This window comes from Agrobacterium sp. CG160-95, from assembly GCF_053521725.1.
In genome coordinates, this window is sequence record NZ_JBNWDU010000007.1 from 111,262 (window position 1) to 168,932 (window position 57,671).

General features: G+C 57.4%; 46 protein-coding genes and 2 pseudogenes. 32 read left to right on the forward strand and 16 right to left on the reverse strand.

The annotated features are described in order from the left end of the window. Nucleotides 1-219 precede the first annotated feature (219 nt). The 9 genes from ACQZ63_RS22000 to ACQZ63_RS22040 all read left to right on the forward strand — a co-directional run bounded on the left by ACQZ63_RS22000 (nucleotide 220) and on the right by ACQZ63_RS22040 (nucleotide 11,272). Nucleotides 220-2,637, forward strand: a complete 2,418-nt coding sequence (locus tag ACQZ63_RS22000) for a TonB-dependent siderophore receptor (protein ID WP_173998743.1) — start codon at nucleotides 220-222, stop codon at nucleotides 2,635-2,637. Then, complete coding sequence (locus ACQZ63_RS22005) at nucleotides 2,591-3,655, forward strand: iron-siderophore ABC transporter substrate-binding protein (RefSeq protein ID WP_173998741.1); 1,065 nt, start codon at nucleotides 2,591-2,593, stop codon at nucleotides 3,653-3,655. The genes ACQZ63_RS22000 and ACQZ63_RS22005 overlap by 47 nt, the downstream gene beginning before the upstream one ends. A 149-nt stretch (nucleotides 3,656-3,804) precedes the next feature. Further along, nucleotides 3,805-4,350: a siderophore-interacting protein gene (locus tag ACQZ63_RS22010; RefSeq protein WP_158006604.1), complete on the forward strand. Its 546-nt coding sequence runs from the start codon at nucleotides 3,805-3,807 to the stop codon at nucleotides 4,348-4,350. 35 nt (nucleotides 4,351-4,385) lie between these two features. After that, the gene (locus tag ACQZ63_RS22015; RefSeq protein WP_236776519.1) at nucleotides 4,386-5,390 is read left to right on the forward strand and encodes a FecCD family ABC transporter permease; all 1,005 of its coding nucleotides are present in this window, start codon (nucleotides 4,386-4,388) and stop codon (nucleotides 5,388-5,390) included. Then, complete coding sequence (locus ACQZ63_RS22020) at nucleotides 5,387-6,448, forward strand: FecCD family ABC transporter permease (protein ID WP_173998737.1); 1,062 nt, start codon at nucleotides 5,387-5,389, stop codon at nucleotides 6,446-6,448. The genes ACQZ63_RS22015 and ACQZ63_RS22020 overlap by 4 nt, the downstream gene beginning before the upstream one ends. Further along, on the forward strand, nucleotides 6,445-7,329 hold the full coding sequence (locus ACQZ63_RS22025; RefSeq protein WP_173998734.1) for an ABC transporter ATP-binding protein: 885 nt from the start codon (nucleotides 6,445-6,447) through the stop codon (nucleotides 7,327-7,329). The genes ACQZ63_RS22020 and ACQZ63_RS22025 overlap by 4 nt, the downstream gene beginning before the upstream one ends. Nucleotides 7,330-8,024: 695 nt before the next feature. Beyond that, a complete protein-coding gene (locus ACQZ63_RS22030; RefSeq protein ID WP_019565757.1) occupies nucleotides 8,025-8,573 on the forward strand; it encodes a TRAP transporter small permease subunit in 549 nt (182 codons plus the stop codon). Nucleotides 8,574-8,590: 17 nt separating this feature from the next. Then, nucleotides 8,591-10,096: a TRAP transporter large permease gene (locus tag ACQZ63_RS22035; RefSeq protein ID WP_173998732.1), complete on the forward strand. Its 1,506-nt coding sequence runs from the start codon at nucleotides 8,591-8,593 to the stop codon at nucleotides 10,094-10,096. Nucleotides 10,097-10,159: 63 nt separating this feature from the next. Further along, on the forward strand, nucleotides 10,160-11,272 hold the full coding sequence (locus tag ACQZ63_RS22040; protein WP_076844324.1) for a TRAP transporter substrate-binding protein: 1,113 nt from the start codon (nucleotides 10,160-10,162) through the stop codon (nucleotides 11,270-11,272). Nucleotides 11,273-11,335: 63 nt separating this feature from the next. Here the strand turns inward: ACQZ63_RS22040 and mctR are convergent, their stop codons facing one another. The 3 genes from mctR to nhaA all read right to left on the reverse strand — a co-directional run bounded on the left by mctR (nucleotide 11,336) and on the right by nhaA (nucleotide 15,294). Beyond that, nucleotides 11,336-11,968: a two-component system response regulator MctR gene (mctR, locus tag ACQZ63_RS22045; protein ID WP_076844322.1), complete on the reverse strand. Its 633-nt coding sequence runs from the start codon at nucleotides 11,966-11,968 to the stop codon at nucleotides 11,336-11,338. Next, nucleotides 11,965-13,362, reverse strand: coding sequence for a two-component system sensor histidine kinase MctS (gene mctS, locus ACQZ63_RS22050; RefSeq protein ID WP_173998730.1), 1,398 nt, complete (start codon nucleotides 13,360-13,362; stop codon nucleotides 11,965-11,967). Before mctS ends, mctR begins: the two co-directional genes overlap by 4 nt. 714 nt (nucleotides 13,363-14,076) lie before the next feature. Beyond that, entirely contained in the window at nucleotides 14,077-15,294 is a 1,218-nt protein-coding gene (gene nhaA, locus ACQZ63_RS22055; RefSeq protein ID WP_173998728.1) for a Na+/H+ antiporter NhaA, read from the reverse strand. Nucleotides 15,295-15,906: 612 nt separating this feature from the next. Here nhaA and ACQZ63_RS22060 point away from each other — a divergent pair. Continuing rightward, nucleotides 15,907-16,114: pseudogene (locus ACQZ63_RS22060) on the forward strand (IS110 family transposase); the annotation flags it as partial. Between the two features lie 516 nt (nucleotides 16,115-16,630). On the opposite strand, the gene ACQZ63_RS22065 reads toward ACQZ63_RS22060, so the two are convergent. The 3 genes from ACQZ63_RS22065 to ACQZ63_RS22075 are packed head-to-tail and all read right to left on the reverse strand — an operon-like array spanning nucleotide 16,631 to nucleotide 19,704. Then, nucleotides 16,631-17,296 (reverse strand): GNAT family N-acetyltransferase, encoded by a 666-nt coding sequence (locus tag ACQZ63_RS22065; RefSeq protein WP_236772292.1) that lies wholly within the window; start codon nucleotides 17,294-17,296, stop codon nucleotides 16,631-16,633. Further along, nucleotides 17,262-18,422 (reverse strand): Gfo/Idh/MocA family protein, encoded by a 1,161-nt coding sequence (locus ACQZ63_RS22070; protein WP_173998727.1) that lies wholly within the window; start codon nucleotides 18,420-18,422, stop codon nucleotides 17,262-17,264. Before ACQZ63_RS22070 ends, ACQZ63_RS22065 begins: the two co-directional genes overlap by 35 nt. Before the next feature lie 31 nt (nucleotides 18,423-18,453). Continuing rightward, nucleotides 18,454-19,704, reverse strand: coding sequence for an ROK family protein (locus ACQZ63_RS22075; RefSeq protein ID WP_173995359.1), 1,251 nt, complete (start codon nucleotides 19,702-19,704; stop codon nucleotides 18,454-18,456). Between the two features lie 212 nt (nucleotides 19,705-19,916). On the opposite strand from ACQZ63_RS22075, the gene ACQZ63_RS22080 reads away from it, so the two are divergent. The 4 genes from ACQZ63_RS22080 to ACQZ63_RS22095 are packed head-to-tail and all read left to right on the forward strand — an operon-like array spanning nucleotide 19,917 to nucleotide 24,747. Further along, the gene (locus ACQZ63_RS22080) at nucleotides 19,917-20,876 is read left to right on the forward strand and encodes an extracellular solute-binding protein (protein WP_065662744.1); all 960 of its coding nucleotides are present in this window, start codon (nucleotides 19,917-19,919) and stop codon (nucleotides 20,874-20,876) included. Continuing rightward, entirely contained in the window at nucleotides 20,873-22,879 is a 2,007-nt protein-coding gene (locus ACQZ63_RS22085; protein WP_173998725.1) for an ABC transporter permease, read from the forward strand. The genes ACQZ63_RS22080 and ACQZ63_RS22085 overlap by 4 nt, the downstream gene beginning before the upstream one ends. After that, nucleotides 22,872-23,933, forward strand: a complete 1,062-nt coding sequence (locus ACQZ63_RS22090) for an ATP-binding cassette domain-containing protein (RefSeq protein WP_173998723.1) — start codon at nucleotides 22,872-22,874, stop codon at nucleotides 23,931-23,933. Before ACQZ63_RS22085 ends, ACQZ63_RS22090 begins: the two co-directional genes overlap by 8 nt. 1 nt (nucleotide 23,934) lies before the next feature. After that, a complete protein-coding gene (locus ACQZ63_RS22095) occupies nucleotides 23,935-24,747 on the forward strand; it encodes an inositol monophosphatase family protein (RefSeq protein WP_173998721.1) in 813 nt (270 codons plus the stop codon). A gap of 259 nt (nucleotides 24,748-25,006) precedes the next feature. Here ACQZ63_RS22095 and ACQZ63_RS22100 read toward each other — a convergent pair whose 3' ends face one another. Beyond that, nucleotides 25,007-26,911 (reverse strand): AI-2E family transporter, encoded by a 1,905-nt coding sequence (locus ACQZ63_RS22100; protein ID WP_173998757.1) that lies wholly within the window; start codon nucleotides 26,909-26,911, stop codon nucleotides 25,007-25,009. Nucleotides 26,912-27,346: 435 nt separating this feature from the next. On the opposite strand from ACQZ63_RS22100, the gene ACQZ63_RS22105 reads away from it, so the two are divergent. Then, nucleotides 27,347-27,766, forward strand: a complete 420-nt coding sequence (locus tag ACQZ63_RS22105) for a DUF4112 domain-containing protein (RefSeq protein WP_076844305.1) — start codon at nucleotides 27,347-27,349, stop codon at nucleotides 27,764-27,766. Nucleotides 27,767-27,950: 184 nt separating this feature from the next. Here the strand turns inward: ACQZ63_RS22105 and ACQZ63_RS22110 are convergent. The 3 genes and pseudogenes from ACQZ63_RS22110 to ACQZ63_RS22120 form a co-directional block, all read right to left on the reverse strand. Next, nucleotides 27,951-28,093, reverse strand: a pseudogene (locus ACQZ63_RS22110) (IS630 family transposase); the annotation flags it as partial. A 193-nt stretch (nucleotides 28,094-28,286) separates the two neighbouring features. Continuing rightward, nucleotides 28,287-28,913: a GDSL-type esterase/lipase family protein gene (locus ACQZ63_RS22115; RefSeq protein ID WP_173998719.1), complete on the reverse strand. Its 627-nt coding sequence runs from the start codon at nucleotides 28,911-28,913 to the stop codon at nucleotides 28,287-28,289. Nucleotides 28,914-28,979: 66 nt separating this feature from the next. Beyond that, complete coding sequence (locus ACQZ63_RS22120) at nucleotides 28,980-29,891, reverse strand: 2-dehydro-3-deoxygalactonokinase (RefSeq protein ID WP_173998716.1); 912 nt, start codon at nucleotides 29,889-29,891, stop codon at nucleotides 28,980-28,982. A 115-nt stretch (nucleotides 29,892-30,006) separates the two neighbouring features. On the opposite strand from ACQZ63_RS22120, the gene ACQZ63_RS22125 reads away from it, so the two are divergent. The 9 genes from ACQZ63_RS22125 (at nucleotide 30,007) to ACQZ63_RS22165 (ending at nucleotide 39,718) form a co-directional block, all read left to right on the forward strand. Then, nucleotides 30,007-30,915, forward strand: coding sequence for a dihydrodipicolinate synthase family protein (locus ACQZ63_RS22125; protein WP_173998714.1), 909 nt, complete (start codon nucleotides 30,007-30,009; stop codon nucleotides 30,913-30,915). Then, nucleotides 30,912-32,078, forward strand: a complete 1,167-nt coding sequence (locus tag ACQZ63_RS22130) for a mandelate racemase/muconate lactonizing enzyme family protein (protein ID WP_173998712.1) — start codon at nucleotides 30,912-30,914, stop codon at nucleotides 32,076-32,078. Before ACQZ63_RS22125 ends, ACQZ63_RS22130 begins: the two co-directional genes overlap by 4 nt. Before the next feature lie 24 nt (nucleotides 32,079-32,102). Continuing rightward, a complete protein-coding gene (locus ACQZ63_RS22135; protein WP_076844299.1) occupies nucleotides 32,103-33,374 on the forward strand; it encodes an ABC transporter substrate-binding protein in 1,272 nt (423 codons plus the stop codon). Nucleotides 33,375-33,441: 67 nt separating this feature from the next. Continuing rightward, nucleotides 33,442-34,368 carry a carbohydrate ABC transporter permease gene (locus ACQZ63_RS22140; protein ID WP_013637453.1) on the forward strand — a complete coding sequence of 309 codons (927 nt, stop codon included), beginning with the start codon at nucleotides 33,442-33,444 and terminating at the stop codon, nucleotides 34,366-34,368. 10 nt (nucleotides 34,369-34,378) lie between these two features. Beyond that, nucleotides 34,379-35,209 (forward strand): carbohydrate ABC transporter permease, encoded by an 831-nt coding sequence (locus ACQZ63_RS22145; RefSeq protein WP_003492168.1) that lies wholly within the window; start codon nucleotides 34,379-34,381, stop codon nucleotides 35,207-35,209. Between the two features lie 2 nt (nucleotides 35,210-35,211). Further along, a complete protein-coding gene (locus ACQZ63_RS22150; RefSeq protein ID WP_173998710.1) occupies nucleotides 35,212-36,294 on the forward strand; it encodes an ABC transporter ATP-binding protein in 1,083 nt (360 codons plus the stop codon). Next, nucleotides 36,291-37,274, forward strand: a complete 984-nt coding sequence (locus tag ACQZ63_RS22155) for an NAD-dependent epimerase/dehydratase family protein (protein WP_173998708.1) — start codon at nucleotides 36,291-36,293, stop codon at nucleotides 37,272-37,274. Before ACQZ63_RS22150 ends, ACQZ63_RS22155 begins: the two co-directional genes overlap by 4 nt. After that, nucleotides 37,271-38,953 carry an SMP-30/gluconolactonase/LRE family protein gene (locus tag ACQZ63_RS22160; protein ID WP_173998706.1) on the forward strand — a complete coding sequence of 561 codons (1,683 nt, stop codon included), beginning with the start codon at nucleotides 37,271-37,273 and terminating at the stop codon, nucleotides 38,951-38,953. Before ACQZ63_RS22155 ends, ACQZ63_RS22160 begins: the two co-directional genes overlap by 4 nt. A gap of 3 nt (nucleotides 38,954-38,956) precedes the next feature. Then, complete coding sequence (locus ACQZ63_RS22165; protein ID WP_173998704.1) at nucleotides 38,957-39,718, forward strand: SDR family NAD(P)-dependent oxidoreductase; 762 nt, start codon at nucleotides 38,957-38,959, stop codon at nucleotides 39,716-39,718. Between the two features lie 456 nt (nucleotides 39,719-40,174). Here the strand turns inward: ACQZ63_RS22165 and ACQZ63_RS22170 are convergent, their stop codons facing one another. After that, nucleotides 40,175-40,981 (reverse strand): AraC family transcriptional regulator, encoded by an 807-nt coding sequence (locus ACQZ63_RS22170; RefSeq protein WP_173998702.1) that lies wholly within the window; start codon nucleotides 40,979-40,981, stop codon nucleotides 40,175-40,177. 71 nt (nucleotides 40,982-41,052) lie between these two features. Here ACQZ63_RS22170 and ACQZ63_RS22175 point away from each other — a divergent pair, with 71 nt between their 5' ends. Continuing rightward, on the forward strand, nucleotides 41,053-41,424 hold the full coding sequence (locus ACQZ63_RS22175) for a hypothetical protein (protein ID WP_113292200.1): 372 nt from the start codon (nucleotides 41,053-41,055) through the stop codon (nucleotides 41,422-41,424). Nucleotides 41,425-41,766: 342 nt separating this feature from the next. Here ACQZ63_RS22175 and ACQZ63_RS22180 read toward each other — a convergent pair whose 3' ends face one another. Next, on the reverse strand, nucleotides 41,767-42,696 hold the full coding sequence (locus tag ACQZ63_RS22180; RefSeq protein WP_060643013.1) for a LysR family transcriptional regulator: 930 nt from the start codon (nucleotides 42,694-42,696) through the stop codon (nucleotides 41,767-41,769). A 117-nt stretch (nucleotides 42,697-42,813) separates the two neighbouring features. Here ACQZ63_RS22180 and ACQZ63_RS22185 point away from each other — a divergent pair, with 117 nt between their 5' ends. Then, nucleotides 42,814-43,680, forward strand: a complete 867-nt coding sequence (locus ACQZ63_RS22185) for an aldo/keto reductase family oxidoreductase (protein WP_113292202.1) — start codon at nucleotides 42,814-42,816, stop codon at nucleotides 43,678-43,680. 116 nt (nucleotides 43,681-43,796) lie between these two features. Here ACQZ63_RS22185 and ACQZ63_RS22190 read toward each other — a convergent pair whose 3' ends face one another. Further along, the gene (locus ACQZ63_RS22190) at nucleotides 43,797-44,699 is read right to left on the reverse strand and encodes a LysR family transcriptional regulator (RefSeq protein ID WP_173998700.1); all 903 of its coding nucleotides are present in this window, start codon (nucleotides 44,697-44,699) and stop codon (nucleotides 43,797-43,799) included. A 91-nt stretch (nucleotides 44,700-44,790) separates the two neighbouring features. Here ACQZ63_RS22190 and ACQZ63_RS22195 point away from each other — a divergent pair, with 91 nt between their 5' ends. Then, a complete protein-coding gene (locus tag ACQZ63_RS22195; RefSeq protein WP_173998698.1) occupies nucleotides 44,791-45,807 on the forward strand; it encodes an NADP-dependent oxidoreductase in 1,017 nt (338 codons plus the stop codon). 395 nt (nucleotides 45,808-46,202) lie between these two features. On the opposite strand, the gene ACQZ63_RS22200 is transcribed toward ACQZ63_RS22195, so the two are convergent. Then, nucleotides 46,203-47,216: a LacI family DNA-binding transcriptional regulator gene (locus tag ACQZ63_RS22200; protein ID WP_173998696.1), complete on the reverse strand. Its 1,014-nt coding sequence runs from the start codon at nucleotides 47,214-47,216 to the stop codon at nucleotides 46,203-46,205. 133 nt (nucleotides 47,217-47,349) lie between these two features. Here ACQZ63_RS22200 and ACQZ63_RS22205 point away from each other — a divergent pair, with 133 nt between their 5' ends. The 3 genes from ACQZ63_RS22205 to ACQZ63_RS22215 all read left to right on the forward strand — a co-directional run bounded on the left by ACQZ63_RS22205 (nucleotide 47,350) and on the right by ACQZ63_RS22215 (nucleotide 50,499). Beyond that, a complete protein-coding gene (locus ACQZ63_RS22205) occupies nucleotides 47,350-48,273 on the forward strand; it encodes a sugar phosphate isomerase/epimerase family protein (RefSeq protein WP_111802769.1) in 924 nt (307 codons plus the stop codon). Nucleotides 48,274-48,293: 20 nt separating this feature from the next. After that, complete coding sequence (locus ACQZ63_RS22210) at nucleotides 48,294-49,466, forward strand: Gfo/Idh/MocA family protein (RefSeq protein WP_065687609.1); 1,173 nt, start codon at nucleotides 48,294-48,296, stop codon at nucleotides 49,464-49,466. Nucleotides 49,467-49,599: 133 nt separating this feature from the next. Next, nucleotides 49,600-50,499, forward strand: coding sequence for a sugar phosphate isomerase/epimerase family protein (locus ACQZ63_RS22215; protein ID WP_097170238.1), 900 nt, complete (start codon nucleotides 49,600-49,602; stop codon nucleotides 50,497-50,499). Between the two features lie 283 nt (nucleotides 50,500-50,782). Here ACQZ63_RS22215 and ACQZ63_RS22220 read toward each other — a convergent pair whose 3' ends face one another. Continuing rightward, nucleotides 50,783-51,013 (reverse strand): BrnA antitoxin family protein, encoded by a 231-nt coding sequence (locus tag ACQZ63_RS22220; RefSeq protein WP_112402705.1) that lies wholly within the window; start codon nucleotides 51,011-51,013, stop codon nucleotides 50,783-50,785. A gap of 295 nt (nucleotides 51,014-51,308) precedes the next feature. Beyond that, nucleotides 51,309-53,066, reverse strand: coding sequence for a gamma-glutamyltransferase (gene ggt, locus ACQZ63_RS22225; RefSeq protein WP_173998694.1), 1,758 nt, complete (start codon nucleotides 53,064-53,066; stop codon nucleotides 51,309-51,311). Nucleotides 53,067-54,082: 1,016 nt separating this feature from the next. On the opposite strand from ggt, the gene ACQZ63_RS22230 reads away from it, so the two are divergent. Both ACQZ63_RS22230 and ACQZ63_RS22235 read left to right on the forward strand, forming a co-directional pair. Beyond that, complete coding sequence (locus ACQZ63_RS22230) at nucleotides 54,083-55,537, forward strand: HlyD family secretion protein (protein WP_173998692.1); 1,455 nt, start codon at nucleotides 54,083-54,085, stop codon at nucleotides 55,535-55,537. 138 nt (nucleotides 55,538-55,675) lie between these two features. Further along, nucleotides 55,676-57,643 carry a glycosyltransferase family 2 protein gene (locus ACQZ63_RS22235; protein ID WP_173998690.1) on the forward strand — a complete coding sequence of 656 codons (1,968 nt, stop codon included), beginning with the start codon at nucleotides 55,676-55,678 and terminating at the stop codon, nucleotides 57,641-57,643. The last annotated feature ends 28 nt before the right edge of the window (nucleotides 57,644-57,671 follow it).

Genomic DNA, 57,671 nt, shown 5'->3' on the forward strand with positions numbered 1-57,671 from the left:
GCGGGCTGAGTTTTCCTCCCATTTCGACCCTTTATCAAAACTTGACGATTATTTTCCACTTTGGGGGTGAGGTGGTGTACCTCGAAATCCGTCTTTGCATCGGACGGGTGCGTTTGCACTCGTGAAATACGCAAGGACAGGAGTTTGACAGGGGCTATGGTGAAGCAGTTTGGGGACAGGTCATCCGGCAAGGCAAACAGACGGATCGGCGGGTTGGGTTTGGCACTTCTGGCGTCAACGGTGATTTCCTTGATGGATGTTACCATTGTTCGGCCCGCAGCGGCGCAGCAGGCATCCGCCACTATCAGTTATTCCGTCCCGTCAGGCGCGCTCGGAACCGCGATTTCCCGCTTCGGTGACCGCTCCAACCTTCAGGTTCTTTATCCGGCCAGCCTGGTGCGCGGCAAAACATCGCCCGGTGTCTCGGGAAGTCTCAGCCGGGATGAGGCACTCGGCAGGCTTCTCGCAGGCACGGGACTGTCCTACCGCTTCACCGCCGCCAATACCGTAACCATAGTCAGTCCCTCAGCGATGTCGAACGCTGGCGCCGCGGTGGATGACTCGACAGTGCTCGAAACCATTACGGTTCAAAGTCACGGTGCGACCACAGAGGGAGCTGGCTCTTACACGGCTGCAAACGCCACAATCGGCAAGGGCGAGCAGGAAATACGCCGTATCCCCCAAGCCGTTTCAGTGGTCACACGTAAGCAGATGGACGATCGGAATGTTGCGACGATCGATGATGCGCTCGAAGAGGCCCCGGGCATTTCGCTCTACGACAGCCCGATGGGGTCGAGATATGTCTATTCACGTGGTTCGGTCGTTGACACGATGCAATATGATGGCGTTGCCCGCAGCACCTATTACGCGCAGGCGAACAGTTTCAGCGAAGACATGGCAGCGTTCGATCGCGTTGAGGTTTTGCGTGGCGCAGCCGGTTTGCTCCAAGGCGTCGGATATCCCGGTGCGACGGTCAACATGGTCAGGAAACGGCCGCTCGACAAGCGCCAGCTTTCGGTCTCCCAGGATATCGGTTCGTTCCAGAACTATCGAACCGAAGTCGATGCGACCGGTCCCCTAAATGAGCCAGGATCATTGCGGGGTCGCATTGTAGGTTCATTCAATGACCGCGACTACTTCACCGATACCGCGAAAAGCCGTAACGTTTTTCTTTACGGGATCCTTGAGGCCGACATAACAGATAATACGACCGTGGCGTTCGGAGGCAGCTACAAACACCGGACGTCGACCCCCTGCTTCACGGGACTGCCGCACTATAGTGATGGGTCCGATCTTGGACTTTCTCGCGATACCTGCCTTGGCCAGAGCTGGAACTACTGGGACACCGATCAGGTATCGCTGTTCGCGGACGTCACCCATGACATCAATGAGAACTGGAAGTGGAAGACCTCCGTCGATTACTGGCGCGAGCAGCATGACGTGAAATACGAGTACTCCGTTGGCGCCATCAACCCGACAACCCTTGCCGGCTCTTCTATGATGGGTAGCCTTTTTGACATGGAAACATCGAACGTGGCTTTCGACAGCTATCTCGATGGAAAACTGGATCTGTTCGGCCGTACCCACGACGTCATTCTGGGGGGCAGCATCAACAGACTGGTTAGCGATAACGAATTCGCCGTCGCACGACTGGGAATTGCCCAGAACGTCTTTGATCCCATTTCTATTCCCGAAGTTGATGACAACTTCATCATCGCCAATCGCATTAATGGCGGCAACACACGAAACACGATCGAGCAGCAGGCACTCTACGGCATGACCCGGCTGAGCCTGACGGATCCGCTGGCCGTTATTCTGGGCGGCCGCGTGAGCTGGTACAAACACCGGTCGGTTAGTCACGAGCCCGGTGTCCCGTCTTCTTCCTATCAGGAGAAAGGTGTTTTCACCCCTTATGCAGGCATTGTCTACGATCTCGACAACAACTGGTCGGTATATGCGAGCTACACGGATATTTTCCAGCCGCAGACGAACGTCGATGCTTCGGGACAGACGCTCGACCCAATCCTTGGCAACAATTACGAAATCGGGATCAAGGGGAATGTGCTTGACGGGCGGGCGAACACGTCGGTTTCGCTTTTCCGCAGTACGACAAAGAACCGTGCCGTTTTCGATGATGACAATTATCCATGTGCTTCTTCCCCAACCGGCGAATGCTCCATTGCGGGAGGAAAAGTCCGAAGCGAAGGTGTTGAGCTCGAATTAAGCGGGGAGTTGTTCTCCAACTTGCAGGTGGCCGCATCCTACACCTACACACACAAGACGCTCATCGCGGGTGAAGAAGACTACGCTTTCAACAGGACAATTACGCCTGACCATCTGATCAAGATCTGGGGTGACTACAGTTTTACGGAACAGTTAGAAGGTTTGACAGTCGGAGCCGGTGTCCGCTTCCAGTCGGAGACAAGCCGAACAGTTGGAACTACCAGGGTTACCCAGGAACCCTTTGCCGTTCTTGGTGCCCGGGTCGGCTACAAGTTCAACGAAAACGTCCAGGCGGCTCTGAGCGTCGATAACCTCTTCGACACGCGGTACTATCAGACGGTGGGAGCCCCGGGTTGGGGTAGCATGTATGGCGATCCCCGGACTATCACGCTCAGCCTTAAAGCAACGTTCTGAGGTCCTGATCGTGAAAGAAAAGAAGGACGCCGTGCTTGAGCGGCGGAATTTCCTTATGGCGGCTCTGGGAGCGACCGTTTCGTTCGGATGGTCTGCTTCGGCTACGTCGTTCGACAGGCATTTTCCTGTATCCGTTTCGCATGCATTTGGGACAACCATCATCCCCGAACCGCCTAGGCGCATTGTCACATTGGGTTGGGGCGGCGAAGATGCCTTGCTGGCTCTCGGCGTCACGCCGATTGCAATGCCCAGCTACGGCCAGTTTCCAAATGGCGTCCTGCCGTGGGTCGCAAATAAAATCGGTGATGCCAAGCCTACGCTTCTGAACCAGGGCCTGATCGACTACGAGGCACTCGCCCTGCTCAAGCCCGACCTCATTCTGGCAATTCGGACGAACATCAATGCCCAGGCCTGGCACCGCCTACAGCAAATTGCTCCAACGGTCGCCTATCGATCCGGCCCCTTGCAGGCGGACTGGAAGGAAATCACGGAACTGGCAGGCGCCGCAATTGGGCTCTCCGGACAAGCAAGCGACCTGATTTCAGCGACCAAAGTCCAACTTCGGGACCTTGCCAAGGCTAATCCGCATATCCGCGGCAGGACGTTCGTCTTTGGCAACTACTTCCCGGCGAGCAACGCCATCGACGTCTACCTCCCGCCCGACGGGCGGGTCGCATCACTATTGGAACTCGGCTTACGGATTGCGCCGAGTGTCTTGTCTTTCGCGTCTTCGACAAGACGGAAGATCGGCGCCAGCATCAGTCTGGAGTTGCTGGATACCATAGAGACAGATCTCTTGATCTTATGGTTCCCGCCAGGCGCGCGGCTGGAACTGGAGGGGAATTCGCTGTTCAAGCGGTTCTCTCCGGTCGTGAATGGTGGATATGTCCCGCTCGACGATCCACTGGCGGTGTGGGTCGCCTGCAATCCAAGTGTTCTGTCCATACCCTATGGATTTCCGAAGTTCGCAAGTCGTCTCGAGGGCACTTCAAAACACAGCGTGGGGATAGACCGTTGAGTACAGCGTCAATGCGGGCGACTGTTTTGTCGCGAGTGTGCCTTACCCCGTCAATGGTGCGTATAGTGCTTGGTGGAGAGGATCTAGCGCATTTTTGCAGCACAGATGCACCCGACGAATTTATCTGGTTGTCATTCACAAAGCCGGACATGACGACTGCGGGTCGTTATTTCACCGTACGGCGATGGGACATGGACAATCGCTGCCTCACGGTCGATTTTGTCAAGCATGACGTCGGTATCGCCACTGAATGGGCTCAACGGGCCTGTGTTGGCGATGCAATAGAAATCTACCTGCCTCGTTCGCGCTTTGATCCGCCTTGTCAAGGTGCAATTCTCCTAATCGGTGACTACACTGCCCTGCCGGCGATAAGTCGGATCGTGGAAGAGTTGCCACACGATCGCACTGTTATTGCGCATGTCGAAATTCCCACCGTTGAGGACCGCGTCGAACTTCCGGCTGGGGGAAATGTCGCGGTTTTCTGGCATGAATCATTCGGCAAAACCCGCAATGCAACCGAGCTTGTCGACATCGCCCGAACGGCGACCTTTCCAGAGAATACTGGCTACGTGTGGATCGCAGGCGAAGCGAAAGCAGTTGCGGAATGCCGTCGACATTTTCGCGATATATGTGGCATCGACAAGTCCCGGATTACGGCGGTTGGTTATTGGGTACAAGGGCAGTCACGCGCATGAGTACCGTTGTCCCTACCCATCAAGAAAAATGCGGCTTGGCCGGGATTATGCCACGGCTGTTCGGTCTGGTGGTCGGTCTTGTCCTTTTGGGTGCCATGACGCTGATCAGCCTTTCGATCGGAGCACGGCCAATCGCCATTTTGACGGTTTTGGAAGCTCTGTTCACCTATGACACCAACCTTGCGGAGCACATCATAGTGCATGATTACCGCCTTCCGAGAACCTTGCTTGGTCTGCTTTGCGGTGCGGCTTTTGGTGTATCTGGTGCACTGATCCAGGCGGCAACGCGCAACCCTCTGGCTGACCCGGGTTTACTGGGCGTCAATGCCGGTACCGCCTTCTTCGTGACACTCGCGGTCGGTATGCTCGGCCTCTATTCCATAGACTCCTATCTCTGGTTTGCATTTCTGGGGGCTATCACGGTCACGCTCGCGGTTTATGCGCTTGGCGCGGTCGGCTCGGATGGCGCGACGCCGGTAAGAATGGTTCTTGCCGGCGTCGCACTGTCGGCCGTTCTCGGCGGTATCGGTTCCGCTATCACACTGCTCGATCCGCAAGCCTTCGATTCCATGCGTTTCTGGTCGATAGGCTCGATTGCGGGAAGGGATATGGAAATTGTCACGACAGTTGCCCCGTTTATCGGCGCTGGGCTTTTGATTGCATTGACTGCCGCCCGGCCACTGAACGCCGTGGCGCTCGGCGACGATCTGGCGCGTTCGCTCGGCGCCAATATTCTTAGTGCCAGGACAATGACGGTTATCGCCGTGACGCTGCTTGCCGGTGCGGGCACGGCTGCTTGTGGTCCTGTCGGTTTCGTCGGTCTGATGGTGCCGCATGTGGTGCGCTGGTTTACCGGCCCAGACCAGCGCTGGATCATTCCTACGACGATGATCTACGCACCGCCGCTCCTGCTGGCTGCAGACGTTGCAGGGCGTTTGATCCTTTATCCGGGAGAACTCGAGGCTGGCATCGTTACCGCCTTCATCGGTGCTCCGGTACTGATCCTGCTTGTACGCAGAAAGAAGGCGAGCGGGTTATGACGCTTCACTCTTCTTCGCAGATCGATTTTGGCCGCACCTTGGTCGCGGTTCGGCTGCTCTCGGGCCGATTGTCGTTCCTCATTCATGCCCGTGCACTAATTGTAGCCACGCTGCTGCTAACGCTGGCGGCCTTTATCGCAGTGGCATCGCTTCTGGTCGGTAAATATCCCGTCACCTTGTCTGAAGTGCTTGGTGCGCTCGCGGGCCAGGGCGACGACATGGTGCGGATAATCGTGGTGGAATGGCGTCTGCCCCGTGTGGCGCTCGCTTTCTTGCTAGGGGGAGCTCTGGGAATGAGCGGCGCGATCTTCCAGAGCCTCACTTGCAATCCCCTCGGCTCGCCCGACATCATCGGCTTCTCCGCCGGCTCCTATACAGGTGCACTGGTCGTCATCCTTCTTCTTTCCGGCGGCTACTACGAGACGGCGGCCGGTGCGCTGATCGGCGGCATTGTCACCGCCACGGCCGTCTACATTCTCTCGTGGTTGCGCTGTGGGCAGGGCTTCCGGCTGATCATTGTCGGTATCGGCGTGGCGGCCATGCTCGGTTCCTTCAATACATGGATGATTCGCCAAGCCGAGCTTCAGGTGGCGATGAGCGCCGCCATATGGGGAGCGGGTTCGCTCAACGGTCTCGGCCTCGAACAGCTTCTGCCGGTCGTCGTCGTGCTGTGCATCGTGGTGCCAATGACACTCTTCCTTTTCCGGCCGATGCGTCAGCTCGAGATGGGTGACGATGCGGCGAGAGCATCCGGCGTCAATGTAAACAGGACGCGGCTTTTACTGACGGTGCTCGGGGTGGCGCTGACGGCAATCGTCACGGCCGCATCCGGTCCGATCGCCTTCATTGCGCTTGCAGCACCACAGATCGCGCGGCGTCTGACGCGCTCCGCCGGTGTCGCACTAATCCCGTCCGCATTGACGGGCGGGCTTTTGCTGCTGGCCGCCGACTTCGCAGCACAGCACGCTTTCGGCGTCCAGCTTCCTGTCGGTGTGATGACGGTGAGCGTCGGCGGCCTTTACTTTGTCTGGCTTCTCATTCGCGAGGGCCGCAAATGACCTCTACCAACATCCATACCACTTCTGACAGACTGCGTGCCGACGCTGTCACGCTTCGCTATGACGAGCGAACGATTTCGCGGAATCTGTCGGTTGCCATTCCCGATGGCTCCCTCACCGTCATCGTCGGGCCGAACGCGTGCGGTAAGTCCACGCTGCTCAGGGCATTGTCACGGCTGCTCGCGCCTTCTGTCGGTCAGATCATTCTCGATGGACGAAGCATCACTGATCTCGCCGTCAAGGAAGTGGCTCGCTGTCTCGGCCTCTTGCCGCAATCGTCTGTTACGCCGGGAGGCATCACCGTCGCCGATCTTGTGGCGCGCGGCCGCTACCCGCACCAGTCATTCTTCCGGCAATGGTCGAAGGCCGACGAGGAAGCCGTCGTCAAGGCGATGGAAGCAACTCGCGTCACGGACCTGTCGGATCGTCTGGTGGATGAGCTTTCCGGCGGCCAGCGCCAGCGCATCTGGGTTGCCATGCTGCTGGCGCAGGAAACACCGATCCTGCTTTTAGACGAACCGACCACCTTCCTCGATATCGCCCACCAGATCGAATTGCTCGACCTGCTGGCCGATCTCAACCGACACGGTCGCACCGTCGTCGCCGTGCTGCACGATCTCAACCATGCCTGCCGATATGCCTCGCACCTGATCGCCATGAAGGACGGCGCTATCGTAGCCGAAGGAAAGCCGTCCGCCATCGTCACCGAGAAACTCGTGGAAGACGTCTTCGGCCTGCCGGCCGTCATCATTTCCGATCCGGTGTCCGGAACGCCGCTGATCGTTCCGAAAGCTCGGCAGAGGCTCGATACGGCGAAAACCGCACAGGTCGCGCCTGCCGACATATCTGTTGGCGCAGGGAAGGAGTTACCTCGTGACTGACTTGCTGAAGCGTCTCAAGCTTTTACTCGCAGCTGAACTTTCTTCGTTGCATTCATGCGATCCAGTTTCATTGGAAACACCTTAATTCTGTGTCCACGAAACCGGCAGCAGGCCAATCTATGTAAGCTTGAGATTGGGTTCAGACGCATTTAAGAATACAGCGCCTCAGAACGTCTGGACGGACCTTTTTGCCGAAAACATGCAGGAAGGTGATACTCTCAAGGCCTGCGCTAGAGTTCGAGCCGCCTCGGGTATGCCATCGACGCCCTCTTGTTGAGGCACAAAGTTATCTTGGATTTGGCATTTGGAAATCCGGCCCCGACGTACTTCTTACACAGGTCACTGATCCCGGGCCAGTCGTTCATCAACAGAGTCATCGCCAAGTGGCCTAAAATTGCCCGGTGCGGGGACCCAATCAAGTGACATCGCAGATTCCACTCGACATGGCTGAAGGTGAAGATTCCCCAGCAGGGCTGCCTCGAGTGCAATTAAAGCTACAGGCGTGGACACGGTGTTTCTTCACGGAATGCCACTGTATTTTTGCTCTGTTTGAACCTGCATACCCAGTTCTCGGTATGCCTGAAGCAGTTAACAGACGACAGCCCTTGAGCGAGAAGCCGCCATTGATATCTTGCCCGAACGATAGCGGCAGCATGTGTATTGAGGAGTACGCGGCCGCGTCCGGGGAGGATATCATGAAACTTCTACTGGCCGTTTCGCGCGCCATTGATGCTGCCAATTCAGCAATTGGCAAAGCAATTTCCTGGCTGCTTCTAGCGGCTATTTTCATTAGCGCCATCAACGCGATCATGCGCAAGGCGTTTTCTATGAGCTCAAACGCCTGGCTTGAATCACAGTGGTATTTGTTCTCTGCAGTGTTCCTCATTGCTGCCGCCTACACGCTTCTTAACAACGAGCATGTGAAGGTTGACCTAGTCTACGGAAATCTTCCGCGCAAAGGGCAACTGTGGGTCGACATTCTCGGGACGATCTTCTTCCTCCTGCCTTTCTGCCTCATCACGGTCTACCTCTCCTGGCCGGTCTTCCTGCAGAAGTTCGCCTCCGGTGAAGTATCAAATAATACGGGCGGCCTAATCCAATGGCCGGTCTGGGCACTGATACCGATCGGCTTCAGCCTGCTCTCCTTGCAGGGAGTGTCAGAACTCATCAAGCGCGTCGCTATCCTGCGCGGCGATATTCCTGATCCGGTTGCAGCGGCGGACGCCGAAGCGGCAATGCTCTGATCGAAGGAAAAATAACAATGGCATTCCTTGCGGAAAATCTCGCCCCGATCATGTTCGCGGCGCTCATCATCGTGCTCCTGCTGGGTTATCCGGTGGCCTTTGCTCTGGCTTTTGTCGGCTTTTTCTTCGGTTTCATCGGCATCGAACTCGGCCTGCTACCGGCAACCCTGTTTCAGGCCATTCCCGATCGCATATTCGGTCAGATGTCCAACGAGACGTTGCTCGCCATCCCCTTCTTCACTTTCATGGGCCTGATCCTTGAAAAGAGCGGCATGGCGGAAGACCTTTTGGATACGATCGGCCAGCTGTTTGGACCAGTACGTGGCGGCATTGCCTTCGCGGTGATTTTCGTTGGCGCTATTCTGGCGGCCACCACCGGCGTTGTCGCCGCCTCGGTCATTTCGATGGGCCTCATCTCTCTTCCGATCATGTTGCGTTACGGTTACGACCGTAAAATCGCCGCCGGCACAATCGCAGCTTCCGGCACGCTGGCGCAGATCATACCGCCAAGCCTCGTCTTGATTGTGCTGGCGGACCAGCTCGGTCGCTCGGTAGGGGACATGTACAAAGGCGCCCTCGTTCCGGGTCTCTTGCTCGTTGGTGCCTACACGCTCTACATCATCGTGACCTCGATCATCAGTCCGGCAAAAGTGCCTGCACTGCCTTTGGAGGCACGGACCCTGCGGGGCAGCAAATTGCTTTTGAAGGTGATCACCTCGCTGGTGCCGCCGCTCGTCCTGATATTCCTCGTGCTTGGTACGATCTTCCTCGGCATCGCCACGCCCACGGAAGGTGGCGCCATGGGAGCGGTTGGCGCACTCGCCCTTGCGCTCGCCAATCGCAAGCTCAATTTGGGCCTCATTCAGCAGTCGCTATACGCGACGGCAAAACTGTCGTCCTTCGTCCTGCTCATCTTGCTCGGCGCGCGCGTCTTCTCCCTGACTTTCTATGGCGTGAACGGCCATGTCTGGGTCGAGCATCTAATGACTTCGGTTCCGGGCGGCGAGATCGGATTTCTGATCGTCGCAAATCTGCTGGTTTTCTTTTTGGCCTTCTTTCTTGATTATTTCGAGCTGGCCTTCATTATCATCCCGCTTCTGGCTCCGGTCGCGGATGCGCTTGGCATAGATCTGATCTGGTTCGGCGTCATGCTGGCGGTCAATATGCAGACCTCTTTCATGCATCCGCCCTTCGGTTTTTCGCTGTTCTTTTTGCGGTCCGTCGCGCCGACAAGGGCCTACAAGGATCGCATCACCGGGCAGACGATCCAGCCAATCACATCGAGCCAGATCTATCTCGGCGCCATTCCCTATCTTTTCATCCAGCTCGCCATGGTCATCATCATCATCGCGTTCCCCGGCATCGTGATGCACTACAAGTCGGGCGCCAAGGTGGCCGATCCTTCTGCCGTTCATATCAACGTACCCATGCCCGGCGCGGGAACGGACGCCGATCCTTTCGCCAACCCGTTCCTCGCGCCCGGCAACACGGCGCCGAGCTTCGGCAAGCCAAGCACACCGTGACGATTGACCGGGCAGGCAAGCGCCCGAGCACGCCACCCGTATTCAACAGGAGGAGGTAAAACTATGAGGGATAATCCAGGCCGCAGACAATTCTTGTCGGGCGGTGTGCTTGCGGGAGCGGCTGCGGCTGCTTCGACGCTTGCAACACCGGCAATAGCCCAATCGTCACCGACCGTTCGCTGGCGTTTGACGTCAGGTTTTCCGAACAATCTCGACACAATTTACGGCGGTGCCGTTGTCATGGCGAATGCCTTGAGGGCCATGACGAGTGGCAAGTTCGACATCCAGGTCTTTCAGGCCGGAGAGATTGTTCCCGGCGCACAGGCCATCGATGCCGTAAAGGCCAACACGGTGGAAATTTCCCATACCTGCGGATATTATTTCACAGGCAAGGATCCGACATTCGCCATCGGCTCGACCATCCCCTTCGGCCTGAATGCCCGTCAGCAGAACGCATGGCTTTACCATGGCGGCGGCAACGAGGCCTATAATGAATTTCTGTCCGACTACGGCGTCATCGGAATTCCTGGTGGTGCGACGGGCGCCCAGATGGGGGGCTGGTATCGCAAGGAGATAAAAAGCATTGAGGATATCAAGGGCCTCAAGATGCGAATTGCCGGGGTCGCCGGGCAGGTGCTTGCGAGGCTTGGCGCCGTTCCACAGCAGCTTCCGGGCGGCGACATTTATCCAGCACTGGAACGTGGTACCATCGATGCTGCGGAGTGGGTCGGCCCTTATGACGACGAAAAGCTCGGTTTCTACCAGATCGCGCCCTATTATTATTATCCAGCGTTCTGGGAGGGTGGTCTGACGATTCACTTCTTCGTCAACAAGGATCAATATGCGGCCCTGCCTGACGAATACAAGGCAGCGCTTGACACCGCCTGCAAGGCGGCCAACATCAACATGCAGGCTCTCTACGACGTCAAGAACAAGGATGCGATCCGCTCGCTCGTTTCAAAGGGCACGCAGCTTCGCCCGTTACCCCGGGACGTGCTCGACGCCGCCTATAAGGCAACCTTCGAACTCTATGACGAGTATACGCAGAAACATCCCGCATGGGCCAAAATATATCCCGGCTGGAAGAAATTCCGCGACGAGAGCTATGAATGGTTCCGCGTCGCCGAATATACCTATGACAGCTATGGCTATGCGATGCAGACTGCCGGCAAATAAGCTGGCATAATTGATGTCGAGGCCCCCGGGTGACAACATTCGCGGGGCCTCGATCCCATCGCGCTATTCCTTGATGAGCCCGTGGTCTATCGCATAGCGAATAAGACCGGCGGTCGTCGCAATATCCAGTTTCCGCTTGATGTTCTTGCGATGGGTTTCCATCGTGCTCTCGGCGATATCCAGCGCCACAGCGGCGTCGCGGTTGCTTTTTCCCCTTGCAATCAGTAGCAGAACGTCCTGCTCGCGGGTGGTGAGTTCCTTCAACCTGCCAGTGGCGCTCTCCATCAGCACGTCCCGGACTCCTGACGAGAAATAGGTGCCACCCGCCGCAACGGTGCCGATAGCTACCACTATTTCCTCGGTAGCCACATCTTTCAGGATATAGCCGGCGGCACCATACATCACCGAGGTCGAAATATATTCCCGGCTATCATGCATCGACAGCATCAGCACCCGCGCTGAAAGCTGTTTTTCCTTGAACAGTTCGAGCGCATCGATGCCATTGATCTGGGGCATGTTGATGTCCATCAGCACCACATGGGGTTGCGTGGCCACAGCCGCGTCAATACCCGCCACGGCAGACACTGCGGTTCCAACGACAGTGATGTGCTCGTACGTTTCGAGCACCGCCTTCAACCCGTCGAGGATGAGAGGATGGTTGTCGACAAGAAGAACCCGGATAGGGTGAACGTTCATTCCGCAGCCTCCTGCACACGGTGGCCGGGGTCCTTCATAGCCGTCATGGGCAGGACCGCTCGCAGAACCGTTCCCTTGGCAGAGCTTTCCACATCAAGCCTGCCCCCGAAATGGGTCATGCGTTCCTGCATGTTTCGCAAGCCAAGCCCCTTGTCGGTCGCCATTTCGCTCTCTTCGCGGGTGGCCGGAAATCCGCGGCCATTGTCGCTGACGATCATCTGCACGCGTTCATCCCGGCTGGAGAACCTGATGGTGACCCGCGTCGCATTCGAATGACGCTCAATATTGGTCAGCGCCTCCTGCGCGACACGATAAAGGGCGACACGGGCTTCCGGAACTAGCATGTGCTTGAAGGCCACCGATTCCAGCGTTGCCGCGATACCGGTGCGTTCGGAAAAGCTTGAAATCAGTGCTTCTAAAGCCGCGGTCAATCCCAGGTCATCGAGAACACGTGGGCGCAGGTCGTGTGAAATACGACGGACCTCCTTGATCGCCTCGGTCAGTGCGGCGGCCCCTTTGCCGATAGCCTCTACAGCACCGACATTGTCCGGCGTCACCTTGCGCCGTGCAAGATCGATTGCGAAACGCACACCGACAAGATTTTGAGAGATGCCGTCATGCAATTCCCGGGCAATGCGCAGGCGCTCCTCCTCCTGTGTATCAATCACTCGCTGCATCAATTCCTTGAGCCGACCATCCGCCATCCTCTGCTGGCGCAGATTGAGCAGCATGCAGGTGGCAAACACCAACAGCACGGCAGGAACTGCAAACAGCGCAACGATCAGAAAATTCCAGGTGATGGAATGGCGCAATTCTTCCTTGGCCGCCGCGGTCGCTGCAAAAACGTCATCCAGATAAACTCCTGTCCCGATCATCCAGCGCCACTTGTCGAGACCGGCCGCAAAGGACAGCTTGTCGGCCGTTTTCCGGGTCGACGGTTTCTCCCACTTGTACTGAACAAGCCCCCCGCCTTCTTTTGCCTTAAGGATCAGGTCGTAGATGACCCGATTGCCATCAGGATCATAAAGATCCAGCCAATTATTACCCGGACGGAAATTTTGCCGCGGATGAACGACGTTCAACCCGTCATAATCATAGACGAAAAAATAGCCGTCCGTGCCGTAGTCAAGGTCCATCAGAATGCGCTTGACCTCTTCCTTTGCTGCGTCGTCACCAGGCCCGGCCTTGTCATAAACGGAGCGGATAGCAGATAGGGCAAGATTGGTGAGGTTGAGGAGTTCCGCCTCCTTAGCAGCAAGCATGTTTCGTTCAAACGCGTCGATACTCGTGCGCGCCAGCGTCATTGACTGCCATGTTATGAGTGCCGTGATGATGATGATCGCAAGCACTAGAGGCCCTATGGCCAGCGCAAGGATCTGGTTTCTGAGTCTCATGCGGCCCTCCGACACATTCGCTCTGACGCACCATCACCTAACAATAGTTCGCGCGGCAAGTCGAGCATGTCGGAGGTGATTGCAGGGATAGAGCATAGCACTGGGCACGTGAAGGACGTCAGCCTATTGTCAACTCTGATGTAAGGTCACAATCATCGAAATGAGCCGATATATTGACCTATCAGATATTTCAGGTGGTTCCGGGTCAACCGGCCACCGCCTGTGGCAGCTTTCGAGATGGCGTCACCGCCGCTGCGTGAAGGCAACAGGTTGCTCGAGATCTGCCTGCCAAACGGCCGGCAGCGACGATCTTGGCCGCGCTTGATCGGACTGTCCTTGCCCGACTGTTGCCGGTCCTGGACGCGTCATGATCGCCTTTCCGGGCGCGTGCCGCGACTGAATTTTTTCATTGTATTCGTGGGCTCCAACTCCGTTAGAAACACCTTAATTCCAGTGTCCACGAAACAGGCAGCACGCCAGACAAGCACTTGCGCCGTTGCGACCAAATAAAGCTTGTTGAGCCTGCTCGGACCTTATCGCTAATTCAGCCTGCAAAAATCGGCATTGTCCGGCGCCTCCTGCAAGCCTTTGCAGGAGGTACGCTTCAGTTTGCCGTAAGCAGTTGAGGCGCGAAATTCGATCTCGGCGCTCAATGCCGGCTTGACCCTTTTCGGGTCAGAGGCCCGAGACGCAGGTAATATTTCCGTTAAGCCGTCACTTGATTGTCTCGCAACTCAGCTGGTTTTCAGCCGGTTGACGCCTGCTCGATAGAGTGAGAATAATCGCCCCGGCGACACCTGAGACAAGTGATCCCATCAGGATGCCGATCTTCACGTGATCCTGAACAGAGGGATCGTTGAAGGCGAGCAAGCCAATAAACAAAGACATCGTGAAGCCAATACCGCACAAAAGAGCAGTGCCCGTAACCTGACCCCAGCTCGCCTGCGCAGGAAGTTGTGCAAGCCCAAGCTTGACCAGTAATGTGACGACGCCAAGTACTCCGACCAGCTTGCCGAGCACGAGACCACCTGCAACTCCCATTGTCAGAGGCTCGCTGAATACCGACAAGCTAAGGCCGGAGAGCGAAACGCCAGCATTAGCGAAGCCGAAGATCGGCACGATGATGAACGCAACAGGCTTGTGCAGCGCATGCTCAAGGCGATGGAGTGGGGATTCTTCTGGCGCTGCTTCTGGCGTGCCAGGGGTAAGCTTCAAAGGGATCGTCAATGCCAGCATGACGCCAGCAAGCGTCGCATGAACGCCTGAGGCAAAGACGAGCACCCAAAGTACAGCTCCCACCACCAGATACGGCCACAGTACCTTCACCTTCATCTTGTTGAAAATGAAGAGATTACCCCAAACGAGAGCAGCGCCAATGAGAGCAGTAAGGTTCAGATCTGCCGTGTAGAACAGAGCAATAACGATGACCGCTCCGAGGTCGTCAATGATAGCAAGCGCCGCAAGGAAAATCTTCAGCGACGCCGGAACACGTGATCCGAACAGTGAGAGGACACCGAGAGCGAATGCAATGTCGGTCGCGGTTGGGATCGCCCATCCCTGAAGTCCTGCCGGGTTGTCGCGGTTTAAAAGAACATAGAAGAGCGCCGGAAACAGCATGCCGCCTGCAGCGGCAGCACCGGGCAGGACCCTGCGGCTCCAGGTGGAGAGTTGGCCGTCCAGCATTTCACGTTTGATCTCGAGTCCAACCATCAGGAAAAACACAGCCATCAGGGCGTCGTTGATCCAGTGCTGGAGGTTGAGAGGCCCGATGTAGACGTACAAGATATGGAAGTAATCCTCAGCCAAAGGTGAGTTGGCCGTGATGATCGCCAAAAGCGCGACGGCCATAAGAACAAGGCCACCTGAGGCCTCATTGTCGAGAAACTTGCGAAGTGTGGAATTAATGCGACCTGGATTTGATGTCGAAGACACAGGTTCACGCTCCCTTAGCTGGAAGTTGATCTTAGTCTCCGTGGATTTCGGGGGAACCCGCAGCGCACGCAGCACGCGCTGTAGGCCAGCTTTATACTAAACCTCTGATAAGGTTTCCACAAAAACCGAGGCCGTAATCAAAAAACCGCATCGTTTGCGCGATCTTACGGCTCACTGATTGTCATTCGGGCTTTTCAACGGAATTGCCAAGTTGTGTGGTGTTGGGTGGCATCGACGCCGTGTCTCAAGCTGGACAACCGCTCAGGAGCGATCTGGCCGACCGCACGCCGAGCACCTTTGAATTCGTCAATTTCAGCGACTAGAGACAGGATTTCGGGCGTGATCCGGACAGTCGCCGTCTTTAGAAATTCCATTTCCCCATCTATTCCCATCCAATATTTCGGCAGAGCTTGTCAGATCTGACTGTTGATCGTGAGCCTTCCGATTGATGAGTCGGCCCCTGTATCCACTTATGCAGCGAGACGAGAGAAGATGTGCCAGAACGACAGCTCTCAAAAACTCGGAACCGACCTCCTGTGAACCGCGCCGGATTTGCCAGAGGCTCCACTTTCTCAGAAGTTGGAGCCTTCGGCAAACCCGGTGCGGTTCAGAGACCGCCATTTGCGCGGGCTATTATACGAAGCGGCTTCGGTCGTTCTCACGCGCAGTTCCAAACAGAGTTCATTGCGAACACGGGGGCTTCAACTGCGAGAGGGGATCAGCTTTTAAAAGAGCTGCCGTGGCTGTCGCGCGGAAGCTAGCTGTCACCATGCTGAAAACCGGAGAGTTCTTCAATCCGACTGCGGGCATGACCAAATAGTACCTGATAGCGCTCAATAACTGAGCGCTTGAAGCGGCCCTGCCGGGACGTGAGCCGTGCCATTCCGTTGATGGGGTTGCATCGCTTTCGCAGCTGAATGAGTCGTCCACATCGAAGGCTCGTGCTGCGTGGCTCCATCATGCGGCGACTGATGTCGACCGCGAAGACAACCATGCACCCGGCAGCGATCTTCAGACAAATTCAAACTTGACGCCCCAGCTGCGATTAGACAACCCCATCAGTTCAGTCCTCTAACTTTAATACACCGTTGATGCCAGGATGAGCGGCGTTCGTATCCTATCAACTGGCCGATTTTTGAATAGCGAGTTTGACGGCTCGACTGCCTTCAAGGCGAAAAGACACTTTGTCGCAAAACGGAGTGGACTATAAAAGCCAGCTTCGTCATGAAAGTCTTTTCTGAAAAAGTTTTGGTTATCCTCGGGCTTCGACAAGTGAAAGCAAAAGGCGCTGCAGCTTGAAGAGCGACGTTAGAAATCGCGACGCGCTTTAAGCATTTTATTCAATCAGTCGCTTCGCCATCACGATCGATGGTGTCCGGTCAATTTCCACAAAGCCGAATTTGGCGTAAAATGCTACGACCTTTTCGTTATACTGATTAACGCCTAGATGGACGCCTCTTACGTCAGACCTCGTCAAAGAATCCAGTTGATGTCGCAGTAGCGACGACCCATGGCCGCCATTTTGGATCTCAGGAAGAAGATTGATATGCAGATGGGCGGGGTAGGGCCGCGTGACCTCAGCCGGGGTCTTTCTTGCGCTTCGAATATAGGAAAGGACGTTCTCATCCTCTACTGTCCGTGTTTCGAAATCGCGGAGCTCTTCCAGCAAGGACGGCCACCATGCGGCCTTGAGCCAATTTTCATAGGCAATCGTATCGGGTGCGGCGACACAGTAGCCCATGACGACGTCATCCTTCGTCAGCACGAATGCAGTTTCTGCGCAGAAGCGGACATAGGGCAGCGCCCATAAAAGTCCGGGAAGTCTCGGGTCAGAGTAGTATTGTGATCCGTCTTTGCCTTGATCTGAAGTGCGCACACATATGTCGAGGATCGCCGTCTCATCGGACGGTCGGGCGTTGCGGATGGTAACGGATGATAAAGACGCTGGCATGGTCATAATCGCGGCCTCAGGCAGCCACATGCGGGGTGCGAAGCGCGTCATCGAAGCGCTGCCAGGTTTCAGCAAGCTCGATGGTGCGCCGGACACGGCGTGCCTCATCGATCTTGATTGCCACGAGCCCCGCTTCCAAGGCTGAGACGATATTGACGGGCAGCGGAGAGGCCTCGGTCAGATGCCTGTAGATATCCGAGGCCATCTGATCATCTGCGCCATAGTGATCGCTTTCGTGCCCCTCGTAACGCCGCTCGACTAGCTTTTCGCCTGTTATTGCAGAGTGCACCTCGAAGCGATTGCGGATGAAATCGCCTTCGGCCATTCCCTTGCTACCGATCACGCAGAAGCGGCGGAACTGATCTGGAACGTTGAGATTGGTATGAAACGTCATCGTCGCCCCGCCACTATATTCGATAATCGCGGTCTGATAGTCGATAATATCGCCGTCACTCTCAAACACCGCGCCACCCTCTAGCCAGCCGCTCGGCTTTTTATAGAATTCCCGCTGTTGAAACGCGGAGAACTGATCCGGTTTGTTTTCCGCGATAAACGACTTTCGGCCGCCGAAGCTGGCAACGGCCATCGCCCGCTGCCCAACAACGCTGCCATAGAGGTCGAGATCGTGGCAGCATTTCTCCAAGATAAACGGCCCAGCGTAGCGCGTATGCCGTCGCCAGTCCCGCATGAAGAATGCTCCGTGGTAGGGTGCGATATGCTCGGATGCCTCAATCGACGTGATGGCGCCGATTTGACCTTGCGTCTGGGCTGCGCGCAGATCCCGATAAAGGTCAGAGTACCGCAGAACGAGCCCCACCATAACACTTTCATCGCCATATTCGGCAAGCAAACGCGCCATCGTCATCGTCTGGTTTTCGTCGATCACCACCGGCTTCTCCGTGAAAACCCGCACGCCTGCGCGCAATCCGGCGGTGATATGTTCCAGATGGAAAAGATTGGGCGAGCCGACCATAAGAAGATCCGGCTTCGTCTGCGTCAGCATAGCCTCGATGGTTTCGAAACGTCGCGGCGGTGCCATGCCTGCGGACTGAATGGCTGGCAGCCCAGCAGGCTGCGGGTCCATCAAGCCGACAATTTCCAGTTCAGGGCAGGCCTTGCGGAAGGAGGCAATGACATTGGCAAGCCGAAAGCCGAGCCCGGCAATTGCGATTTTCATGTTTTAGTCCTGTCGGCAAGAGTTATGTAAATCAGGATGACGTGTCGTCATCCGTTGGGGCGCCTGCGACCCGATCGAAGCGTCTTTCGAAATCAATCGTCTGGCTGCGTCCGCGCATGGATGAGAGGCGCCTGAAGTCTGGGCTGCCATGAGCAATCACAGGTAGCATGGCAGCGCCGATCGCGGCGGCCTCCGGCCCTAGAGCGCCAGCACACAGCCGGGGAATTTCGCGGTGGCTTCGGGCGCTGACTGACGGCAAAAGGGGATAGGCCCGGTCGATCAGGGAATTGATGAGCGCTGGTGGAAAGTGCCCTCCAACCACGATGGTCTGCGGGTCCATGATGTTTTCAAGCAGCGACACCAGCAACCGCAGGCGCTTCGAATTGAGATCGAGCCATCGCATCAGAATACTGTCGCGTTGAGCGTAAAGTTTCTCCAATGCCCCAGGCCGCGCAATCTCCTTGCTTTCGCACGACAGCATCGCTGCAAGCTCGTCGATCGAAAACGGTGTCTGTTTCCCCGCATCTGGATTGGCAAGTTCCGCCGGCCATGTCAGGAGACCGATTTCTCCGGCATTGTTCCAAAATCCCTGGAGCGGCATGCTGTCATTGATAATGCCTGCCCCAAGTCCGTGCCCGACGAAAATATGGACGTAGTGGCTCAGTCCTCCGGCACTTCCCACCCTCAGTTCGGCAACTGCTGCGGCTGTGGCGTCATTCTCGATGATTGTGGGGAGGCCACATGCATCTTCGATGGCTTCCGCCACCGGCATACGGCTCCACGCATCCCAACCCGGCGGGCCGACGGGATGTTCGAATTCCGCCTCCTGCAATGTGGGCATCGCGATGCCGATGCCCCAGGCGGGACGATCCACCGTAACCGACTGCAGACGCTGTGTCATATCGGCGATGGCACGGATGGTGTCGGATGGATCTTCGAGCGATGCGGATGCGGTTTCGCGACCCAACTCCCGCCCCGCCAGATCGCAGACGATGCCCAGAAGCCCGTCGCGATCCACGTGAATACCCAGGCAGCAACCGGCCTCGGCCCTGACCCACATCTTCTTTTGCGGCGCACCGCGCGCGCCCTCTTGTTGGATGGTTTCCACAACCACTGAACGGTCTATCAGGTCCTTGCAAATATTGGACATGGTCTGCGGCTTCAAGCCTGTCACATCAACAAGGTCACGCCGGCTTATGCCATTGCCGGATCGGATCAGATCGAAAACGAGGCGACGGTTGTAGCGGCCGGAATATGTGTGATTGCTGCCCATCAAGCTCATCGGGGCCAATTCCTATTTAATAAATTAAATGGAATTTATCAGCCAAGCCTATGGGCGTCAAGCAGTTCGCAATGCAGATAATCTTAGCCTTCAGTCATAATACTGTAACGTAATGACCGTAATTCCGCAAAAAAGGCGGCTTGATTTTTAATCTGGTAAATGGATTAATGGGGTCGCCTTCTTCTCAGTGACTTTAAAAAGGGAACATAGTCATGCTGAAATGGACCTTGCGGCGTATCATAGCGGGCGCGTTGGCGTCGGCGTCGATCATCAGTGTTGCGAATGCCGGAGAACTGGTGGTCTACACCGCTCATGGGGAGGCGACATCTGCTCCCATCCTCGACGCTTTTGCCAAGGAAAATCCGGATGTGAAGGTGACCGTCGTGCGCGGCGGTACTGGCGAGCTGATCGAGCGCCTGCGCGCAGAAGGTGGCAATTCCTCAGCAGACGTCATGTGGGGCGGACCGACGCAGACCTTCGAAGAGAATGCAGCGCTCTTCCAATCGTTCGAAAGCAAGTCCGACGCCGACATGGTGACTAACGATCCCAATCACATCTGGCATCCGTTCACGGTGCTGCTGCAGCCGCTGGTCGTCAGCACCAAACGCGTCGAGGCCGGCTCCATACCCAGGACGCAGAAAGATCTCGTCTCACAGGACTTCGCAAAGAACGGTGGCCTGATTATTCCAGACCCTGCAAAATCCGGCACCGGCTATGTCATTCTTTCCGCTCTTGCTGGCAATTTCGGTTGGGATTTCGTCGGTCAAATGGCCAAGGGTGCTCGCATTGCTCCCGGTTCCGATGATGCCTTCAACGCCGTACGCGACGGTGAAGCAGCAGTTGGCTGGATTAACGAGGATCTGGGTGCCAAGTGGAAGGCTCAAGGTCTGCCGATCGAAATCGTCTATCCGACCGATGCGGTTACCGGCCAGATCGATGCGCAAGCCATCGTCAAGGGCGCGCAGCACATCGAAGACGCCAAGAGCTTCATCGATTTCCTCGGCAGCAAGACGGCGCATGAAATTGTTCGCGACGCCACCGTTCGACGCTCGGCACGCAAGGATGTAACGCCTCCCGCCGCTCTGCCTGACATGGCTACGCTCACGATCGTATCCGCTGTCGATCCGCGCCCTGTGGTCGTGGCTCGCTTTCAGGAGCTTCGCGGAAAATGAAGGTGCTGCGCGACAATTGGCTGATATTTTCAATCGTCGCGCTCGTGGTCTGCGGCCTGACGATTGTTGTCCCGCAGGTTCGCCTCATGGCAGCCTCCCTCCTGGAGGAGGGCGGCCGTTTTACTCTTCTGCATAATAAAGACGGCTTGCAATTCGTGCCGGAAATGACCGCCCGATACAGCGTTGCTAAACTTTCTGACGGCGTTGCGATAATGCTGAGTTCGACTGACAGTCTGACTGTAGACGTCCAGGATGACCGAACGCTGCGCCTCTCTTCGCAACAGCCGATTTCGGTTGGTAAGGACGAGGCAGGTTTACTTGAACTCGATCTGGGCTCGGCTCGGTTCACGCTTTCGCAGCAGGCGCCCCGGGGGCTATTCGCGACAACTGCACCAGCGCCTTTAGACATCAACGCGCAGTCGCTCAACGCCGTCCTGCTCTCACATGCCGCGAACGCCTACATCACCTTCGAAAACAAATCGCTGTCGCTCTCTGCTGTCCACTATACCGACTTCTTTACACGCTCGGAAACCCTTTCCGCCACGGTAAACAGCCTGCTGATCGCGTTGACGTCCACCGGACTTGCCGCTTTGATCGGCGTATCGCTGGCTTATCTTATCGCACGTTACCGGGTCGCGGGCAGCACTGCTATCGTCTTTCTTGTCACTATGGCGTCCGTGTCCCCACCATTTCTGGGGGCGTACGCCTGGCGCTTGCTCCTGGGACGAAACGGCGTTCTGACCAACTATCTCGGCCTCGATGTCTCGATTGTCGGCTTGCATGGCGTCATTTGGGTCATCACCTGGCTGGTCTTTCCAATCATCTTTCTGCTCAGCCACAGCTCGTTTCAGAGTTTGGACGCTGGCCATATCGAGGCAGCGGAAAGCCTTGGTGCCAAGCCGCCTCGTGTGCGCATGACGGTCGAAATTCCGCTGGCTCTCCCCGGCATCATCACCGGTCTCTATCTGGCAACGATGGCAGCCCTGTCTGACTTCGGAACGCCGCGCATCATTGGCCTCGATGTCAACGCACTGCCGGTTCTGATCTATACGTCCTTCCTGAGTGAGGCAGGACGCAATCCGGCGCTTGCGGCCACAGGATCGATTGTGCTCATCACCATCTCGAGCCTGTTCCTCATGGCGCAGCAAATCTATTTGGCGCGACGCGGTTTTGCCGTGGTGTCGTCGCGGGCGCTGGAACGCAAGCCGCTATCGCCTCTTGCTCATGTCACAGTGCTTGGCGCGGTCATCATTGCCCTTCTCATGGCATTCACGCCCCACCTGACGGTGCTGGTTTCCAGCTTCATGGAATGGCGGGTCGGCCTACCCAGGGCGAACTTTACGCTGGAAAACTACGCCACTATGTGGCGCACCGGCATGGGGCCGGCTTGGGTGACCTTGTCGCTTGGTATTGCCGGAACGCTGGCGGCAACAGCAATCGGGTTGGGGATTGCATATGTGATTATACGCAAGCGCTACCGGATCATTGCCCCCGTTCTCAGCCTCACCGTCATGATGCCCTATGTCATTCCCGGCACGGTGCTCGGTATCGGTCTCATCATGATGTTCAACAAGGCGCCGCTGCAACTGACCGGCACCTGGTTCATCCTTCTCCTTGCCTATCTCATTCGTAACCTGCCTTTTACGGTGAAGGCGTCGGAGGCGGCCCTGAGGCGCGTTCACCCGGCTCTCGAAGAGGCCGCAATCAGTCTTGGAGCGCGTCCGTTCAGGGTGTTCTTCACCATAACGGCACCTCTGGTTCTGGCGGGGGCGGTAACCGGTGCAACGCTCACCTTCCTTCACATCGTCACGGAGCTGTCGTCTACCATCGTTCTCTATCGTCCGCCGTGGAAGCCGATGACAGCCGTGATCTTCGAGAACACTCTGGTCGATGCCGATTTCGGTGTCTCCGCAGCACAGACCATCCTGCTGATGCTGATCATTTACATCCCTCTCTATTTCATTGTCCGCTACGGCCAAATTCGAGGAAATTCCGGTGGTTGAAACCTCATCTTCCAAAACTCCAACCCAAGGCTGCGAGGTCGTCATCGACGCCGTCTCCAAGACCTTTGGCAATCATGCAGTTCTGAAAGACATCAGCCTCACGATCAGGCCCGGCGAATTCTTCACGCTGCTAGGGCCGTCCGGTTGCGGCAAGACGACACTTTTGCGCGCCATTGCAGGATTCCACCCAATCGATGGCGGAAAAATCCTGTTCAACGGGCAGAACGTGACCTCGCTCGCCGCCTGGGACAGAAATATCGGCTTCGTCTTCCAGAACTATGCGCTATGGCCAAACCAGACCGTGTTCGACAATGTCGCTTACGGGCTCAAACTGCGTAAGGTTCAGAAGAGTGAAGTTGCTGAAAGGGTTCGTGCCGCACTGGCCCAGGTCGAGCTTCACGGCGTCGAGAAGCGCTATCCCGCAGAAATGAGTGGGGGTATGCAGCAGCGCATCGCGCTGGCGCGTGCACTCGTCATCAACCCGCCGCTGCTTCTCATGGACGAGCCCATGTCCAACCTTGATGCGCGTCTTCGCGTGGCTCTTCGCCATGAACTGCGCAGTCTGCAGAAGAGGCTCGGTCTTACAGCAATCTATGTGACGCATGATCAGGAAGAAGCCCTCGAAATGTCGGACCGGATCGCCGTGATGCAGAATGGAATCGTGCAGCAGCTTGCAGATCCCGAAACAATTTATTCGCGACCGGCGAACCGCTTCGTTGCCGAGTTCGTCGGCAGCGCAAACTTTCTGGAGGGAGAATTTGATGAGGCCGGCTTCCAGATGGCTGACGGATCGCGACTTCCTATCACAGGAAGCGGCCACCGCGGTAAAGGCACACTTGTCGTGCGTCCCGAACAGGTAATGACCCGCGAAAACGGCAGCGCTCTCGTCAATGCAACGGTGAAAGATCGCCGCTTCATGGGCAAGGCCTGGACGCAGAGCCTTCGACTTGAGAACGGTGCGACCATCTCGGTGGAAACACGACACGCACTCGATCTCGACTCGCGCGTCAGTGTGGATTTCGAGACGATGACTTTTCTACCCTCGGGAGTATGAGATGGCGGACCTGTCGCTTGACGAACTGATGCAGCTTGCATTGTCCGCCGCACTTGCCGGAGGCGCTGAACTGAAGACGCATTTCGGCGCCATGTCCCGCGATAGTGTTCAACGAAAAGCTTTGGGTGATTATGCGTCCAAGGCGGATCTTGCTGCCGAGGAGGCTATTGCCGCAGTTCTGGCAAGGGCAGGTGATCGCTACGGTTTCGTGGGTGAAGAAACCGGTACGCGCAAGCCAGACGCACGACGCCGCTGGGTGGTAGACCCGCTCGACGGAACCAGCAACTTCATCTGGGGCATTCCCTATTTTGCTGTCAGCATCGCTCTTTGCGACGACGATGGCGAAATACTGGGCGTCGTCCTTGACCCATTGCGGGACGAGATGTTCACGGCAGTTCGAGGGCAGGGTGCCCGGATGAACGGTAAGGAACTGACACGATTGGAAGAGAAAAAGCCGGAAGAATCCATCATATCTCTATCTATGCCGATCCACGGACAGTTGAAGTCGATGGACCGCAGTAGTTTCTTCCGGGCCCTCGATGCCATCACCAACGAGACAGCAGGCATCCGCAGACTTGGCTCGGCCGCACTTGATCTCGCATATGTTGGCGCGGGCAGGCTAAATGGCTATTTCGAAGACGGCCTTAGCCATTACGACTACGCGGCTGGAAAGATTATTGCCCAGGAAGCCGGAGCGCTTGTTACCTCGCTTAGCGGCGGTGTTGTAAAGGACGGCGGTTCACTGTTGGCGGGAACGTCATCCATACATCAGTGGCTCAAATCCAAGTTTCAGCAAGCGGAGACTCCAAGCTGAAAGGTCTCACAACCGCAAGCCGCTTTTGATGTCGCAACTGTCAAGCTTTAGACCTGACTGCTCTTGGTTCGCCGTAGATACCTAGAGACGCGTAACGTTTTAAATCTTTGTATCGATGCATCGTGCTTTTTCCAGAATGCAGGTTTGGGCGGTGATGAGCGTGCGCAAGTCCAGGGGCTGAAGCTTTCGGGTGGTCCTATGCGTTATCAGACAATATGCGTGCCCCTTGGTAACATCGACAGACTTCTCGTGGCTGCGTTCAGGCAGCCACCGGCGGCACCCGGCGCTGGCGCGCCACTTTTCTCACGGGGCTTTTCAAGGCCACAGGGCCTGTGTCGCTCAGGGCCGACAAGACGGCCTGCGTCAGCGAAGCGGCAACGAAGTCGGCGCTTATGTCTTGAGGGTCGATTGGCGCTTCGCGCCCGCCTTCTCCCATCGGCAACAAAATGCCGACACGAAGAGAAGGTCTTACACGCTTCAAACGACGCACGATCTGTCGTGCGTGCGATTTTGAGTTCTCATTGAGAAACGTAACGACAACGGTGTCGATATCGTCAGCCACCAGAGCCTTCAAATCTCGCCCTTCAATTACTGTATAGTCTGCTTGTCTGATCTGCGCACCCTGAACCAAGAGAACTTGCGATAACATCGCAGACGCTGCGTCGTCCATGGCCCCTCGGCCTCCCAGGGATAGAATGGATCTGCCTTTACCGTCCGGTAGCGCGATTGTCTCTTTGGTCTCTGGCGCGGAAGTCTGTTCGTCTTCCGACATTCCCTCGTTTTCCTCTTCGCTCGCAATCTCTGCAAGATTTTCAATGAGGGCATGGGCGCTGGAGGCAAGAAGCGCGATCTGAGCCTCTGTCATCACGCCGCGCTGGCGGTCCGCTTCGCCCAGGATCAAGGCAGGAAGACCAACTTTTTCGTAGTAGTCGATGAGATATTCCTCCTCGAGAAACTCTTCGGCGTTGTCAGTCGCTTCGTTGGGGTCGCCGGAGAGCAGCCGCTGGTAAAGCTTTTCCTGCGGTTGGAGGACTGGGTCGTTTCCGAGCAGAACGTCCAGAAAACTGAACTCGGGGACATATCTGCCGAGAACGACCAGACACACCGTGAGAGGTGTCGACAGCATTAACCCCAGTGGTCCCCAAAGCCAGGACCAGAAGATTGCGGAGATGATGATCGCCATCGGAGACAAGCCGGTGTGGCTACCATAGAGCCAAGGCTCAACGACGTTATTGCTGATCAGTTCGGTGATGATGAAAAGTGCCGCGACCCACGCGACCAACGACCAGCCGGGAGATATTGCAAGGGCGAGGAACAGCGGCAATACCATTCCGATAACGGGACCAATATAGGGCACGAAACGCAGAACCAGCGTCAGCAGACCCCACAGGATCGCGTTCGGAATGCCAAGCACCCAAAGCCCAATGGTGATGGGAAAGGCGTAAAGGGCATTTACCACCAATTGCATCAGAAGGTATTTCCCAACCCGTTTTCCAGCGTCCTGCAGCGCTGCCGTCGTGCGATGGAGGTCACCAAGTCCAACCAGCCTGATGAACCTGTCGCGAAGGTCCTCGCGCTCGATCAAGATGAAAATCACAAGAACGATGACCAAACCTGCCGTTGCAAACGGGCTGATAAGCGGAAGAATGAAATTGCCAAGTGTCTCGACCGGATGGGATCGCGTGACGATTTCAACGGGCATCGGCTCTCGCATGGTTGGTGCGGTCGACTGCTCGTCCTGACTTTCGACGGCGCGTGTCTGCAACTCGGCGCCGACACGCTCGACAACCTTGCTCAGATGTTCGAGCACACCATTGCCTGATCCGGCTTGGCTGAGCGCCTGAACCTTGGTGACGATATTGCGCTGATATGTCGGGATGTTTTCGGCAAGATTTGTCACCTGCGTGGCGACGACGAAACTGAACAGCGCAATTGCCATGAAGGCTGAGGCGACCGCCAAAATAACGGCGGCAATCTTGGGCACAGAGTGTTTTCGGAGAAAAGAGACAATAGGTGCCAGAGTGAATGTCAGGAGGAGAGCCAAGGCTAATGGCACGAAGATTTCCTGACCCACGTGCAGGATGACCGCGACGCCAATCAGAATGAGAATCGTTCGTCCAGAAAGCCTGGTGTTAGCCAGCGGACCTTGATGAGAAACGGCCATAAGTTTTCCGATGTCGTTTGTTGTTAAAGCGCCAGTGTCCATCAGCAGTCCGCCTTTAGATGCACCGATGAACTCAAAAAAATATGTGCCATGTCCGCATCTGCTTTATGAAGATCAGCTTTAACTCGCGAAAGACGTTAAAGATGCAAGGGCGTGCCTCACATCTTTCTCTCGACCTAGCAGTCCTGTAGTAGCGCCAATGTAAGGGAAAATATTTCTTAAAAATTACTGTGGCCTATCGGAATCGAAAAAGGGGTGTAGGGCCTGAGCGATGAAGGGCGATTGGTGCTGTCACATAGGCAGGATCGAGGCGATTGAGCGTAACTGGTTCGGTTTCAATGGATGGAGATAGCTTGCGCAACGCTCTTGAACGCAACTCTCCACATCCCCATTCATATTAGGCTGAGGCATATCTCTTTTATGGAGCACGATTGTATGACAGCGAGAACGTGGAACGCCCACGGCACATCGGACGACTTCGTGGATGGTGCTGAGCGGCTCCGCCGTCTGCGGCGGCTGTCGGGCATCGCTCGTATGATGGACACAGCGATCCGCATTCCTGGCACGGGAATCCGTTTTGGTGCAGATTCCATCATGGGTTTGCTGCCACTGATTGGTGATGGTGCGGGCGCGATTGTCGGCCTCTATATCGTCAATGAAGCGCGCCGCCTTGGTGTGCCGCAGGAAAAGCTTGCGCGAATGGTTGGCAACATCGCCATGGATGCTCTTGTGGGCAGTGTTCCTGTCTTCGGTGATCTGTTTGATATTTATTTCAAATCGCACCGCCGTAATGTCGATATGATCATCCAGCACTTTGGCATCCATGGCGACGAGTTGCGGCGGAAGCGCAAATAAGCCTCGACGATGGCCCGAAAAAACCTGGCTGCGGTTCTGGAATCGCAGTCGAGGTGTACCGTTTCCTCATCGGTGGTCGAGACCACGTCTTTCAGCCTGTGCGCATTGTTGGCTGTCGCCTTAGGGCGGGTAGGCTCAACTAAGATCCTTGAGTGCCGGATAGAGGCCGCCCCGGCGGACGGAGTCGTCCCTGTTTCGCCGGGTCAGCCGGCTTTCCTGCTCGCTCGCAATCCAGGCGGTGGCTGTCAAAACACCAATCCCAAATCTGGACGCTGCTGAGCGCGTCGATATGCCATCCCGTGACGCAGCTAGAACGCGGCTACGCAGATCATCGTTGAAAGCTCAGGGCATGTTGCCTGCGACCAAATCACCAATCGGAGCGATGGAATCAGAATTCCGCCAGTAAGGGGGCCTAAACGCGATTCCGCGTTCAACGGAAGTAATCTATAAATCCAATGGAAATCAGCCTGTGAACACTGCTGGGGACAGGAGCCAACAAAAGATAAAGATACCCCTTGTCTCAGTTCAACAGGCCTAACTTTTTTCTAAGTGCTTCCGACCAGACCGCGTAGCCTGCCGCATTCAGGTGAACCAGATCGGGTAAATAATAACGGAACATCGGCAGGCCATTTTCACCAATGAGGCCGGCGTTCGGATCAAGCCATGTCGTGTGTTCGCGGCCGTTGCACCAGTCGCGCGCCGTCTGGTTGAAAAGATCGAATTCATGGCGGTATATCCAGCGCGCCGGACTGGGCTTGATCGCCAGAACAAAGACGTCCGCCTGCGGTAGCGCTCGAGAGATGCGATCGCGCAAATCCTGCAGGTGCGCAAGCGTCGTCTGCGCCTTGAGGCCGTCGCTGGCAATATCGTTTTCGCCGAAATAAAGCACCACTCTACCTGGCTTCAAGGGAACCAGGAGCCGGTCGAGGTAGTGGCTGGCAGAGAGGTAAGTGCCACCGCCAAATCCCAGATTGACGATATCCAGCGAGCCAAGATCCTCGGTGACGGAGCTCCAGATTCGAAACGAGGATGAGCCATACAAGGCGATCGGATTGTCTGGAAGGCCGATGCGCTGAATGCGGGCCAGAACGGCAATGATATCATTTTCGTGGCGGCTGGTGCCGATATTGGCTGGGAAGTCGTACATGATTGGCCCTAAAGATTGTCTTGAAAGCCGGATGCCGCCATTTCGGCAACCGGCGATCGGCAAGGGTTATAAAAGCGCTTGCTGCAGGACAGCCAGAGCGCCTTTTGTGAGGGCGTCATCCGCACCCATGGATGTCTTGAGCCCGAACACATCGGCGGCAACCAGATAGAGATCGTTCAGCCCGTCATTGCCGACGATAGCTGCCTCGTCTCCTTCCGCATACCATCCGGCCTCGCGGGCTTGCCGAAACTCCTGCCCGATGACCAGTCCTCGCACATAGGATCGCAACTGATCCGGCGAAAGCCGGCCCGCAAGCCCGCCGGTTCGCGCCGAAAACAGCAGCGACAGCATGGCGGCGGATCGTTTTGCCTCTGTCAGACCCCAGCGATAGGCCTCCTGATCATCGACCGGCGGCTGCGTGGAACCGCGGGCGATGAAGGAGTGATTGATAAGCAGGTTGAAGATTTCACCAGTCACGAATGTCTGGAAGCCATCGATCCTTCCCGCCCTCACCCGCGCCCATTTGCTGTGTGTTCCAGGGATGATGAGGGTGGCATCGTCGCCAAGGCCGTGACCGACGATCTGGGTTTCTTCGCCGCGCATCACGTCCGGGAAGGGCTGGCGGGCGGGGTCGGTCAGACCGGGCAGGAAGACGAGATCGGACCCGTTCGGCAGCGAACTGCGCACCGTGCCGGCGGCAAGTTCCGCCGGGCCGGCCGGGCACGGCACATAAGCGACCTCGACCCAGCCGTTGCGGCTGGTGATCATTCCGAGTGCGGCGACGGGCAAGGCCCCATGGCTTGAGAACCAGGGTGCGAGTGCATCCATCAGCGCCGCCTCGTGCTCACCCTTGCCAAGGCTCGAAATACCGTTGGCGGTTTCAAGATGATCTTGTTCTTCGCCGTCTTCACCAACGAGCGCTGCCCTCAGTGATGTCGTTCCCCAATCAACGATGATCGATGTCGCCGCTGCTGCCATGTCTTGAACCTCCTCGTTCATTTCATCTTGGGGCTTGTCATAGGTCGCAAGTCTATATAGTGTCAATTAGTGAATTCAAGGTATCAAAATATGATACTTAATCGGGAGGAGAAAGATGGTGGCTGGCCTTAAAGGGATTTTGCCTGTTCTGCCTACGCCGTTTCTGGCTGATGGCGGCATTGACGAGGCGGGTATGAAGCGACTGGTGATCTTTGCGCTCGACAAGGGCGTCGATGGTGTCGTGTTTCCCGGTTTCGCCAGCGAGGTGGAGACTTTGAATGCCGCCGAGCGTGCGGCGTTGCTGAAGATTGTCGTGGATGTGGTGGCCGGCCAGGTGCCGGTCGTGGCCGGGGCAAGTGCGGCCGACTGGCGTGATGTGGTTGAGCACGGGCGGGCGGCATCGGCGCTTGGCATCCGCCACCTGATGGTGCAGGTGCCCAAGTCGGTCGGCACGGATGCGCCGGCGCTGATCGAATTCCTCGGCAGGATCGTCGAGGCGCTGCCCGAAGTTGAAATCATTCTGCAGAACGCGCCCGCGCCGCGCGGCTCCGACCTTTCGCCGCAGGCGATCGTGGAGATCGTGCGGGCGTTGCCGCAGGTGACCTATGTCAAGGAAGAGACGCTTCCTGCCGGCCCGGCTATCAGCCACATCGTCGCCCATGCGCCTTCGACACTGAAGGGCGTCATCGGCGGGGGCGGCGCGCGTTACATTCTCGACGAATATGCCCGAGGTGCTACCGCAGCCATGCCGGCGCTGGAGATCGCCGAGGAACATGTGGCCATCGACCGGGCGCTCGTTGCCGGGCGGCAGGAGGAGGCTCGTCGGATTTATGTGCGCACCCTGCCTCTTCTGGTGCTGCAGGCGGTCTATCGCATGCGGCTGACCAAATATGTGCTGGCCCGCCGCGGCGTGATCGAAGGCGTCGGTGTGCGTGCGCCGACACCCGAGCTTGATGCGGCGGCCATTGCCGATATCGACGCCAATCTGGTCGAACTAGGCCTCGTTGCCGTGGAGGCCGCATGAACAGCCCCATCGCAAGCGTCGAAGTCTTCACCCTGACCCAGCCGCGCAAAGTGCCTTATCTCGGCGCCTTGCGTGAAGGTGAGGTGGTCAATCCCAACGGCTATATCGTGCGCAAGGGAAATCGGACGGTATACCCGACCTTCGACCGCAGCGTGCTGGTGCGCATGACGACCGTGGCTGGCGTCGTGGGCTGGGGTGAGACCTACGGTATCGTCGCCCCCGGCGCGGTCGCCGCTCTCATCAACGATCTTCTCGCCGGTTTCGTGATCGGCCGCGATGCTTCGAACCCTTCGGCGATCTATGACGACCTTTACGACATGATGCGGGTGCGCGGTTATACCGGCGGCTTCTACGTGGATGCGCTCGCCGCGCTCGATATTGCGCTATGGGATATTGCCGGACAGGAAGCCGGCAAGTCCGTTCGCGACCTGCTCGGCGGCGGCGTGGATACGTTTCCGGCCTATGTTTCAGGCCTGCCTGAAAAGACGCTCAAGGCCCGCGGGGAATTGGCGAAATACTGGCAGGACCGCGGTTTCAACGCCTTCAAGTTCGCAACGCCGGTGGCAGACGATGGCCCGGCGGCCGAAATGGCGAATCTCCGTAAGGTGCTTGGACCCGATGCAAAGATCGCCGCCGACATGCACTGGAACCAGACGCCGGAGCGGGCGCTGGAACTGATTGCCGAAATGCAGCCCTTCGACCCGTGGTTCGCAGAGGCTCCGGTCTGGACGGAGGACATTGCCGGTCTGGAGAAGGTTTCGAAGAATACCGAAGTGCCGATTGCAGTTGGTGAGGAATGGCGCACCCATTGGGATATGCGCGCCCGCGTCGAGCGCTGCCGCATTGCGATCGTCCAGCCGGAAATGGGCCATAAGGGTATCACCAATTTCATCCGTATCGGTGCTCTTGCTTCCGAGCACGGCATCGATGTCATCCCACACGCCACCGTTGGCGCCGGCATATTTCTTGCCGCCAGCCTGCAGGCGTCGTCGACATTGCCAACGCTCAAAGGTCACGAATTCCAGCATTCGATCTTCGAGCCGAACCGTCACCTGCTGGAAGGCGACATGGATTGCCGGGAGGGCAGGTATCACTTGCCGTCCGGACCCGGACTTGGGGTAAGGCCGTCGGAGGCGGCACTCGGTCTGATTGAACGTATCTGAACTGGTTTTTTGGAGGAGGAAGCCATGAACAAGACAATAAGCCGATTGGCGCTCGGCACCGCGACCGCCGTTTTGATGACAATGGGCAACCTTGCCCCGGCCAGGGCCGATACCGTTCTGAAATTCATTTCCTGGCAGACGGACGATGCCGGCACAGGCGAATGGTGGCATTCCGCCATTGCCGCCTTCGAAAAACAGCATCCGGGCGTGAAAATCGAATTCACCAAGGCCGAGCGCAGCTCCTATGCCGACACGATGACGACGCTTTTTGCGGCCAACCAGCCGCCGCAGATCGTGCATCTGGCGTCCTTCGAATTTCAAATGTTTGCCGATAGCGGCTGGCTCGAGCCGCTCGACCCGTGGCTGAAGAAGGACGGCATCGACATGACCGGCTGGGCCGGCCAGCAGAAATGCGAATGGAATGGCGAAACCGTCTGCATCATGACCAACTATTTCGGTTTCGTCATGGCCTACAACAAGAAGCTTCTCGAAGAAGCGGGCGTCGCGGTTCCGAAGACCTATGACGAGTTTCTGGCCGCTGCGAAGGCGACGACCAAGGATCTGAACGGCGACGGCATTATCGACCAGTTCGGCACAGGCCATGAAACGAAAGGCGGTCCGGGTCAATATCTGACGGAGATGCTGAACTACATCCTCGACGCTGGCGCCTACTGGACCGACAAGGACGGCAATATCACCATCGATACGCCGCAGATGGTGGAGGGTCTTTCACGCTGGAAAACCGTGATGAAGAGCGGGATCAGCCCGGTCGACATGAGCGCCAGCGACGTGCGCAAGCTGTTTGCCGATGGCAAGATGGCCATGCGGCTGGACGGCCCCTGGCTTTACGGCACCACCGAAAAAGGTTCGGCCAAGACTGACATCATTTACGCCGCACCGCCGCTTCATCCGCCGCTTGGCGGTTCGTCCAATGTACTCGCCATGCCGGCCGATATTCCCGACGACCAGAAGGCATTGGTCTGGGATTTCATCAAGCTGACGATGTCACCGGAATTCCAGCGCAGCTATGCCACCCTTGGCGGCAACACCCCGCCAAGCCCGACCGCCGACGTCTCGGGTGTCGAAAAGACCATCCCGCATTTTCCGGTGCTGATCGAGACGATGAAGGCCGCGTCCGAGGCGGGGATCGACCGCATTCCGACCGGACTTGAGCTCTTCTACAACGAGTTCAGCAAGATGGTGATGGAAGAAAGCCAGCGGATGATCATTCAGGATCTCGATCCGGCGGCGGTGGCGAAAACCATGCAGGCAAAGGCCGAAGCCATCAAGGGTTGATCCCGTTGTCTTGCCATGGCCCGGAAAGGGCCATGGCCATCATCCGCATCCGGCAGGAGGACCATCCATGACCGAACCCGTTCGGGCTGGGCGTCGCAAGTTCTTCGATCTTGCGCGCCCCAGCCGGCAACATCTCCTCGGCTATATTCTGATCGCGCCCGCAGTCCTGATGGTTGCCGCCATCATCGTCTGGCCGCTCGTTTTGGCCATCGACCTGTCGTTCCAGCAGGTCAAAATACCTCGGCTTGGCGGTGCCAGCCGGCCGTTTTCGCTAAGCAATTACACATGGTTGTTCTCCTCGCCAGAATTCTGGCTGGCCTGCTGGGTGACGCTAAAGCTGGTTATCGTCGTAACCGCCGGCAGCGTCGCCGTCGGCCTCAGCACGGCGCTTCTGGCCAATAATCGCTTCAAGGGCCGCACCGTCGCGCGGCTGGGAATGGCGCTGCCCTGGGCGGTGCCGGAAATCATCGCGGTCGTCATCTTTGCGTGGATGTTCGACACCTCCTTCGGCCTGTTCGGTTGGCTGGCGATAAAGCTTGGTTTCACCGACCAGATGATCCCCTGGGTCAGCAGTTCCACGGCCGCCTTCTGGGCCGTTGCCATCACCATGGTGTGGAAGGGCTTTCCTTTCGTGTCGATCATGTGTCTGGCGGGTCTGCAGTCCATTCCCACCGATTATTACGCCGCTGCCAAGGTGGATGGCGCCAGCGTCTGGCAGCGTTTCCGCTGGATAACCATGCCGTTGCTGATGCCGGTTCTCGGGGTCACGCTGGTGCTGACCCTGCTTTGGGTGTTCCGCGACTTTTCCATCATCAAGGTTCTGACCGGCGGCGGCCCGCTGCGTTCAACCCAGACGCTGTCGATCATGACCTACGACCAGGCCTTCCAGTATCACAACTTCGGTCGCGCCGCCGCCGTCGGCGTGCTGACGCTGGTGATCTGCATCATTGCCAGCCTGCTGATGCTCGGCCGGCGCTCGAAATCAATCTACTGAGGAGGCTTTGATGAAACGTAGCTTTGCACAGAGCCTTGCCCTCTACGCGACGGTGATCTTTACGCTGGTGATGATCCTGTTCCCGGTCTACTGGCTGCTGGTTACCGCCCTTTCCACCACCGACGAACTCTACCGCCTGCCACCGACTTTCTGGCCGGACGATCCGCAATGGGACATTTTTGCCCGTGTCTGGGCGGCAAAGCCGATCCTTCTGTGGCTGTGGAATTCGATGCTTGCCGCTGTCGGCTCGGTTGCGCTGTCGATGCTGGTTTCGGTCAGCGCCGGTTATGCCCTGTCCCGCTATTCGATGCGGGGCGGCGCTACCATGGGAATGTTCGTTCTCACAGCCAAGATGTTGCCCGCCACGCTACTCGTTATCCCGCTGTTTTCGATCTTTTCGAGCTTCGGTCTGATCGGCAGCCTATGGACGCTTGTGCTTGCACATTCGACCATGATCATTCCCTTCGCAACCTGGATGCTGAAGGGTTATTTCGACACGATCCCGAAGGAACTGGAACAGGCTGCCATGGTCGACGGCTGCTCGCCGATCGGCGCCATGGTGCGTGTCGTGCTTCCCATCGCCACACCGGGGCTTGCCGCCACCGCGCTTTACGCCTTTGTGCTCAGCTGGGCCGATTACGCCTATGCGCGTACCTTTCTGGTCAACTCGCCGGACAACTGGACCGCCAATCTCGGCATCACCACGATGCAGGGCGAATATGTCACCTATTGGAACGACATCTCCGCCGCATCGGTGTTCATCGCGCTGCCGATCATCGCAATCTATCTGTTCCTTGAACGTTATTTGGTCGGCGGTTTGACCGCTGGCGCGGAGAAATAAGCATGGCCAATATTTCCATTCGCAACGTCAGCAAGTCCTATGGCACGCTCAACGTGCTCAGGCCCTTTTCGCTTGAGATCGAGAACGGCGAGTTCGTGGTGCTGGTTGGACCTTCCGGTTGCGGCAAGTCGACGATGTTGAAAATCCTTGCGGGTCTCGAACCGGCAAGCGAAGGGCAGATCTTCATCGGCGACAATGAAGTCACGGATCTGGCGCCCGGGGACCGCGATATAGCCATGGTGTTTCAGAATTATGCGCTCTATCCGCATCTGACGGTTCGCCAGAACATCGGCTTCGGGCTGAAGATGCGCGGCACGGACAGGCATGAGATTGACCGCCGGGTCGACGATGCGGCGCGCATTCTGGAAGTGACGCCCTATCTGGATCGTAAGCCCAAGGATCTGTCAGGCGGTCAGCGGCAGCGCGTCGCGCTTGGTCGCGCCATCGTGCGCCAGCCGCAAGCCTTCCTCATGGACGAGCCGCTGTCCAACCTCGATGCCAAGCTGCGTGTCCATATGCGTGCCGAAATCGGCGCTTTGCACAAACGCATCGGGGTCACTACCGTTTACGTGACGCATGACCAGGTGGAAGCCATGACCATGGCGGACCGGGTCGTGATCATGCAGGGCGGCATCATCCAGCAGATTGCCGCACCAGACGAACTGTTCAACAACCCGGCCAATCTTTTCGTTGCCGGTTTCATCGGCTCGCCGGGCATGAACTTCCTCAATGCGCAACTGCGTGACGGCACTGTTACCCTGTTTGGGCAACATGTTTCCGTGCCGGGCGCGGCTGATCGCCAAGGCAGCGTGATCGTCGGTCTGCGGCCGGAACATCTCGTTCTCGGCGATGCGCCGGTCACCTTCGATGTTCACCCGACGCTGGTGGAAAGCCTCGGATCCGAAAAATACGTCTATTTCGACGCGGAAGGCGCAAGGGTGGCCGATGGCGAGGAGGGCAAGTCCAAGGGTCTGATCGCGCGCGTCTCGCATACCGGCAATCTTCCTGGCAACGAGGCACTCCGGCTCGGTTTCGATCCGGCCAAGCTTTATCTCTTCGATGCAAAGACCGGAGAACGGCTATGATCCTCGTCACCGGATCGGCGGGCCGTGTCGGTCGTGCCGCTGTCGCCGCCTTGCGCGCACAGGGCCGCAGCGTTCGCGGTTTTGATCTCAGGCCATCAGGAACCGGCGGCGAGGAAGTCGTCGGGTCGCTGGAGGATGCGCAGGCACTGTCCGAAGCTATGAAGGGCGTGAGCGCCGTCCTGCATCTGGGAGCCTTCATGTCCTGGGCTCCGGCGGATCGTGATCGTATGTTCGCTGTCAATGTCGAGGGTACGCGCCGGCTTCTGGATGCCGCTTCATCATCTGGCCTGCGGCGTTTCGTGTTCGCTTCCTCAGGCGAGGTCTATCCGGAAAACCGACCGGAATTCCTGCCGGTCACCGAGGATCATCCGCTTTGCCCCAATTCGCCCTATGGCCTGACCAAGCTTTTGGGCGAAGAGCTGGTGCGCTTTCACCAGCGAAGCGGCACCATGGAAACGGTGATCCTGCGGTTTTCTCATACGCAGGATGCGGCGGAACTGCTGGACGAAGAGAGTTTCTTTTCCGGTCCCCGGTTTTTCCTGCGGCCGCGCATCCGCCAGCAGCAGAATTTCGGAAACACCGTCATCGCCGAATTGCTCCAGTCCCGCGATATCGGTGAGCCGTCGCACATTCTGTCGCGCAACAAAAACGGCCGTCCATTCCGTATGCACATCACCGATACGCGAGACATGGTGGCGGGAATTCTGCTCGCTCTCGATCACCCCGAGGCGGCGGGTGGCACCTTCAATCTCGGTTCCGATGAACCGGCCGATTTCGCCGAGCTTCTGCCGAAGATTGCGGCGCTGACCGGCCTTCCCATCGTGACAGTCGATTTTCCCGGCGACGGCGTTTATTACCATACGTCCAACGAGCGGATCAGAAACACTTTGGGGTTTGAAGCAGAATGGACGATGGACCGGATGCTGGACGAAGCGGCGGCCGCAAGGCTGGAGCGACGCGCGAAGGAGCAGAGGCGATGAAGCCCGAGACGCCGGGCGGCACGGCGGCGCTGGCCAAAGGGCTAACCCTGCTCGATATGGTTGCCGACGCGCAGGAACCGCTACGTTTTGCCGAGTTGTTGCGCGCCTCCGGCCTGCCGAAGCCGACCTTTGCACGCATCCTGCGCACCCTTATCGCCTATGGTCTCGTCCGTCAGGATGCGGCCCGTGGCACTTATGTTCTGGGCCAGCGTTTTCTGGAAATGTCCCATAGGGTCTGGGAGAGTTTCGATCTTGTCTCGGCGGCGACCCCGGAACTCGAGCGGCTGGCGGCCGAACTGGGGGAAACGGTTGCGCTGTGCCGGCTTGACGGCACGATGACGCAATATCTGGCCGAACGTTCGCCGAATGGCCTTTCTGTGCGCGTCGAGGTGGGGCGCCGCGTCCCGCTGCATTGCACAGCACCCGGCAAGGCACTGCTCGCCTTTCAGGACCCCGCCGTCGGCCGCGCCCTCCTGGACCGTCTGACGCTGGATGTGCAGACCCCGAAAACCATCACCACGCTCGATGCGCTCCAGGCCGACCTGACGTTGACCCGGGCACGTGGTTATTCGATTTCTTATGAGGAGCACTTGCCAGGTGTAAATTCGGCAGCCGCCCCTGTCATGGGTCGCGACAATACGCCGATCGGCGTGCTTGTTGCGCTTGGCCCATCATCGCGACTCAGTTCCTCCAATATCCATCCAGCCGGGCGCGAATTGATTGCTGCCGCGCGCCGTATCACGGGTGCGGCTGGGGCTGTCGCCATTAGTTCCAGGCCCAGGCCCCGGTCTGTCACCGGCCGTCCGAGTGCCGAGCTGAGTTGCGTCTTGCCGTGGGGCGCACAGCTTGGCGAGAGTCCAGTGTGGCACGATGGCGAAAATACGCTCTACTGGGTCGATATTCTGCATCCCGCTGTCCACCGGTTTGATCCAGCGAGTGGCCGGAACGAAACCTGCGAGACCGGGAAGTTGGTCAGCGCGGTCATTCCGGTTCGCGGTGGGCGTCTGCTGGTGGCGTCTCAGGATGGGATCGAATGGCTGGATTTTGCGTCAGGTCGCCTCACACCCTTCGTCAGCCCGGAGGCAGGCATCGTCGACAACCGCTTGAATGATGCCAAATGCGGGCCTGACGGCGCGATATGGGTGGGATCGATGAGGATTGACGCCTCCAAGCCCACGGGTGCACTTTATCGTATCAGCACCGATGGCGCATTCGAACGCAAGGAAGGCGGCATCATCGTCTCCAACGGCCTCGGCTGGAGCGCGGATGGGAAAACCTTCTACTTTGTTGACACGGTACCTGGCCTCATCCACGCCTATGATTGCGATCCCGCGACCGGAACGCTGTCGGGATGCCGCGAATTCGCACGCATTCCCGTCGCTGACGGCAGGCCGGACGGTCTTGCGGTGGACGCGGAAGGAGGGGTCTGGTGTGCGATCTGGGATGGCTGGTCCGTGCGCCGTTATCTTCCAAACGGGAAGCTCGACCAGGTAATTGAGATGCCGGTGCCCCGTCCCACCAGCATCGCCTTTGGTGGCCCGGATCTGTCGACGCTGTTCATCACCAGCGCCCGCACTCGCCTGCCGGCCTCGACACTCGCCGACGCGCCTCTGTCAGGTGGACTGTTTTCCTGCCGCCCGGGAGTTTCCGGTGCGCAAGTCTCATTGTTCGAAGGATAAAGGATGAACCTTGAAAACATCTTTGGCCTGAAGGGCCGCGTGGCGCTCGTTACCGGTTCAAGCCGTGGGATAGGAGCGGCGATTGCCGAAGGGTTGGCCGGGGCAGGTGCCCATGTCATCCTGCATGGCGTCAAGCCGGGCGCCACAGCGGCTGTACATGAGCGGATTGTTACGCAAGGGGGAGCGGCGGATCATCTGGCAGGCGATCTCTCCGAAGTCGGGGCTGGTCGGGATCTTATCGAGCGAGCAGAGGCGATCGCACCACTCGACATCCTTGTTATCAACGCCAGTGCCCAGATCAATGCCACTCTATCGGCGCTGACGCCAGGTGATCTGGCGTTTCAACTGGCGGTCAATCTGGGCTCGACGGTCGACATGCTGCAGACGGCACTGCCGCGAATGTCGGCTCGGAAATGGGGCAGGATCGTCTCCATAGGATCAGTCAATCAGCTAAGGCCCAAAAGCGTCGTTACCGCCTATGCGGCGACGAAGGCCGCACAGCACAATTTAATTCAAAGTCAGGCTAGAGATTATGCCCGCGACAACGTGTTGCTCAATACTCTCGCTCCTGGCCTCATCGATACGGACCGCAACGCTCATCGCCGCGTTGAGGATCCGGAGGGCTGGAATGAATATGTAAGCGCATTGAACTGGATGGGGCGGGCCGGGCGACCGGAAGAGATGGTGGGGGCAGCTGTCTTTCTGGCGTCGGAGGCATGTAGTTTCATGACGGGCGAAACGATTTTTCTCACCGGAGGTTATTGAGCGGGCGGATATTGAAAAAATGCAAAATGTCCCGAACGCAGGTTTGGCCCAGCAACTTTTGCGGTGATCGTTTGGAGAGGTCGTCATTCGAAAAACCAGCGCCGATAATGTGGCGATTGTGCGGGCCTGGCTTCGACGTTGTCATCACGGAGCTGCCGCATACTATCATCCACTCATGCGTCTGCTTGATTTGCCGAACTTCATCCTGACGCCGCATGTGGCGTGGGCAAGAAGCGCAGCGGTCCAGTCGCTGGTCTATTAGCTGATCGACAATGTCGAGGCGTTCTAGCGCGCCCTTCGTTTGACCGTTATAGCTTCTCATGTAAACGAGAAATGCGTGCATGGCGGCACGTGGGAGGCGGGTCGTAAAAACCATTGCGGTAGGAGAGTGTCCATTGGGAGGAAGCTCCGCCAGCCGGCCGATTTCCTTTCAGGTGTCGCTGTACCTTCTAACGTTCAGCGGTCGAAGTTTCCCAGATATCGGGCAGGCGATGTGCCAAGCGCTTTCTTGAACATGGCTATGAATGCAGAGACGGATTGATATCCAAGATCCCCCGAAACCTGCTGCACCGTTGCCCCCGCTGCAAGGCTTCGGATTGCTACAATCACCTGCAATTGTTGTCGCCAGCGGCCGAAGGTAAGGCCCGTTTCGCTTTGAACGAGACGGGCGAGCGAATTCTCACTCATCGCCACTCGTTTTGCCCATTGCGCCATCGTACTGCGATTGGATGGATCGTCTGCCAGCTCGGATGCAATGCGTGCAATCCGGGGCTCGTCCGTCAGCGGGAGGTGAAGATGCTCGACCGGCATCCGCGACAATGCCGACAGAAGCAGCGTTTCCATGAGCTCTAACTCAGCAGTCGCGGCAGCCGATTGGTCGGCCATCTCGATGATCAGTTCCCTGACGAGCGGAGACAGGGAAAGCGTGCAGCACCGGTTCGGCAGATCGGCGGCCCCCGGCTCGATGAACAGGAAGAACAAACGTGCGTTGGCGGTGGCCACATTGCTGTGAAGCATGCCCCCTGGAACCCAGACGCCACAATGAGGCGGAACCATCCACATGCCGCTTGGGACGCGACAAGTCACGCCTCCCAGCAGCGGTATGACAAGCTGGCCCTTACGGTGCTGGTGTTCGGGAGCCTCGCGTTCATTCTGAGACACGTCGATCCTCACAGCGCGAACGCGCGATGAAGAGCTTTCGACATCATGGTCGGCGAGGGCACCGGACAGGGATAGTGGTGAATGGTGGTATTTAGTGATCATTAGAGGGAATATCTAAATTCGTCCGATTGGTTTGTCGATAGGCTCATCTCGCAAGAAGCTGGAGGGTGATCATGGCACTTCAAAAACACAACGACCGCTGGTGGTCGGATATCGTCCGGACCGAAATTCGTCTGACCTCGAAAGGACCTCGCAGGCTCTGCATCCTGCCCCCATCCCTGATGGGGACAAGGCCGGATCATGCCGCTGTTCTGAAAAGGATTACAGGCATTCTTTTTTCGAAAGCCCGAGCATTGCTTGCCCGCCAGCCTCCGGCCATGTCGACTGTTGTGCGCGCTGACCCTGTCGAAGCCTATCTGCACGCCTGCCTCGCTGCACCATTCTTTTTCTATGTGTCGCCAGCGACCTACGGCCTCGCAGACAATGTTACCACCGATGAAAAAGGCATCGAGCGCAAGGCCACACTGCCGGGGGATGAGGTGTGAGTTCCCGGCCAGTTGTCACCAGCGGGAACGTCATCTTTTCGCTGAAAACATTTCTTGCGGCCATGGCGTGGCCGATGCGCTGGAACCGCTTGAATCGCCTCACATGGCAGATGGCTCACGTAACCCGCATTTCAGGCCCATCCTCTACCGTCAATACGAGGGCAAGCCAAAGTGTCTCCGCCGCATCTGTTGCATCCGATATCTGATTAACGGACTGGATTACTGCAAGACGTGCCCATGTCTGAATAGTCGCTCTAGTCCAATGCATGATGCGGGTTATCGCGATATGCACGATGGATCGACCAATGCCTGCGGCAAGAAACAGAGCTAAGGACTTTGAATTCACGGGCCGGGCTGCAAGGATTTCGCTGCATCTTTGTGCGATTGTCTCACGAAATCGATAAATGCGCGCAAAGGCGCGGGCACAAGCCGCCGTCCGGAATAATAGAGGAACGGGCCGGAAAACCGCAGCCACCATTCTTCCATCACCGGTACCAAGTTTCCTCTATCGAAGTGTGGCCTTAGCCAGTCTTCAAAAATATAAATGATGCCAGAACCGGCAATGGCTGCGTCGATACCAAGATCGGTGCCGCCGCCGAACTGAACAACGAGGCTACCTTTAGGATTTATGGCGATTTCTTCCCCATCGCGTTCGAATTCCCAGGAGGGAAGCGCGCGCCCCGAAAACCGGCCTAAAATACAATCATGCGAAAGCAGGTCTTGTGGATGTTGCGGTTTGCCTCTTCTTGCAAGGTAACCCGGCGATGCGGCAAGGGCGTAGCGCTGCTGGCGCGGTCCGATCGGCAACGCCACCATATCCTGCTCGAGCCGTTCGTCATAACGGATGCCTGCGTCGCAGCCGCTCTTTATGATGTCGACGAAATTCTCATCGGTCACGATTTCCAGCCTTATTTCGGGATAGGCCTTTAGGAACGGCGGCACGATCGGAGGCAGGACCAGCCTTGCCGCACTCATCGGAACATTGAGTCTGAGATCCCCCGAGGTGCGGCCGCGGCTGCTTTTCACCTCGTCGAGTGCCGATGCCACCTCTGCGAATGCGGGTCCGGTGCGCTCTAGCAAGAGACGTCCTGCATCCGTCAGGAGCACGCTGCGGGTTGTGCGATTGAATAGTCTTACCCCAAGGTCTTCTTCGAGACGCTTCACCGCATCGCTCAACGCCGAGGAGCTGACTCCACTTTCGCGCGCGGCCTGCCGAAAACCTTTGGATCTAGCCACCAATAAAAACGCATTCAGATCCGTTAAATCCGACACCCTGCTCTCCAAACATAAAAAATAATTGTCCGTCTTCACGGACAACCTGTCCGGATTATAGCTTCTTGTAGCGTATATGCCACCTGTCTATTTTGGAGGAACACAAGGAGATGGACCATGAGCACTATTGCAACTTCAGGAACCTTCACGCTTGGCGATCATACGGTGCGCCGGCTGGGCTATGGCGCGATGCAGCTTGCAGGCAAGGGCGTTTTCGGGCCTCCGAGCGATCGTCCGGAGGCCATAGCTGTCCTGCGCGAGGCGGTGGAAAGCGGCGTCAACCACATCGACACCAGCGATTTCTATGGCCCGCATGTTACAAACGAGATAATCCGCGAAGCTTTGCATCCCTATGACAACGACCTTGTGATCGTCACCAAGGTCGGCGCAGGCAGGGGCGCGGACGCTTCGTGGTATCCGGCGTTCTCGCGCGCGGAGCTGACACAGGCCGTTCATGACAACCTCCGCAATCTCGGAGTGGATGTGCTCGATGTGGTCAACCTGCGCGCTATGTTCGACGTGCACGGCCCCGCGGAAGGCTCGCTGGACGAGCCTCTTGAAGTTCTGGCCGGTTTAAAGCAACAGGGACTGATCCGGCATATCGGACTGTCTAACGTCACGGCGAAGCAAATCGAGGACGCCGGAAAGATCACCGACATCGCTTGCGTGCAGAACCAGTACAATCTTGCGCATCGGCAGGACGAAACCTTAATCGACACACTCGCCTCCCGAGGGGTTGCCTATGTGCCGTTCTTTCCTCTTGGCGGCTTCTCGCCGCTGCAATCCTCTACCCTGTCTGACGTGGCCGCCCGGCTCAACGCCACGCCGATTCAGGTTGCGCTTGCCTGGCTTCTCCAGCGATCGCCGAACATTCTCCTGATCCCGGGCACATCGTCACGGGGACATCTGCGAGAAAACCTCGCCGCGGCCAGGATAGAGCTCCCCTCGGAGGCACTGTTGGAGCTGGATAAGGTGGCTGCTTAATGCCGCTTGTAGAAATCTGGGGAATTTGTCGACGGGTTGTCATCTGTCCTCACGCCCGCTTTTGGCAAATGCTGCCTAGTCAGCGTCGCCCCACAAGCAGACATTCGCTGCCATTGTCAGGACAACTTCACTAAGGTGTCGAGGAAAGCGCGGACGGCCGGGTTTGACCGCCGGCTCTCGGGCCACAGCGCCGTGATGTTGTGCCGTTCCACCGCATAATCGGCCAGAACCGGAATAAGCGCTCCACGCCTCACCCAAGTGCTGGCCATGAAATTGGTTGCCATTCCGATTCCGGCACCTGCTGCGATCGTCGCAAGCACGGCTTCGCTCGCGTCAACGATAATGCTAGAGGTGGGCACAATCTCCACCTCCCTGTCCCCTACGTGGAAAGGCCAGCGGAACAGCTGGCCGCTACTCTGGTAGCGCAGGTTGACAGTCTCGTGCTCTTCCAATTGGTCTGGACTGGTCGGCGGGCTGCGCCCGGCCAGATATTCGGGCGAGGCATAACAGCATAGCCGATGTGGCAGAAGGCGGCGCGAAAGCAGGCGCGAATCTGCCACATCACCAATGCGGACCGCTACATCGTAGCCGCCTTCGATAAGATCAACCATGTGATCGCTCAAACGTAGATCTATATTGACCCTCGAATGGAGCCTGCGAAACTGAGGAAGCATCGGCGCTATTACGTGCAGGCCGATAGGCAACGATGCTGCAATCCGTAAAGTGCCAGCGGGCTCGGTGCGCGCTGCTTTTGCCGCCTGCTCTATATCTTCGGCGTCGTGCAGCAGCCTGAGCGCACGCTCATGAAGATCGTGCCCCTCGGTCGTCAGGGCCAGGGAACGTGTCGTACGCGCAAAAAGCGAAACGCCGAGCTGCTTTTCCAGCCGCTGAATGCTTTTGCTGACCGCCGAGGGTGAGATGGACAAGGAGCGGGCGGCGGCGGTGTAGCTTCCGAGCGAGCCGGCCCGAGCGAATGCAATCAACCCAGTCAGTCTATCAATTCCGATTTGTTCCTTCATGGCACTATTAAAGCGAATTATCTGATGATTATCGAGCGAAGGAGATAATCGTATCTTCAGTCATCAAAACGAATATTCAAGCGAGGCCGTGATGACTGATATGATGAAAGCTGTGCGATTGCACGAATTCGGTGGGCCAGATGTTCTTCGTTATGAAGATGCGCCCCGGCGGGAAATCTCGGCGGACGACGTGCTTGTTCGCGTCCATGCCGCCAGCCTCAACCCGCCGGATCTCTATCTGCGCGATGGTTATCGGACTCTACCGCCGGAATGGCAGCCCAGCCCAAGCTTTCCGCTGATCCTTGGCACGGACGTTTCCGGCACGGTTGCGGCCGTTGGTGAAAACGTGTCGCAGTTCAAGGTCAACGACGAGGTCTATGCGATGGTCCGCTTCCCGCAAAACCTCATGACGGGAAGCAGCGCCTATGCCGAATATGTTCGCGTTCCGGTATCGGAGTTGGCGTTGAAGCCCGCTGGGATCGACCACATCCAGGCTGCCGGTGCGCCCATGTCGCTTTTGACCGCTTGGCAATTTCTGGTCGATTTGGGACATGATTTGCCGAACCCATTCCAGACCTTCCAGCATGCCCCGGTTCCGCTCGACGGCAAGATCGTGCTGGTGAACGGCGCCGGCGGCGGCGTTGGCCATCTTGCAGTCCAGATCGCGAAGTGGCAAGGCGCGAAGGTGATTGCCGTTGCTTCCGGCAAAAACGAGGCGCTTCTCTATGATCTCGGTGCCGATATTTTCATCGACTATACGAAGGCGGCTGCCGAAGCAGTGGTGAAGGATGCTGATCTGGTGCTTGACGCCGTCGGCGGCGCGAATATGGAACGCTTTCTCCCCAGCATTAAGCCGGACGGCGCCCTGTTTCTCGTCAACCCGCTGGGTTTTCAAGGCCATGACGAAGCCGCCCGGCGAAAGATCACCGTCTCAACGACACAGGTGCGTTCGAACGGTGCGCAATTGGCAGAGGCCGGTCGTCTGCTCGATGATCGCTCCTTACGGGTGGTGATCGACAGCACCTATCCGCTGGCCGAGGCATCGACAGCGCATCGTCGTGCTTCAGAAAGTAGCATCCAGGGCAAGATCGTGCTGGTTGCCGCCTGATCACCACTTGACCAGTCAAGGCCCCGGTCGCCGAAGCTTGCAAACTCGCTGCCCAAGGGTTTTGCGGTCGAATCGACCGGCCAATCGCTGCAAGAACGCCAGTCTGGCGACCAGGCGTCTTTGTTGTTGGCGTTTTCGTATCTGGTCGTTGTCCTTGTGCTTACAGCACTTTATGGAAGTCGCTACGTTGATTTCAAATGGTCACGTCTTCACTTTCAATTAGTCATCAACATAGTTTCAAACGGTCATTGGCGAACGGTTTGATGGCTCAAGCTCAATCAAATCCTGAGTTGCAACAACGGATCGCCTCTTCTGATCCTATCAAGGGGTCGTCGGCAAAGGCGGTGCGGCTCTGCTTATACCCAGCTTTAACAAGGAAAATCTGATACACCACGCTAGGCATTCTCTGCGAGAAAGATCTGGATGTCCGTTGAGATAGAGACCGCTTCTCCAGGCATTCTACCGAGGAGCTTTGCGATGGTCTCAACTGCCAGGCGTGCTTCCAAAAGGGGTCTCTGGTCGATAACCGCGTTGATCTTTCTGGATTTTAGCAGCATCCGTCGATTGGGCGTGAGTTCGTGGGTGATGACCACCGTATTGTCGGTTCGGCCAAGGCGTTGCAGGGCACTGACAATCGGCAAAGCACCCGCGGACAGATGATATATGCCTCGTAATCCCGGGTCATCCCGAAATGCAATCTCTACGACACGGCCAGCTTCCTCTTGACTTTCTCCGGTCTCCAGAACCACGGCCAGACTGCATTCAGGATAACGCTCGGTCATGATGTCGCGAAACCCGGCTTCCCGTTCGCGATGGCCAGTGATATCGCGTGAGCCGGCAACCACGACGACGCGGCCGCCTTGCCGTCCGAGGAAAAGGCCCATCAGGTCGCCAGCCACCCGACCGGCCTGCCTGTCGTTCGGCCCCACATAGGCGGCACGCCCGCAATCTGTGAGGTCGGTCGCCAGAGTAACCACCGGGACATTGCGCGATAGGAATGCTACGGCTTCTCGAACCCTGATATCGTCAGGGCTGGTGATGACGAGGCCATCATAGGAGCGACAATCGCGGACGGCTGCGGCGATCGCCGCCGGCTTTCGTGGATCGATGTGATGGACGAAGAATTGCACGTTCAGTGTTGCGTACATTCGCGATGCAAGATCGATACCCTCGCGCAAAGACGCGTGAAACGGGTTGACTGGCGGTTGGATAAGGACCGCGACACGTAGCGCGCGTGAAGGGGTACGATCTAGGGCCCGGTCAATACCGAGCGCCCGTGCAGTGGCCAAAACGCGGTCTTCTTTGTCGGTACGCACGCCGCCACGGTTGTTGAGAACCCGATCCACCGTCGCGGTCGAGACTCCGGCTGCCTTTGCAACATCCGAAATGCTTATCTTGCGTGCAGTCATTTACCTCTCCGCCCGGTTTTCTGATTGAATCCCATCAAATTCCAACTTTGTAAATCGGAGATCTCCAGCTAAATCTCTGCGTCAGGGAGGGTCGCCCACCAAGTGAGCGACACCAGGGAAGGACCAGAATATTATGGGTATAACAGTCACCACAGCACCGTGCTGCTGGGGCGTCGATGACGTGCGCAATCCAAACCTACCGCCGTGGGAAATGGTACTCGACGAAGTCAAGGCGGCCGGATATGGGGGAGTGGAGCTTGGCCCCTATGGTTATGTTCCGCTGAACATCGACATGGTCTCTCAGGCTCTGACAAGTCGAGGGCTCTATATCGTCGCCGGAACGATCTTCAATGATCTTGTCGCTGAGGAAAACCGCGATAGCCTGCTGCGCCAGACGGACGAGATTTGCGCTCTGATCACCCGTCTGCCGACGCCGCCGAAGGCGTCGGGCCAGCGATTTCCCGCACCTTATCTGACGGTGATGGATTGGGGACACGACGAACGCGATTATGCGGCGGGTCATTCCGACAGGGCACCCCGGCTCGATGACGCGGCATGGAACGGCATGATGGATAATATCAGGGCGATATCCGCTCTTGCCCGCGAGAAATATGGCGTTCGCGCCACCATTCATCCGCATGCCGGCGGTTACATCGAATTCGAGGACGAGATTGCCCGTCTCGCCATTGACATACCCCAGGAGGTTGCCGGTTTCTGCCTCGACACTGGCCATACCTGGTACGCCGGCATGGACCCTGTCCAAACCCTGCGCAAATACGCCGACCGTCTCGACTACATCCACTTCAAGGACATCGACAGGGCCGTTTTCGGCCGCGTGATGGGTGAGCACATTCGCTTCTTTGAAGCCTGCGCGCAGGGCGTCATGTGTCCCATCGGCAAGGGCTGTATCGATTATCCCGCCATTCGCGCCCTTCTTGATGAGCTTGGCTATGAAGGCTTTATCACCGTTGAGCAGGAGCGTGATCCGCGCAACGCGGGCGGTAGCCTCGCCGACGTAAAACTCAGCCGTGACTATCTCAAGTCGGCTGGCTTCTAACAATCCGGGACAGAAACCTCATGATTTACGGAACGCGTCAGACAAAACGACCTCTTCGCTGGGCTATGGTGGGTGGTGGTCGCGGCAGTCAGATCGGCTATATTCACCGCAGCGCCGCCCTGCGTGACCGCTACTTCGATCTGGTCGCTGGAGCCTTCGACCTCGATGCCGATCGCGGCCGCGCCTTCGGTGTTGAACTGGGGCTCGAGCCTTCGCGATGCTACGCCGACTGGCGTGCGCTTTTCGCAGAGGAGGCAAAGCGTCCGGATGGGATCGAGGCAGTATCGATCGCAACGCCCAACAATACCCACTACGAGATCACCAAGGCTGCACTGGAAAGCGGGCTGCACGTTGTGTGTGAAAAGCCGCTGTGCTTCACGGTGGCCGAGGCCGAGGATCTTCAGCGTATCGCCGCAGAGCGCGGCCGTATTGTTGGCGTGACCTACGGCTATAGCGGCCACCAAGTCATCGAGCATGCCCGCGAGCTCGTTGCTGCCGGCGAGCTCGGGGAAATTCGTCTGGTCAACCTGCAATTCGCCCACGGGTTTCACAACGAGGCTGTCGAGCTTCAAAACCCGGCGACCCGCTGGCGCGTGGATCCGAAATTCGCAGGTCCAAGTTATGTGCTCGGCGATATCGGTACACATCCGCTTTATATTTCCGAGGTCATCCTGCCCGACCTCCGTATCAAACGGCTTCTGTGCACCCGGCAGAGCTTCGTCAAGACGCGTGCACCGCTCGAAGACAACGCCATGACCCTGATGGAATATGACAATGGCGCGTTTGGCACCGTCTGGTCGAGCGCCATCAATGCGGGTTCCATGCATGGACAAAAGGTGCGCGTCGTCGGATCAAAGGCTTCGATCGAATGGTGGGACGAGCAGCCAAACCAGCTACGATTTGAGGTTCAGGGCGAGCCGGTACGCATTCTTGAGCGTGGCATGGGCTACCTGCACGCAAAGGCACTTGCCGACGATCGTATCGGTGCAGGCCATCCCGAGGGCCTCTTCGAGGCCTGGGCTAACCTCTACGACCGCTTTGCTATAGCTATGGAGGCGCGCAACGAAAACGATGGCGAACGCCTTGCGAGCCTCCGGTTTCCGGGGATTGCGGCAGGGGTTGAGGGCGTTCGCTGGGTTGAGAACTGCGTTCGTTCCGCCGATCTCGGCGGGGTCTGGGTCGATTATCGGTAGCGCGATGGAGGGAGCAGCACCATTGGCGCAGCCCCATAAATGATTGCCACCCACGCGACGTGGTCCAGCAAGCGATGCTTGTCCGCATCGACGCTCCCGTGAAGGGGCGAATTTATATTATCAGGAGGTTTTGATGAAACACGCACTCGATCCGCACATGATCCGTCATTTATCTCTGGAGGAAATTTGCCGAAAGACCGCCGAGCTGGGATACGATTATGTTGAGCTCTCACCCCGTCCGGACTTTCTCTCCTGGTGGACGCGTCCGAAGGTTTATCCCGAGAGGGTAAAGAGCTTCAAGAAGGCCCTCAAGGACCATGGGGTGGGCCTGGCAACGCTTCAGCCAATGTATCGCTGGGCCAGCCCATACCAAGACGAGTGGGAAACGGCGATAGAGAACTGGAAGCGTGCCATCGAAATTGCGGCAGAGATGGAATGCCCGATGTTGGTCTCGGAGTTCGGGCGAGGGGGATCCCCGGATCGAAGCCTGAATGACCGCAGTGGCTTGCATCGTCCGGAGACGTGTGAGGGGCAGTTTTTCCGTGCGATGGATATCCTCGTGCCAATTCTGGAGCGCGAAGGGCTGATCCTCTCGCTCGAAGCGCATCCAGAGGACTGGATTGAGGAAATCGCCCCTGCCATCGATATCATCAAGACGATCAATTCAAAGGCTGTAAAGGCATCGTTCATCGCGCCCCATACCTTCTTCTACGGTCCCGACATGGTTGCTAACCTGCGAGTGACCGAGGGGCTTCTTGCACATGTGCGCCTCGCAGACACCTATGATCATAACAAGTCTTCGCAACTGCGCTACATTGTAAATCCGCCTGGAGCGAAGGTGCGCGTCCATCAACACACCGACTTCGGCCAAGGTGAGATCAACTGGGAAGTATTCTTCTCAACTCTTGCCGACATGAAATTCGACGGTGTCCTTTCAAATTGCGTTTTCGCGTGGGAGGACCGAGCCGAAGACAGTGCCCGTTTCATGCTTCGTGAGACACAGATGTATGTGAACAAGTACTGGCCAAAGTAACTCCTCCTCAATCGCGGAGTGGTCGAAAAGGCCCTGCGATATGACCAGGCTTTTGTGGCTCGACCAGATCAACCGGCCTTTCGATGCTATCCCACAGTCGCGGGATAGTTCACTGGGCCACCTCTGGTACGAGCGCCTTCAACGCGGAGAAGGCCTTCTCGATTCGACAGAGGTCCGGGCTGACTGTGAATGGCGCATGATTGCGACACGCTTGCCCAACGAGCCGCGAGGCCGAGAAGCGGCAGCTATTGACGGGGCATGGGGTCGGTACGTTTCAAGAGCTTTAATTGGACGCATTCATTGCGGCTCGCAAGGTATCGTTGATGCGCTCTTGCCAGCCCGGACCGTCGGCTTGAAAATGCGCGAGCACATCGCTGTCGATCTTCAATGATACAAGCTCCTTGGTGTTAGGAATTGCAGGCCGTTCAACGGCTGGCGCTGCGACCTTCTTTGCCGGTTTGAACAGCGCCTCGGCGGCGTCTTTCGGATTGGACGGTCGTCGGGATGTTGTCATGGTCATATATCCTCTTGTGTCGTGCGCTCGAACAGCGCAGCCTGTCAGTTTCTGTTTGCAGGCTGTATGTCAAACACAGCGGTGGTCGCAACCCACGTGTAGTGGTTAGCCGGAAGAACGTAATTGCTGCCGATAAACAGTCAGCCTCCCCCGCGCAATCTGGAAGAGATCGTGCACCGTTATCGACAAATGCATTGGAAGGCAGCAGGTTCTTGTCAAGGTGTTAGCGCCCCTTGGCGAGATACACACCCTTCGTGTTGACCTATTCTCATGCCCTTTCCGCTGGCGGAGCGTTTCACTCCCCTGCCGCCACTCCCTCGCGTCGTGGATCCGCGCTGCCGATCAAACCTTCGGCGGTTATCTCGATGGCATGCAAACCGGAATTCATCTCGCCCGGTTTCACCTCGTAACCCAGCGCCTTCAGTGGCCCTGCCAGACCTTCCGCGCTTGTACCGGCCTCGATGTCGTAGGTGCCGAAGCGGTTGATGAGATGCGGCTGGGAGACAATCGCCTCTACAGGCATGCCCCAATCGATATAGGCGATTAGCGCCTGCGCTACATAGCCGATGATCTGGCTGCCGCCCGGCGAACCGATGGCGAGCAGCGGTTTGCCACCCTTCATCACGATCGTCGGGGCCATGGAGGAGCGCGGTCGTTTGCCTGGCTCAACGCGGTTGGCGATCGGCAGACCGCCATCATGGGTCTTGAAGGAAAAGTCCGTCAACTCATTATTGAGCAGGAAGCCGTTTGTCATCAGACGCGAGCCGAAGCCGCTTTCGATCGTTGTCGTCATCGAGACCACGTTGCCGTCCTTGTCGACGATGACAAAATGGCTTGTGGAGGGCAACTCGATCGCCGCATCCCGGCCGAAAAGCAGCGCGTGGTCCCATTCCGGCTCGCCGGCCTTGACGGCATCGTTGGTCAACGCCTTATCGCCGTCGAGCAGCTTTGCCCTCCCGCCCAAATAGTTCTTGTCCAAGAGGCCCTTGATCGGCAGCGGCACGAAATCGGTGTCAGCGACGTAACGCTCGCGGTCGGCGAAGGCGAGACGCTGGGCGTCGCCGATAATGCGCCAACTGTCGACATTTTTTGGCCCAAGCGCCTTGAGATCAAAATTCTCCACCAGACCAAGCATCTGGCCGATGGCGATTCCGCCCGACGACGGCGGCCCCATGCCGCAAACGTCGAGAGCACGATAGGCAAAGCAGACCGGCTCGCGCTCGACGACCCGATAGTTGGAAAGATCGGCCAGCGACAGCACGCCGGGATTGTCGGCCGCCTCGCGCACAGTCTTGACGATAGCCTCGGCAATTCGCCCTTTGTAAAAGGCATCGGCGCCGCCTTTGGCGAGCGCCGCAAGCGTCTCGGCATATGCCGGGTTCTTCAAAGGAACGCCGGCCCGCAGGGCGGCCCCGGAGGTGTCAAAGAAATAGGACCGGGGTTCTGTATATTTCTTCAACCGGTCTCCCTCGGATGCGATCAGGGAGGCAAGACGCGGCGACACCTTAAAGCCCTCGGTAGCCAGCGTTTCCGCCGGCTTCAGCAGGCTTGCCCATTCGGCCTTTCCATAGCGTTTGTGGGCTTCCTCCAGAAGTCGCACCGTTCCCGGCGTGCCAACAGAGCGGCCGCCGACCACTCCGTCCATGAATTTTAGCGGTTGACCTTTGTCATCCAGGAATAGCTTCGGTGTGGCCTCCATCGGCGCCGTCTCGCGGCCGTCAAACGTGGTCAACTTGCCGCTTTTTGCGTCGTAATAGACCAGGAAGGCACCCCCACCGAGACCGGAACTCTGCGGTTCAACGAGGCCGAGCATGGCCTGCACCGCCACCATTGCATCGATGGCGTTGCCGCCCCTGGCGATCACATCACGCCCTGCCTCAGTCGCCAGCGGATTGGCCGCCGCTACCATGAAGCTCTTTGACTCGATGCGTTTGGCAGTCGCAATATCGGTCGCTTTTTCGGGCGCCACCGTGTCGGACGCCTGCTGCGCGGAGGCGACTGCGGTGGAAAGCATCAAGGCGAAAAATGCCTCACCGAGAAATCTCATTTTCATCAGCCCAATCCTCCAGCGTCGTGCAACTCGTTAATGTAGCGTGGCATTCAACTGAGCCAGCAGGCAGGCCAAACCTGTATTGACCACGGCACGGACCATTTTCAGAACTCTCCCTTGACTGCCGCAAAGCTTCGGTCTTCACCGGTATTTCAGCCCCGTCCGTTGGCACGCTCCGCTGTTAAGCGTCTGTCTGGCGCGCCGCTCTTTTTCGGCACTATGGTGGCTGTGTCGCCGCATGTCCATCATGTCGAAGGTCGACCTATCATTCGAAGAATTGGCGGCTTAGACAAGACGGATGTCGCGTACATGGCGCTTTGGCGGATGTTCCCTGTGGTGGTGGCTTTAGCAGCTTATATTTTCGAGAGGTTTATTGAGCGGCCGCTCGCCAGACGCTCCAAGCCGATGAAAGAAAAAGCTCGAAAAATATCTCTCGCGCTCCGATAACTGACTAAGGGGAGCTCTCAAGGCTTGAAGAGTGATAGCCTAGGGCAACACTTCAGGTCGCAATCAGTCCCTTCGGCAGCAAGTCTTCTGTGATGATTACCCCTGCACGATGAACGGATCGATGGTCGCAGGGTTGGCAGCCTGTTGCGACGCGATCACGCGAAGATAGCGTCACACCTTCGGGCAGCATCATCCGAACCAGCAAACCACTTACCACCAACACAGACATGTGGACGCCGGCCTATCGAAAGCCGGTATGGGAAATCAGAATCGCACCGCTGCCTTGGCAAACGGATGCTTCTATAGGTTGCAACTTGCGCGGCGGGGTGAGAGCCCGCGTAATAACCAGATGCCATTTAAAAGCCACAGCTGATACGAAACGATTGAAATTTAGCTCTGTAGTTTTTCGTGGACGAGTTTTTGCGATTTCAACGCTGGCAGATGCCTATGATTTAGGCGATATCGAAAAATTTATTAATGCAATCTTAACGATGTTGCGTCGCAAAAAAACTTAGTGAACTATTTTAATACTGCGGGAGGAAAGGCTGTTCAACAAAACAGGAGTTGATATCATGCTGTTCCGCAATAGAGACAAAGAAGTGCGCCAAAGTGCGTCGGTGAAGCTGGCCTCCTATACTGTCCTTGGCGTTGTCGCCACGGTGTTTTCATCTTCTGTGTTTCCGCCGGTCTTCACATCCCAGACGAACCGCGCCCTCATCAATGCACCAGTCATTCCGCTGACAACACCGATCAGCGGTGTGGTAAAGATATCCGACAAGAACGGTAAGGCTGCTATTGAAAACGACAAGGTCGACAATACCACGCTCATCGGCCTGAAGGTGCAACTGGCAGCACTCGATAATGAACTTCGCCAGAAGAACGGAATTATTGGCGACTATGCCAGCCGCATCGACGATTTGAACAGGGATCTTGCCAGTCAGCAGGCGGCGTTACTGCAAAGAACCGAGTCTGACCTACAGGCAGCCAATGCAGCCTTGCAGATGGTGACCTATTCGACCCGAATTGCAAAAGCGGAAGCCACGCGAAAACAGAAGCTGATGGCGAAGGGGATGTATTCTGGAATCGGAGAGGATATAGCGGACACGATACAACTTGAAGATACAAAGCTGCAAGCTGCCAAAGTCGCCGTTGACAAACTCACCAAGGAAATGAACTTCGCGCGCCAAGGCATCTATATCGGCTCCGATTTGCAATCGCTGCAAAATCTTCAGCAGGAAATTCGCACACGGTCCGCAGATCTGCTGCAGATCCGGATGCAGATGACCACCATGCAGACGCGCAAAAGCGAGCTCGAAACGCTGGCATCGGCGGAGAGCGCACGTATTGAAAGGCTGACCCGCGCCGATCTTTCCATTCCACCGGGCACAACGCTCTACAAGCCCGTGGCTGCGACCGGCCGTGAAGTGGTTGCAGGCGACACGCTGGCGGAGGCGCTTGACTGTCGCAACGCTTTCGTCGTGGCGATTTTTTCAGAGCGTCAGGCACAGGCGCTTTCCGTCGGTTCTCGGGTGAAGGTGAGTTCTGATGCCTGGGCGGAAGAATCCGATGGGGTGGTGGAGCGCCTGGTGCCACGTACTACCGAACGTGTCGACCTCGATTATGCCGTGCCCTTTCCACCAACAGAGCGGCGAGAGCTTTACGCCTATATTCGCATGGACGGCAGGGCACAGGAGAAATTGACCGAGAACGGCGCCTGTTCGGTCGGCACGTGGGTGAGTGTGAGCCTGCCGCGCGAGTGGCTCGGCAAAACCCGGAATTATGTGCATGAAGCATCAGCCAGCCTGTTCCAGTTTGCAAAGACCTCCGTCAGCGAATTGCCGGATGTCAGGCAGGCCGCATGGGCACTGATCGAAACGTCGCGTGATACGCTATCCGCACACACTGGTATCGAGTGGCCACAACAGCGGCCGGACGTGCCTGGCCGGGCACATCAGCCCGATATCATCACCCAGCACCCTTTCGGCAATACGGATGCCACCGGAAAGGCACCGCGCACCCAATCCTGACACCCGCATGGATTGGACGGGCCCCTGCGGGAGTGCGATGCAAACCCGCAGGGCGACCCACCACCTGTTTTAGACACTCGAAGCAACCTCATTCACGCGCGGCGTGCCGCGCGCCTGACCAACCATGAGGATAAGTCGATGTATTTCAGCCCTGATGGCGATGTTCAGTCGGTACTCTACGTCAATCTTGTCATCGCCCTTTGCGCGATCCTGTTTACCATACTGGCCGACCCGCGCAGGGTCCTGGACCGGTTGGCCTTCAGTGCGATTATGCTGCTGTCTCTTGGCCTTTACATATTTTGGCGCGCCACCGATACGCTGCCACCCTTCGAGCTTTCTTTGGAGACTGCCTGGAACTACATTTATTTCACCTTCGAGCTGATCTCCGTTCTTTACGCCATCGGCTCGATCCTGATCCTGACGAGGCGGACGGACTGGTCTTTTCTGGCTGATAGAGGGGAAGCCGAGATTGCAACTAATCCCGATGCGCCACTCGTTGACGTCTTTATCTGCACCTACAACGAACCTTTGAACGTCCTTGAGAAGTCGGTTATCGCGGCCCAGGCCATGCAATATCCGCAGCTGCGTGTTTTTGTCTGCGACGACACGCGCAGGCCGGAAGTGCGGGACTATTGCGAAACGGTCGGCGTCAATTATGTGACGCGCCCGGACAATAGACATGCCAAGGCGGGAAATCTGAACAATGCACTTGAACACACCAATGCGCTGCCACAGGTTTCCGATTTCATCATGGTTCTGGATGCGGACTTCGCGCCACAGGCCAACTTCCTTCGTCGCGTAACCGGTCTTTTCGCCGATCCCAAGGTGGCAGTTGTGCAGACACCGCAATTTTACTTTAATTGCGACCCCATCCAGCACAACCTCGGCATCCGCAATTCCTTCGTCGATGATCAACGTGTATTCTTTGATGTATTCCAGCCGGCCAAGGACGCGGTCGGTTGCGCTTTCTGCGTCGGGACGAGTTTTGTCGTGCGGCGGGCGGCGGTCAACGAGCTCGGCGGGTTTCCGCATGATGCACTTTCCGAAGATATGCTGCTGACCTACCGCCTGATGGAGCGAGGTTACGTCACACGCTGGCTCAACGAAAAACTCAGTGTCGGTCTATCGGCTGAGGGCCTGCCAGAATATATCACGCAACGCACGCGGTGGTGCCTGGGCACCATTCAGATCGGCCTTCTGCGGACGGGACCATTGTGGCGTGGCAAGTTCACGCTGACACAAAGGCTGCATTATCTGCACGGGCTGTTTTGCTGGCTGTCGAAGCCTTTCATCCTCTGCCTGTTGCTGGCACCATCGATCTACTGGCTGACAGGCGTTTCCGCCCTCCAGGCCGACGAGCTGATGTTCATGAAATTTGGACTGTCATCACTGGCTTTGTTTTGGGCCTACTCCACCTGGATATCGGGAAAACGCACCCTACCGCTGTTCACCGAAGTGACGCATGCGCTGACCGCTGTTCCCATCACCATCACGTTGTTTCAGGCTATGCGCAAACCCTTCGGACGTCCCTTTAAAGTCACGGAGAAAGGTGGTGACCGGTCACAGGTGCGCATTCACGGGCCTACAGCGCTATTTTTCGCAATCGTCACCGTCACCTCCGCGGTTTCAGTTCTGCTCGCCGTTTACGCATGGGACGCCCCTGTAGAATTTTCGGCGCGAGATTGTCTCAACCTCATCTGGTCGGCGGTCGCCATGGTGATTGCCTTCACCAGCCTCATCTGCTGCATCGAATTACCACGTGTCGACAAGGAAGAGCCGATCGGCGTGGATCTCGAAGGCCGTTTGCAGTGCGCAAGCGAGGTGAAGGCGGTACGGATCGTGGCGCTTTCGACCGAAACCGCGACCCTGGCGGATTTCAACCGGTCTTACGCCGAGGCAGAGTCCCTGTACGTGCCCGATGTGGGCTGGGTGCAGATCGATGCAACGAAGGTGTCGCAAACGCCCGGCAAATTCACTCTCACCCCCACTGCCGACCAGCATCGTGCAATCTTGAGGCTGCTTTTCCGCAATGCGCCCGAAAATGTCGCGGAACAGGGCGACCTCTTGAAGTCCATGCAGATGTTACTCGCAAGGGCCTTCAGCTAAGACAATTCGCGCCAAACCCGGGACCGTG

Coding starts and splice junctions, on each gene's coding strand:
- ACQZ63_RS22205 (WP_111802769.1), top strand. CDS start 47,350: ATGGGTATAACAGTCACCACAGCACCGTGCTGCTGGGGCGTCGATGAC.
- ACQZ63_RS22100 (WP_173998757.1), bottom strand. CDS start 26,911: ATGGCCGTTTCTCATCAAGGTCCGCTGGCTAACACCAGGCTTTCTGGA.
- ACQZ63_RS22220 (WP_112402705.1), bottom strand. CDS start 51,013: ATGACAACATCCCGACGACCGTCCAATCCGAAAGACGCCGCCGAGGCG.
- ACQZ63_RS22105 (WP_076844305.1), top strand. CDS start 27,347: ATGACAGCGAGAACGTGGAACGCCCACGGCACATCGGACGACTTCGTG.
- ACQZ63_RS22200 (WP_173998696.1), bottom strand. CDS start 47,216: ATGACTGCACGCAAGATAAGCATTTCGGATGTTGCAAAGGCAGCCGGA.
- ACQZ63_RS22210 (WP_065687609.1), top strand. CDS start 48,294: ATGATTTACGGAACGCGTCAGACAAAACGACCTCTTCGCTGGGCTATG.
- ACQZ63_RS22160 (WP_173998706.1), top strand. CDS start 37,271: ATGAAGCCCGAGACGCCGGGCGGCACGGCGGCGCTGGCCAAAGGGCTA.
- ACQZ63_RS22135 (WP_076844299.1), top strand. CDS start 32,103: ATGAACAAGACAATAAGCCGATTGGCGCTCGGCACCGCGACCGCCGTT.
- ACQZ63_RS22195 (WP_173998698.1), top strand. CDS start 44,791: ATGACTGATATGATGAAAGCTGTGCGATTGCACGAATTCGGTGGGCCA.
- ACQZ63_RS22020 (WP_173998737.1), top strand. CDS start 5,387: ATGACGCTTCACTCTTCTTCGCAGATCGATTTTGGCCGCACCTTGGTC.
- ACQZ63_RS22235 (WP_173998690.1), top strand. CDS start 55,676: ATGTATTTCAGCCCTGATGGCGATGTTCAGTCGGTACTCTACGTCAAT.
- mctS (WP_173998730.1), bottom strand. CDS start 13,362: ATGAGACTCAGAAACCAGATCCTTGCGCTGGCCATAGGGCCTCTAGTG.
- ACQZ63_RS22125 (WP_173998714.1), top strand. CDS start 30,007: ATGGTGGCTGGCCTTAAAGGGATTTTGCCTGTTCTGCCTACGCCGTTT.
- ACQZ63_RS22230 (WP_173998692.1), top strand. CDS start 54,083: ATGCTGTTCCGCAATAGAGACAAAGAAGTGCGCCAAAGTGCGTCGGTG.
- ACQZ63_RS22150 (WP_173998710.1), top strand. CDS start 35,212: ATGGCCAATATTTCCATTCGCAACGTCAGCAAGTCCTATGGCACGCTC.
- ACQZ63_RS22080 (WP_065662744.1), top strand. CDS start 19,917: ATGCTGAAATGGACCTTGCGGCGTATCATAGCGGGCGCGTTGGCGTCG.
- ACQZ63_RS22030 (WP_019565757.1), top strand. CDS start 8,025: ATGAAACTTCTACTGGCCGTTTCGCGCGCCATTGATGCTGCCAATTCA.
- ACQZ63_RS22190 (WP_173998700.1), bottom strand. CDS start 44,699: ATGAAGGAACAAATCGGAATTGATAGACTGACTGGGTTGATTGCATTC.
- ACQZ63_RS22140 (WP_013637453.1), top strand. CDS start 33,442: ATGACCGAACCCGTTCGGGCTGGGCGTCGCAAGTTCTTCGATCTTGCG.
- ACQZ63_RS22165 (WP_173998704.1), top strand. CDS start 38,957: ATGAACCTTGAAAACATCTTTGGCCTGAAGGGCCGCGTGGCGCTCGTT.
- ACQZ63_RS22065 (WP_236772292.1), bottom strand. CDS start 17,296: ATGACGCGCTTCGCACCCCGCATGTGGCTGCCTGAGGCCGCGATTATG.
- ACQZ63_RS22115 (WP_173998719.1), bottom strand. CDS start 28,913: ATGTACGACTTCCCAGCCAATATCGGCACCAGCCGCCACGAAAATGAT.
- ACQZ63_RS22155 (WP_173998708.1), top strand. CDS start 36,291: ATGATCCTCGTCACCGGATCGGCGGGCCGTGTCGGTCGTGCCGCTGTC.
- ACQZ63_RS22070 (WP_173998727.1), bottom strand. CDS start 18,422: ATGAAAATCGCAATTGCCGGGCTCGGCTTTCGGCTTGCCAATGTCATT.
- ACQZ63_RS22130 (WP_173998712.1), top strand. CDS start 30,912: ATGAACAGCCCCATCGCAAGCGTCGAAGTCTTCACCCTGACCCAGCCG.
- ACQZ63_RS22075 (WP_173995359.1), bottom strand. CDS start 19,704: ATGAGCTTGATGGGCAGCAATCACACATATTCCGGCCGCTACAACCGT.
- ACQZ63_RS22085 (WP_173998725.1), top strand. CDS start 20,873: ATGAAGGTGCTGCGCGACAATTGGCTGATATTTTCAATCGTCGCGCTC.
- ggt (WP_173998694.1), bottom strand. CDS start 53,066: ATGAAAATGAGATTTCTCGGTGAGGCATTTTTCGCCTTGATGCTTTCC.
- ACQZ63_RS22005 (WP_173998741.1), top strand. CDS start 2,591: ATGGCGATCCCCGGACTATCACGCTCAGCCTTAAAGCAACGTTCTGAG.
- mctR (WP_076844322.1), bottom strand. CDS start 11,968: ATGAACGTTCACCCTATCCGGGTTCTTCTTGTCGACAACCATCCTCTC.
- ACQZ63_RS22010 (WP_158006604.1), top strand. CDS start 3,805: ATGACGACTGCGGGTCGTTATTTCACCGTACGGCGATGGGACATGGAC.
- ACQZ63_RS22215 (WP_097170238.1), top strand. CDS start 49,600: ATGAAACACGCACTCGATCCGCACATGATCCGTCATTTATCTCTGGAG.
- ACQZ63_RS22175 (WP_113292200.1), top strand. CDS start 41,053: ATGGCACTTCAAAAACACAACGACCGCTGGTGGTCGGATATCGTCCGG.
- ACQZ63_RS22095 (WP_173998721.1), top strand. CDS start 23,935: ATGGCGGACCTGTCGCTTGACGAACTGATGCAGCTTGCATTGTCCGCC.
- ACQZ63_RS22185 (WP_113292202.1), top strand. CDS start 42,814: ATGAGCACTATTGCAACTTCAGGAACCTTCACGCTTGGCGATCATACG.
- ACQZ63_RS22145 (WP_003492168.1), top strand. CDS start 34,379: ATGAAACGTAGCTTTGCACAGAGCCTTGCCCTCTACGCGACGGTGATC.
- ACQZ63_RS22040 (WP_076844324.1), top strand. CDS start 10,160: ATGAGGGATAATCCAGGCCGCAGACAATTCTTGTCGGGCGGTGTGCTT.
- ACQZ63_RS22170 (WP_173998702.1), bottom strand. CDS start 40,981: ATGATCACTAAATACCACCATTCACCACTATCCCTGTCCGGTGCCCTC.
- ACQZ63_RS22035 (WP_173998732.1), top strand. CDS start 8,591: ATGGCATTCCTTGCGGAAAATCTCGCCCCGATCATGTTCGCGGCGCTC.
- ACQZ63_RS22025 (WP_173998734.1), top strand. CDS start 6,445: ATGACCTCTACCAACATCCATACCACTTCTGACAGACTGCGTGCCGAC.
- ACQZ63_RS22120 (WP_173998716.1), bottom strand. CDS start 29,891: ATGGCAGCAGCGGCGACATCGATCATCGTTGATTGGGGAACGACATCA.